Source organism: Albidovulum sediminis (assembly GCF_025380365.1).
GTDB classification, from domain to species: Bacteria; Pseudomonadota; Alphaproteobacteria; order Rhodobacterales; family Rhodobacteraceae; genus Albidovulum; species Albidovulum sediminis.
Window position 1 is genome coordinate 55,223 of record NZ_JAOCQF010000006.1, and the last position, 45,076, is coordinate 100,298.

Annotated in this window: 41 protein-coding genes (1 of these 41 only partly in view); 27 read left to right on the forward strand and 14 right to left on the reverse strand. The window is 66.5% G+C overall.

Going from position 1 to position 45,076, the window contains the following annotated elements:
• From N5I32_RS19620 to rlmN, 8 genes are all read left to right on the forward strand, one after another.
• On the forward strand, positions 1 to 661 hold the 3' portion of the coding sequence (locus N5I32_RS19620) for a 5-oxoprolinase subunit B family protein (protein ID WP_261497645.1). Its footprint begins 62 nt before the window's first position; only the last 661 of its 723 coding nucleotides appear in the window; its start codon lies beyond the left edge, outside the window; it ends in the stop codon at positions 659 to 661.
• Positions 658 to 1,671, forward strand: a complete 1,014-nt coding sequence (locus tag N5I32_RS19625; RefSeq protein ID WP_261497646.1) for a 5-oxoprolinase subunit C family protein — start codon at positions 658 to 660, stop codon at positions 1,669 to 1,671. Before N5I32_RS19620 ends, N5I32_RS19625 begins: the two co-directional genes overlap by 4 nt.
• Entirely contained in the window at positions 1,672 to 2,442 is a 771-nt protein-coding gene (locus tag N5I32_RS19630; RefSeq protein WP_261497647.1) for a LamB/YcsF family protein, read from the forward strand.
• A 149-nt stretch (positions 2,443 to 2,591) separates the two neighbouring features.
• Positions 2,592 to 3,455, forward strand: coding sequence for an FAD binding domain-containing protein (locus N5I32_RS19635; protein ID WP_261497648.1), 864 nt, complete (start codon positions 2,592 to 2,594; stop codon positions 3,453 to 3,455).
• Positions 3,452 to 3,928 (forward strand): (2Fe-2S)-binding protein, encoded by a 477-nt coding sequence (locus N5I32_RS19640; RefSeq protein ID WP_261497649.1) that lies wholly within the window; start codon positions 3,452 to 3,454, stop codon positions 3,926 to 3,928. Before N5I32_RS19635 ends, N5I32_RS19640 begins: the two co-directional genes overlap by 4 nt.
• Before the next feature lies 1 nt (position 3,929).
• Positions 3,930 to 6,173: a xanthine dehydrogenase family protein molybdopterin-binding subunit gene (locus N5I32_RS19645; RefSeq protein WP_261497650.1), complete on the forward strand. Its 2,244-nt coding sequence runs from the start codon at positions 3,930 to 3,932 to the stop codon at positions 6,171 to 6,173.
• 3 nt (positions 6,174 to 6,176) lie between these two features.
• Complete coding sequence (locus tag N5I32_RS19650; RefSeq protein ID WP_261497651.1) at positions 6,177 to 6,422, forward strand: MoaD/ThiS family protein; 246 nt, start codon at positions 6,177 to 6,179, stop codon at positions 6,420 to 6,422.
• A gap of 66 nt (positions 6,423 to 6,488) precedes the next feature.
• Positions 6,489 to 7,670 (forward strand): dual-specificity RNA methyltransferase RlmN, encoded by a 1,182-nt coding sequence (rlmN, locus tag N5I32_RS19655; protein WP_261497652.1) that lies wholly within the window; start codon positions 6,489 to 6,491, stop codon positions 7,668 to 7,670.
• A 1-nt stretch (position 7,671) separates the two neighbouring features.
• Here rlmN and N5I32_RS19660 read toward each other — a convergent pair whose 3' ends face one another.
• Positions 7,672 to 8,922, reverse strand: a complete 1,251-nt coding sequence (locus N5I32_RS19660; RefSeq protein ID WP_261497653.1) for a cation:proton antiporter domain-containing protein — start codon at positions 8,920 to 8,922, stop codon at positions 7,672 to 7,674.
• Between the two features lie 194 nt (positions 8,923 to 9,116).
• Here N5I32_RS19660 and N5I32_RS19665 point away from each other — a divergent pair, with 194 nt between their 5' ends.
• Positions 9,117 to 10,325, forward strand: coding sequence for a winged helix-turn-helix domain-containing protein (locus tag N5I32_RS19665; RefSeq protein WP_261497654.1), 1,209 nt, complete (start codon positions 9,117 to 9,119; stop codon positions 10,323 to 10,325).
• Between the two features lie 2 nt (positions 10,326 to 10,327).
• On the opposite strand, the gene N5I32_RS19670 is transcribed toward N5I32_RS19665, so the two are convergent.
• Positions 10,328 to 11,146 (reverse strand): LOG family protein, encoded by an 819-nt coding sequence (locus N5I32_RS19670; protein ID WP_261497655.1) that lies wholly within the window; start codon positions 11,144 to 11,146, stop codon positions 10,328 to 10,330.
• 75 nt (positions 11,147 to 11,221) lie between these two features.
• Here N5I32_RS19670 and N5I32_RS19675 point away from each other — a divergent pair, with 75 nt between their 5' ends.
• The 8 genes from N5I32_RS19675 to argE all read left to right on the forward strand — a co-directional run bounded on the left by N5I32_RS19675 (position 11,222) and on the right by argE (position 19,161).
• Positions 11,222 to 12,142, forward strand: a complete 921-nt coding sequence (locus N5I32_RS19675) for a threonine/serine dehydratase (RefSeq protein ID WP_261497656.1) — start codon at positions 11,222 to 11,224, stop codon at positions 12,140 to 12,142.
• 74 nt (positions 12,143 to 12,216) lie between these two features.
• Entirely contained in the window at positions 12,217 to 13,044 is an 828-nt protein-coding gene (dapD, locus tag N5I32_RS19680; protein ID WP_261497657.1) for a 2,3,4,5-tetrahydropyridine-2,6-dicarboxylate N-succinyltransferase, read from the forward strand.
• 132 nt (positions 13,045 to 13,176) lie between these two features.
• Positions 13,177 to 14,280, forward strand: coding sequence for a Hint domain-containing protein (locus N5I32_RS19685; RefSeq protein WP_261497658.1), 1,104 nt, complete (start codon positions 13,177 to 13,179; stop codon positions 14,278 to 14,280).
• Between the two features lie 262 nt (positions 14,281 to 14,542).
• A complete protein-coding gene (locus tag N5I32_RS19690; RefSeq protein ID WP_261497659.1) occupies positions 14,543 to 15,802 on the forward strand; it encodes a flavin-containing monooxygenase in 1,260 nt (419 codons plus the stop codon).
• A gap of 32 nt (positions 15,803 to 15,834) precedes the next feature.
• The gene (locus tag N5I32_RS19695) at positions 15,835 to 16,251 is read left to right on the forward strand and encodes a RidA family protein (RefSeq protein WP_261497660.1); all 417 of its coding nucleotides are present in this window, start codon (positions 15,835 to 15,837) and stop codon (positions 16,249 to 16,251) included.
• A gap of 75 nt (positions 16,252 to 16,326) precedes the next feature.
• A complete protein-coding gene (locus tag N5I32_RS19700; protein WP_261497661.1) occupies positions 16,327 to 17,001 on the forward strand; it encodes a DUF1028 domain-containing protein in 675 nt (224 codons plus the stop codon).
• Positions 17,002 to 17,043: 42 nt separating this feature from the next.
• Complete coding sequence (locus tag N5I32_RS19705; RefSeq protein WP_261497662.1) at positions 17,044 to 17,997, forward strand: LysR family transcriptional regulator; 954 nt, start codon at positions 17,044 to 17,046, stop codon at positions 17,995 to 17,997.
• A gap of 3 nt (positions 17,998 to 18,000) precedes the next feature.
• Positions 18,001 to 19,161, forward strand: coding sequence for an acetylornithine deacetylase (argE, locus tag N5I32_RS19710; RefSeq protein ID WP_261497663.1), 1,161 nt, complete (start codon positions 18,001 to 18,003; stop codon positions 19,159 to 19,161).
• Between the two features lie 94 nt (positions 19,162 to 19,255).
• Here the strand turns inward: argE and N5I32_RS19715 are convergent, their stop codons facing one another.
• The 5 genes from N5I32_RS19715 to N5I32_RS19735 all read right to left on the reverse strand — a co-directional run bounded on the left by N5I32_RS19715 (position 19,256) and on the right by N5I32_RS19735 (position 22,801).
• On the reverse strand, positions 19,256 to 20,182 hold the full coding sequence (locus N5I32_RS19715; RefSeq protein WP_261497664.1) for an electron transfer flavoprotein subunit alpha/FixB family protein: 927 nt from the start codon (positions 20,180 to 20,182) through the stop codon (positions 19,256 to 19,258).
• Positions 20,182 to 20,943: an electron transfer flavoprotein subunit beta/FixA family protein gene (locus tag N5I32_RS19720; RefSeq protein ID WP_261497665.1), complete on the reverse strand. Its 762-nt coding sequence runs from the start codon at positions 20,941 to 20,943 to the stop codon at positions 20,182 to 20,184. Before N5I32_RS19720 ends, N5I32_RS19715 begins: the two co-directional genes overlap by 1 nt.
• 164 nt (positions 20,944 to 21,107) lie before the next feature.
• On the reverse strand, positions 21,108 to 21,680 hold the full coding sequence (locus N5I32_RS19725; RefSeq protein WP_261497666.1) for a cob(I)yrinic acid a,c-diamide adenosyltransferase: 573 nt from the start codon (positions 21,678 to 21,680) through the stop codon (positions 21,108 to 21,110).
• Positions 21,680 to 21,892, reverse strand: coding sequence for a twin transmembrane helix small protein (locus N5I32_RS19730; protein WP_261497667.1), 213 nt, complete (start codon positions 21,890 to 21,892; stop codon positions 21,680 to 21,682). The genes N5I32_RS19725 and N5I32_RS19730 overlap by 1 nt, the downstream gene beginning before the upstream one ends.
• 78 nt (positions 21,893 to 21,970) lie before the next feature.
• Positions 21,971 to 22,801, reverse strand: a complete 831-nt coding sequence (locus N5I32_RS19735) for an SDR family NAD(P)-dependent oxidoreductase (RefSeq protein WP_261497668.1) — start codon at positions 22,799 to 22,801, stop codon at positions 21,971 to 21,973.
• Positions 22,802 to 23,044: 243 nt separating this feature from the next.
• Here N5I32_RS19735 and N5I32_RS19740 point away from each other — a divergent pair, with 243 nt between their 5' ends.
• The 6 genes from N5I32_RS19740 (at position 23,045) to N5I32_RS19765 (ending at position 29,515) form a co-directional block, all read left to right on the forward strand.
• Positions 23,045 to 23,425: a hypothetical protein gene (locus N5I32_RS19740; protein WP_261497669.1), complete on the forward strand. Its 381-nt coding sequence runs from the start codon at positions 23,045 to 23,047 to the stop codon at positions 23,423 to 23,425.
• 35 nt (positions 23,426 to 23,460) lie between these two features.
• Positions 23,461 to 25,491, forward strand: a complete 2,031-nt coding sequence (locus N5I32_RS19745; protein ID WP_261497670.1) for a dynamin family protein — start codon at positions 23,461 to 23,463, stop codon at positions 25,489 to 25,491.
• 62 nt (positions 25,492 to 25,553) lie between these two features.
• Positions 25,554 to 26,912: a dynamin family protein gene (locus N5I32_RS19750; RefSeq protein WP_261497671.1), complete on the forward strand. Its 1,359-nt coding sequence runs from the start codon at positions 25,554 to 25,556 to the stop codon at positions 26,910 to 26,912.
• 84 nt (positions 26,913 to 26,996) lie between these two features.
• Positions 26,997 to 27,386 carry a hypothetical protein gene (locus N5I32_RS19755; protein ID WP_261497673.1) on the forward strand — a complete coding sequence of 130 codons (390 nt, stop codon included), beginning with the start codon at positions 26,997 to 26,999 and terminating at the stop codon, positions 27,384 to 27,386.
• 50 nt (positions 27,387 to 27,436) lie between these two features.
• On the forward strand, positions 27,437 to 28,174 hold the full coding sequence (locus N5I32_RS19760; protein ID WP_261497674.1) for a hypothetical protein: 738 nt from the start codon (positions 27,437 to 27,439) through the stop codon (positions 28,172 to 28,174).
• Between the two features lie 27 nt (positions 28,175 to 28,201).
• Positions 28,202 to 29,515: a P-loop NTPase family protein gene (locus N5I32_RS19765; RefSeq protein ID WP_261497675.1), complete on the forward strand. Its 1,314-nt coding sequence runs from the start codon at positions 28,202 to 28,204 to the stop codon at positions 29,513 to 29,515.
• A gap of 81 nt (positions 29,516 to 29,596) precedes the next feature.
• Here the strand turns inward: N5I32_RS19765 and N5I32_RS19770 are convergent, their stop codons facing one another.
• From N5I32_RS19770 to N5I32_RS19795, 6 genes are all read right to left on the reverse strand, one after another.
• Positions 29,597 to 30,700, reverse strand: coding sequence for a LysM peptidoglycan-binding domain-containing protein (locus tag N5I32_RS19770; protein WP_261497676.1), 1,104 nt, complete (start codon positions 30,698 to 30,700; stop codon positions 29,597 to 29,599).
• Positions 30,701 to 30,793: 93 nt separating this feature from the next.
• Positions 30,794 to 31,894: a transporter substrate-binding domain-containing protein gene (locus tag N5I32_RS19775; RefSeq protein WP_261497677.1), complete on the reverse strand. Its 1,101-nt coding sequence runs from the start codon at positions 31,892 to 31,894 to the stop codon at positions 30,794 to 30,796.
• A 123-nt stretch (positions 31,895 to 32,017) separates the two neighbouring features.
• Positions 32,018 to 33,112, reverse strand: coding sequence for a LysM peptidoglycan-binding domain-containing protein (locus N5I32_RS19780; protein ID WP_261497678.1), 1,095 nt, complete (start codon positions 33,110 to 33,112; stop codon positions 32,018 to 32,020).
• 115 nt (positions 33,113 to 33,227) lie between these two features.
• Positions 33,228 to 33,995: a PP2C family protein-serine/threonine phosphatase gene (locus tag N5I32_RS19785; protein WP_261497679.1), complete on the reverse strand. Its 768-nt coding sequence runs from the start codon at positions 33,993 to 33,995 to the stop codon at positions 33,228 to 33,230.
• 16 nt (positions 33,996 to 34,011) lie between these two features.
• Positions 34,012 to 34,920, reverse strand: coding sequence for an FHA domain-containing protein (locus tag N5I32_RS19790; RefSeq protein ID WP_261497680.1), 909 nt, complete (start codon positions 34,918 to 34,920; stop codon positions 34,012 to 34,014).
• Positions 34,921 to 35,159: 239 nt separating this feature from the next.
• Positions 35,160 to 37,739: a protein kinase domain-containing protein gene (locus tag N5I32_RS19795; RefSeq protein ID WP_261497681.1), complete on the reverse strand. Its 2,580-nt coding sequence runs from the start codon at positions 37,737 to 37,739 to the stop codon at positions 35,160 to 35,162.
• 388 nt (positions 37,740 to 38,127) lie between these two features.
• On the opposite strand from N5I32_RS19795, the gene N5I32_RS19800 reads away from it, so the two are divergent.
• From N5I32_RS19800 to N5I32_RS19810, 3 genes are read left to right on the forward strand one after another with little or no spacing between them, the layout of a single operon-like run.
• Positions 38,128 to 40,443, forward strand: coding sequence for a DNA topoisomerase IV subunit A (locus tag N5I32_RS19800; RefSeq protein ID WP_261497682.1), 2,316 nt, complete (start codon positions 38,128 to 38,130; stop codon positions 40,441 to 40,443).
• A 15-nt stretch (positions 40,444 to 40,458) separates the two neighbouring features.
• Entirely contained in the window at positions 40,459 to 41,649 is a 1,191-nt protein-coding gene (locus N5I32_RS19805) for a YjgN family protein (protein ID WP_261497683.1), read from the forward strand.
• Positions 41,650 to 41,658: 9 nt separating this feature from the next.
• Positions 41,659 to 42,783 carry a M48 family metallopeptidase gene (locus tag N5I32_RS19810; RefSeq protein WP_261497684.1) on the forward strand — a complete coding sequence of 375 codons (1,125 nt, stop codon included), beginning with the start codon at positions 41,659 to 41,661 and terminating at the stop codon, positions 42,781 to 42,783.
• 37 nt (positions 42,784 to 42,820) lie between these two features.
• Here N5I32_RS19810 and N5I32_RS19815 read toward each other — a convergent pair whose 3' ends face one another.
• Positions 42,821 to 44,176 carry a cytochrome P450 gene (locus tag N5I32_RS19815; protein ID WP_261497685.1) on the reverse strand — a complete coding sequence of 452 codons (1,356 nt, stop codon included), beginning with the start codon at positions 44,174 to 44,176 and terminating at the stop codon, positions 42,821 to 42,823.
• A 115-nt stretch (positions 44,177 to 44,291) separates the two neighbouring features.
• Here N5I32_RS19815 and N5I32_RS19820 point away from each other — a divergent pair, with 115 nt between their 5' ends.
• Positions 44,292 to 44,909, forward strand: coding sequence for a hypothetical protein (locus tag N5I32_RS19820; protein ID WP_261497686.1), 618 nt, complete (start codon positions 44,292 to 44,294; stop codon positions 44,907 to 44,909).
• Positions 44,910 to 45,076: the final 167 nt, after the last annotated feature.

Genomic DNA, 45,076 nt, shown 5'->3' on the forward strand with positions numbered 1-45,076 from the left:
TGCGAACCGTGCCGCGCTGGCGTTTCGGGCCGCCGTCGAGAACGAGGCATGGCCCGGGGTGGAGGAAACCTCGACTTCGCTGGCATCGGTGTTCCTCCGGTTCGATCCGGTCTCGGTCGCGCCGGCCGATCTGCGCCACCGGATCGCGCAGCTTCTTGCCGCGCGCGACTGGCTGGCGGCGCCCTTGCCTGCGAACCGGAGGCGCTGGCGCATTCCCACCGTCTACGGGACCGATCTCGCCCCGCAACTTCACGAGGCCGCCGCCGCGGCCGGCATGTCCCCGGAAGATGCCATCGCGGAGCTGTCGCGCACCACGGTGCGCGTCCTGACCATCGGCTTCGCCCCCGGCCAGCCCTATCTGGGAGAGCTTCCGCCGGCATGGGATATCCCTCGCCAGGTGGCGCTGACCCGGAGAGTGCCCGAAGGTGCGCTTGTCGTCGCAATCCGGCAGTTCGTCCTTTTCTCGGCAGCGACACCGACCGGCTGGCGTCACATCGGGCAGACGGCGTTCCGTGCCTTCCGGCCCGAAAGCGCCGAACCCTTTCCGCTGAGACCGGGGGACGAGCTGATCTTTCCCGCCATCGGACGAGAGGAGTACGAAGCCCTTCGGGCAGCCGATACCACGGGTGACGGCGGCGCCGAGCGGGAGTTGATCGGATGAGCGAGTTGATCGTCATCCGCTCCGGCCCGGCGGTCACGGTGCAGGACGGCGGCCGTCCCGGCCTGCTGGCTGAGGGCCTTTCGCGCGGTGGCGCGGCCGATCCCGATGCCCTCGCCGAGGGGGCGGCGCTTCTGGGCCAATCCCCCGATCTCGCCGCGCTCGAGATGGCGGGGTATGGCGGGGCCTTCGCGGTGACCTCCGCGACGCGCCTGGCGCTGACCGGCGCGCCGATGCGGGCCGACGTCGACGGGCGACCGGTTGCCTGGAACGGGTCGCACGTGATCGGGCCGGGACAAGTGCTGACCATCGGCGGCTGCGAACGCGGGGCCTACGGCTATCTTCACCTCGCCGGCGGGATCGCGACCGCGCCGGTGCTGGGATCGCGCGCCGCGCATCTGGTTGCCGGAATCGGCGCCGCTGTCGCGGCCGGCGCGCGCCTGCCCCTCGGATCCGATTCCGGCGGGCACGCAGGCATGATCCTCGACGTGGAGGAGCGTTTCTCGGGTGGCGAGATCCGGATCGTCCACAGCGCCCAGACCGCGCTTTTCCCTCAGGCGGAGCGCGAGAGGTTCACCGCGACAGAGTTCGTGCGCGACGACCGCGCCAACCGGATGGGGATGCGCCTGACGATGGCAGGCGCGGGTTTCTCGGCGGAAGGGCAGTTGTCGATCCTGTCAGAGGTCATCGTGCCCGGCGACATCCAGGTGACCGGCGACGGCACGCCCTTTGTCCTGCTGCCCGAATGCCAGACCACGGGCGGCTATCCACGCATCGGCACCGTGATCCCGGCCGATCTGCCACGGGCCGCCCAGGCCGGCCCCGGCGCGCGGCTGCGGTTCCGCTTCGTCGGGCTGGAGGAGGCGCTGGCAGCCGAACGGCAGCACCGCGCCGTGGTGCGCAGCCTTTCCCAGCGGGTGCGCCCGGCCATCCGCGACCCGCGCGACATTCCCGACCTTCTGTCTTATACGCTGATCGGCGGCATGATCTCCGCCCAAGACGAGGAGCCCTAGATGACCCGCAGCGTCGACCTGAACGCCGACATGGGCGAAAGCTTCGGCCCGTGGAAGATGGGCGAGGATGCCGCCCTGCTCGACATCGTGTCCTCGGCCAACATCGCCTGCGGATTTCACGCGGGCGACCCCGACGTGATGGCCGCGACCATGCGGCTTGCCGTCGAACGGGGGGTCGGCATCGGCGCCCATCCGGGCTTTGCCGATCTGCAGGGGTTCGGTCGGCGGCGGATGCACCTTCCGAAGGACACGCTCGCAAACCTGGTGCGCTACCAGCTTGGCGCCGCTCTCGCCATGGCCAGGGCCGCGGGCGGCGAGGTGCGCCACCTGAAGCTGCATGGCGCGCTGGCGAACATGGCCGCCGAGGATGTCGTCATGGCGCGCACCTGCTACGAGGCGGCACTTGATATCGCGCCGGACATCATCGTCATGGTGCTGGCCGCGACCGCGCAGCAGGAAGCCGCGCGTGAGCTTGGCTGCCATCTCGCCGCGGAGATCTTCGCCGATCGCGCCTACAACGATGACGCGACGCTCGTGGATCGCAGCCTGCCCGGTTCGGTCATCCACGATCCCGCCGTGGCGGGCCCCCGTATCGCCCGCATGGTCAAGGCGGGCGCGATTATCACCGAGGCAGGGAAGCAGATCGCGACCCGCATCGACACGATCTGCCTGCACGGCGACGGCGCGACGGCGGTGAAGATCGCGCGCTCGGTCCGCGAAAGCCTGCTGGCCGAGGGGATCGAGGTGCGTCGGTTCGCCGCCATGCGCTAGCGCAGGCCGAACCGCGTTGACGCGATTTCCGGCCCGCTCTAGGGTGGCTGGGCTAAGCCTCCCGGCGATCGTGGACGGGCCGAACGGCGACCCCAGGGGCGCCGCACGCCGCGTTCCGGAGCCTGGACCAACAGGATGAGAACGATCTGATGCAATACGTGGCTGCGAAAACGGCGGACGAGGCCGTGGCGCTTCTGGCCGGCCATTCCGGCATGGCGCGTGTGCTGGCCGGAGGGACCGACCTTCTGGTGCAGCTCAAGTCCGGCATGGTCGAACCCGACCTTGTCGTCGATATCAAGCGCATTCCGGGGATGAAGGACATCACGCCCGAGGCCGGCGGCTTCCGCATTGGCGCGGCGGTGTCGGGCGCGGAACTGGGCGAACACGCGGGCGTCTGCGCCCTGTGGCCGGGGGTTGTCGAAGGGTTCAACCTGATCGGCTCCACCCAGGTGCAGGGCCGGGCCACGATGGCCGGGAACCTCTGCAACGCCTCTCCGGCGGGCGACGCGGTGCCCTCGCTTGTCGCGGCCGACGCGATCGCGCGCATTCACGGCCCGAACGGCAGCCGCGACTGCCCGATCGGGGACATCCCCGCCGGCCCGGGCCGCACTACCCTCGCGAAGGGCGAGATCGTCACCTCGATCTTCCTGCCGGCGCGCCCGGCGCGCGCCTCCGACGCCTACCTGCGCTTCATCCCGCGGACCGAGATGGACATCGCGGTGGCCTCGGCCGGGGTCAGCCTCGTGCTTGCCGCGGATGGCGCGGTCGCAAGCGCGCGCGTCGCGCTGGGCGCCGTGGCCCCGACCGTCCTTCTGGCAGAAGAGGCGGCAAGGGTGATCGTGGGCACGAAGCTTGACGATGACACGCTTGCGCGGATGGCGGCGGCCTGCTCTGCCATCTGCAAGCCCATCACCGACAAGCGCGGCACGATCGAGTTCCGCACGAAGACGGCCGGCGTCATGGCCAAGCGCGCCGCCCGTATTGCCTATGACCGCGCCGGAGCGAAGACATGAAGACGATCCACGTATCCACCACCATCAACGGCGACCCGGCCGAATTCATCTGCACGCCGGACGAGACGCTTCTGGACGTGCTGCGCAACCGGCTGGGCCTGACCGGCGCGAAGGAAGGCTGCGGCACCGGCGACTGCGGGGCCTGTTCGGTCACCGTGAACGGCCGGCTGGTCTGCTCCTGCCTGGTGCTGGGCGCCGAAGCGCAGGACGCCGAGATTTCCACGATCGAGGGCATGGCCGACGCCGACACGCTGCACCCGCTTCAGCGCGCGTTCATCGAGCATGCGGCGCTGCAGTGCGGCATCTGCACGCCGGGCATCCTTGTCGCGGCAAAGGCGCTACTGGAGAAGAACCCCGATCCTTCGGACGAGGAACTGCGCTACTGGCTGGCCGGCAACCTTTGCCGCTGCACGGGCTATGACAAGATCATCCGCGCCGTCCAGGCGGCAGCGGCCGAGATGAGGGGGGCTTGATATGGCCTTGGACAGCTACCAGAAACGCACATTCAAGCAGGTCGGCACCCGGCCCAACCGTCCCGACGGCGTCGACAAGGTCACCGGGCGCGCCATGTACGGCGCCGACGCCACCGCGCCGGGCATGCTGCACGCGAAGGTGCTGCGCAGCCCGCACGCCCATGCCCGCATCGTGTCGATCGACACCGCCGCGGCCGAGGCGCTGCCGGGGGTGAAGGCGGTGGTCACCGCCGCCGATTTCGGTGTGCCGGAGGATGCGTTCCTTCGTGACGTGCAGGATCACTGCATGGCGCGGGAAAAGGCGCTTTACGACGGCCACGCCGTTGCCGCCGTCGCCGCGACCACCCTCGCCGCCGCCAAGGCGGCGCTGAAGCTCATCAAGGTGCAGTACGAGGTGCTGCCCCACGTCACCGACGCGGACGAGGCGATGAAGCCGGGCGCCCCGGTGGTGCAGGCGGGCCGCGCCTATGAGAACGTGCCCGCCGGCATGTCGGAGAACGTGACCCACCATTGCGAATTCGGTCATGGCGATCTCGACGCCGGGTTCGCGAAGGCGGACCACATCATCGAGCGGCATTTCAAGACCGCCGCCACCCATCAGGGCTACATCGAGCCCAACGCCTGCCTTGCGTCCGTCACCTCCGACGGCAAGGCGGAGCTTTGGGTCTGCACCCAGGGGCAGTTCTTCTACCGCACGCTCTGCGCCGCGATCCTGGGGATGGAGGCAAGCCAGCTGCGCGTCACCGCATCGGAGATCGGCGGCGGCTTCGGCGGCAAGACCATGGTCTACATGGAACCCGTGGCACTCGCGCTGTCGCGAAAGGCAGGTCGTCCGGTCAAGCTGGTCCTGACGCGGGACGAGGTGTTCCGCGCGACCGGCCCGACGGTGTCGTCGTCGATGGATGTCAAGATCGGCATGACCAAGGACGGGCGCATCACCGCAGGTCAGGCGGTGTTGCGCTATTCCGGTGGGGCCTTCCCGAACACGACCGTCGACATGGGCGCGCAGGCGGCCTTTGCCGCCTACGATCTCGATGCGGTCCGCACCTTCGGCTGGAACGTCATGACCAACCGCCCGAAGGAAAGCGCCTACCGCGCGCCGGGGGCGCCGCTCTCGATCTACGGGGTCGAAAGCGTGGTGGACGAACTCTGCCAGCACTTCGGCCTTGATCCGCTCAAGGTTCGCCTGCTCAACGCCGCGACGGAAGGAACGAAGTCCTCCTACGGGCCGACCTTCCCGGCGATCGGCCTAAAGGCGACGCTTGAGGCGGCGCTGGCGCATCCGCATTACTCGGCACCGCTCGGGACCAACCAGGGACGCGGGGTTTCCTGCGGCTTCTGGTTCAACTTCGGCGGCAACACCTGCGTCAGCCTGTCGGTCAACACCGACGGCACAGTGGGCGTGACCGAGGGCAACCCCGACATCGGCGGTTCGCGCGCCTCGATCAGCCTGATGGCGGCGGAGGAACTGGGCATCCCCTACGAGAAGATCCGCACCATCGTCGCGGACACCTCCTCGCTCGGCTACAACGACGTGACCGACGGCAGCCGCGTGACCTTCGCCGTCGGCCTTGCCACCATCAAGGCCGCGCGGGACGCGATCAGGAAGATGTGCTCGCGCGCCGCGAAGATCTGGGGCATCGACGAGGAAGCGGTGGAATGGGTCGACGGTGCCGCCGTGCCCGCCGGGCCCAACGCCGGGAAATTCCCGCCGATGACGCTGGCCGAAATCGCGGCGGTCTCGGCCGAGACAGGGGGCCCGATCTCGGGCCACTATGAGGTCAACGCGGATGGCGCGGGCGTCAGCTTCGGCGTTCACCTTTGCGACATCGAGGTGGACCCGGAGACGGGCGCCAGCAAGGTCCTGCGCTACACCGTGTTCCAGGACGCGGGCAAGGCCGTGCACCCTTCCTATGTCGAGGGGCAGATGCAGGGGGGCGCGGTGCAGGGCATCGGCTGGGCGCTGAACGAGGAATACATCTACGGGGCGGACGGCAAGCTCCAGAACCCCGGTTTCCTCGACTACCGCATCCCGGTCTCGTCCGACCTGCCGATGATCGACACGGTCATCCTGGAGATTCCGAACCCCGGCCACCCCTACGGCGTGCGCGGTGTCGGCGAAACCGGGATCGTGCCGCCGCTCGCTGCCACGGCGAACGCCGTTTCGCGGGCGGTGGGCGTGCGGATGACCGAACTTCCGATGTCGCCGCCCAAGCTCCTGAAGGCGCTGGAGGCGAAGGGCTGATCCATGGTCAAGGTCCTGCTTTGGGGCACGCTCAGATCGGCGGCTGACGGGCAGGCGGAAGTGGAAGTGGCGGCGAGGACGTTCAAGGAACTTCTGGACGAACTCGTCGCCCGCTACCCCGGACTTGAACCGCAGATCCGGCGCGGCGTCTCGCTCGCGCTGGACGGCAAGATCTACCGGGAGGCCTGGTTCACCGAGATCGGGCCGGACAGCGAGGTGGTCCTGATGCCCTACATGACCGGGGGATAGGACGGTCACTGTTCCGTTTCGTGCGCGAATCCCATATAAGGGCGGACCTTGAACCCCGGGACCGCCATGAACGAAGCCACCGCCCCCATCACGCAGGATGTCGTGACCATCCCCCGCAAGCTGCCCGAAGGTGGCCGCGTGAACCTGATCGGGCTCACGCGGGACGAGTTGCGCGATGCGCTTGTCGCGGCCGGTACGCCCGAGAAACAGGCGAAGATGCGGGTTGGCCAGGTCTGGCAGTGGATCTATCACTGGGGCGTGCGCGACTTCGCGGGAATGTCGAACCTTTCCAAGGACTACCGCGCCCTTCTGGCCGACAGGTTCGAAATCTTGCTGCCCGAGGTCGTGACCCGTCAGGTGTCCGCGGACGGAACTCGCAAGTACCTGTTGCGCATCGCCGGCGGGCATGAGGTGGAAACTGTCTACATCCCCGAGGAAAATCGCGGCACGCTTTGCATTTCTTCCCAGGTTGGCTGCACGCTGACCTGTTCCTTCTGCCACACCGGCACGCAGAAGCTGGTCCGCAACCTGACGGCGGGGGAGATTGTCGGCCAGGTTCTGGTCGCCCGCGACGATCTGGGCGAATGGCCGAAGCCGGGCGAGCCCAAGAACGAGACGCGGCTTGTCTCGAACGTCGTCCTGATGGGCATGGGTGAGCCGCTCTACAACTTCGAGAACGTGCGCAATGCGATGAAGATCGTGATGGACGGCGAGGGGCTGACGCTGTCGCGCCGCCGGATCACGCTTTCCACCTCGGGGGTCGTCCCCGAGATCGCGCGCTGCGCCGAAGAGATCGGCTGCCTGCTCGCGGTCAGCTTCCATGCGACCACCGACGAGGTGCGCGACAGGCTGGTGCCGATCAACAAGCGCTGGAACATCGAAACGCTTCTCGGCGCCCTGCGTGACTATCCGCGGCTGTCGAACTCGGAACGCATCACCTTCGAATACGTGATGCTGAAGGGGGTGAACGACAGCGACGCCGATGCAAGGCGGCTGGTGAAGCTGATTGCAGGCATCCCGGCGAAGATCAACCTGATCCCCTTCAACGAATGGCCGGGCAGCCCCTATGAGCGGTCCGACTGGGAGCGGATCGAGGCCTTCGCCGACATCATCTACAAGGCGGGATACGCCAGCCCCATCCGCACCCCGCGCGGCGAGGATATCATGGCGGCCTGCGGGCAGTTGAAGTCGGCGACCGAGCGCGCACGCAAGAGCCGCGCCGAAATCGCGGCAGAGACCGGGCTCTAGCTCAGCGATCCTCGTTTGAATCGGGGTTTGACGGGCCGGCCGGGACGGGCCGCCGCAGCCCGCGAAACAGGATCGGGTTGACCAGGATCGACACCAGCGCACCGGCCACCACGAGGTCGCGCGCCTCTGTCGGCACGATCGCCAGATTGACCGCCATCACGATCAGGATGAACGAGAACTCGCCGATCTGCGCCAGCGCCGCGGCGATCGTCAGGGCGACCTGCCGGTCGTGACCGAACGCGCGGACGATGCCAAGCGCCGCCGCGGACTTGACGCCGACGATGATGAGGACCGTGACGATCACGGAAACGGGCTGCTCCCAGATCACGGCGGGATTGAACAGCATGCCCACGGAGACGAAGAAGAGGACGGCGAAGGCATCGCGGAAGGGCAGCGTGTCCTTCATCGCCTGCGCCGAAAGGGTCGACCCCGCCATCACCATTCCGGCGAAGAAGGCGCCAAGCGCGAAGGACACGCCAAAGACCTGCGCGGCCGTGAAGGCGACGCCAAGCGCGATGGCGAGCACCGAAAGCCGGAACAGTTCCCGCTGCCCTGTCATGGCGGTCAGTTCCAGCATCCGCGGGATCACCCGCCGCCCGACGACCAGCATCACCGCGACAAAGGCCGCCACCTTGCCCGCCGTCACCAGAACCGTGGCGCCAACCGCGCCCAGCCCGAGTCTTGCGGCCTCGACCATCTCGGCCTCAAGCGGCTGGGCCTGCCCGCCCAGAAGACCTGCGAGCGGCGGAATCATCACCAGCGCCAGGACCATGGCCAGATCCTCGACGATCAGCCAGCCGACAGCGATGCGGCCCTGGGGCGTCGTCACCAGATCGTGTTCCTGAAGCGCGCGCAGCAGGACCACGGTCGAGGCGACCGACAGGGCCAGCCCGAAGATCAGCCCGCCGCCGACGCCCCAGCCGAGAAACCAGCCCAGCGACAGGCCTGCCAGGGTCGCCACCGCGATCTGGCCGAGCGCGCCGGGAACGGCGATGCCCTTCACCGTCCAAAGCTCCTTCATCGAGAAATGCAGCCCCACGCCGAACATCAGCAGGATCACGCCCATCTCGGCCAGTTGGGCGGCGATTTCCTGGTTGGCGACGAATCCCGGGGTGAAGGGCCCGATGGTGACGCCGGCCGCGAGGTAGCCGGCGATCAGCGGAAGCTTCAGCCGATGCGCCACAAAGCCGAAAAGACACGCCAAGCCAAGGCCCACCGAGATCGTGGTGATGAGGGGCATGTCGTAGTGCATCGGTCCTCTTCTCGCGGGGACGGCTGATGGGCTGGATGGGGATCAAGAACAGGGCTTGGCCGGCCCTGCTACCAGAAAAGCACATATGTGACAGGCCGCAAGGATCAAGCGGTGGCGCCTTCGTCGCGGTCACGAAACTCCCGGTTTTGCAACAGGATGTTTCATTTTCACCGCACCCCTGATAGCGGTTGCGCATGCCTGCGCCCTTGATCTCCAACGCGGCTGCGCGCCGCCTGTTCCTTGACCGTCACGCCCTGGCCGAACAGCCGGCGGGACCGGCGAAGGGTGACGATCTGCTGGCGCTGATCGACCGGCTTGGCTTCGTCCAACTCGACAGCATCAATACAGTCGAACGGGCGCACCACATGATCCTGTTCGCGCGCCGGACGGCCTACCGGCCCGAAAACCTGGCGCGTCTGCACGACCGCGACCGCAAGCTTTTCGAGCATTGGACGCATGACGCCTCGATCATACCGGTGTCGTTCTTTCCCCATTGGCGGCTCCGGTTCGCGCGTGACGAGGCGCGTCTGCGCGAACGATGGGCGAAATGGCACGGAGAGGGCTTCGACACGCAGTTCGACGCGGTGCTGGAGGAGGTCGCCCGGCGCGGCCCCGTTTCCACCGCAGATGTCGGTGAGGCGGAGGAGCGCAGTTCCGGCGGCTGGTGGGACTGGAACCCGTCGAAGATCGCGCTGGAATACCTCTGGCGGGTCGGAAGGCTGTCCGTCGTCCGGCGCGACGCGTTCCGCAAGATCTACGATCTGACGGAGCGGGTCGTGCCCGGCGAACACCTCGCGCCGGTGCCCGAGCCTTGGCAGACGGTCGACTGGGCCTGCAACGCGGCGATCGACCGGCTGGGCTTTGCCACCTCGGGAGAGATCGCGGCCTTCCTCGCCAAGGTCACGCCGGCGGAGGCGAAGGACTGGTGCGCGGCGGCCCTTCGGCGCGGCGAGATCGTGGAGGTCGGGGTTGAGGATGTCGACGGGCAGGTTCGCCGTTCCTTCGCCCGACCCGGCTTCGGAGCGGGTTCCGATCTGCCCGACCCGCCCGGCCGCATCCGCATCCTCAGCCCGTTCGATCCCGCGCTGCGCGACCGGAACCGAGCAGAGCGGCTGTTCGGGTTCCACTACCGCATCGAGGTCTTCGTCCCGGAGGCGAAGCGCAAGTACGGCTACTATGTCTTTCCGGTGCTGGAAGGTGCCCGCATCATCGGGCGCATCGACATGAAGGCCGACAGGCAGTCCGACCGGCTGGCGGTGCGCGCCTTCTGGCCGGAGGCCGGCATCCGCATGGGCCCGCAGCGCCGCGACCGGCTTGAGGCGGAACTGGACCGCATGGCCCGCTTCGCCGGCGTTTCGCGGATCGACCTTGCCCCGGACTGGCTGCGCGAGACCCTTGCCTGAGCCTATTCGCGGAAGCCGTCGGACCAGTTTCCGATGATCTCCATGGCCTCTTCGGCGCTTTCGACGAACCGGAAAAGACCGAGGTCGTCGGCCGAGATCGTGCCGGCGTCGGCCAGCGCCTGCCAGTTGATGACCTTTTCCCAGAATTCCCTGCCGAACAGCAGGAATGGTATGCGCCGCATCCGGCCGGTCTGGATCAGTGTCAGGGATTCGAACATCTCGTCCAGCGTTCCAAAGCCGCCCGGAAAGATGCAGATTGCGCGGGCGCGCATCAGGAAATGCATCTTGCGAACCGCAAAGTAGTGGAAGTTGAAGCAGAGGTCGGGGGTTACATAGGCGTTCGGCGCCTGTTCGTGCGGCAGCACGATGTTGAGCCCGATCGAATGGCCGCCAGCCTCATGCGCGCCGCGATTGCCCGCCTCCATGATGCCCGGCCCGCCACCCGTGACGATGACGTTTTCGCGCCCGTAGCTCTGCATGCTCTTCTCTGTGATCATGCGGGCAAGCTTGCGCGCCTCTTCGTACCAGACCGCCAGCGTATCGGCGGCCTTGCCCTTCTCCTCGCCCATGGCGGGAATGCGCGCCGAGCCCATCAGGACGATGGTGGATTCGATGCCGCGCTCGTCCATGATCATCTGCGGTTTCAGGAGTTCGAGTTGCAGGCGGACCGGGCGCAGTTCCTCCCGGCACATGAAGTCGCTGTCGGTGAAGGCGAGCCGGTAGGCCGGCGCGCGCGTCTGCGGCGTGTCGGGGATGCGGTCGGCCGCCTCCACGTCCTGCTGGCTGTGGCGGAACGGATGGCTGCGGGGTTCTTCGGTCATCTGGCGCTTCCTTGTCCGGTCTTTGCTTCAGCCCTATAGCTTTCATGCCCGGCTGGCCAGTAACGGAGTGCGGAGATGGATTGGCGCAAGGAAATCGAGGCGGCGGCGGCGCGCATCGGGCCGCATGTGCTGCAAACGCCGGTGATCGTCGCCGACCCCGGTCTGGGCTTGCCGGTCGAACTGAAGCTGGAGCACTTGCAGCACACCGGCAGCTTCAAGGTGCGGGGCGCCTTCAACACCCTGCTGTCGCAACCCGTCCCCGCCGCCGGGGTCGTGGCGGCGTCGGGCGGCAATCATGGCGCGGCGGTGGCGCATGCGGCACGCGCGCTTGGCCACAGGGCACAGATCTTCGTGCCCGAGATTGCCGGCCCCGCGAAGATCGCGCTGATCCGGGAAACCGGCGCGAACCTGACTGTCGTGCCCGGCGCCTACCAGAACGCGCTCGAGGCCGCGCAGGCGCATGAGAGGCAGACCGGCGCGATGCAGGTCCATGCCTACGACGCGCCGGCAACGCTGGCCGGGCAGGGCACCATCCTGCGCGAGTGGGAGGCGCAGGGGCTCGCCGCCGATACCGTGCTGATCGCGGTGGGCGGCGGCGGCCTGATCGGCGGCGCGCTCGGCTGGCTGCAAGGCCGCCGCAAGGTGGTCGCCGTCGAACCGGAGCTTGCGCCGACGCTCAACCGTGCGCTTGTCGAGGGCGCCGATGCCGAGGTCGAGGTCGGCGGCGTTGCCGCGAATGCGCTGGGTGCGCGCCGTATCGGCCGGCTTTGCCACGGACTGGCAGTCGAGGCGGGCATCGTCTCGGTCCTCGTGACGGACGATGCGATCCTTTCGGCGCAGCGCCTTCTGTGGCGCCGCCTTCGCCAGTTTGTCGAACCCGCGGGCGCGACCGCGCTTGCCGCCCTTGTTTCGGGAGCCTACCGCCCCGCCCCGGGCGAGCGCGTCGCCGTCTTGGTATGCGGTGCCAACGTCGCGCCGGATCCGCTCGAATCCTAGTCGCATTGCGCCGACCGGGATTGCACCTTATGGACCATACGCGACGGAACCAGGAAGCCGGAGGGGAGCCGCCCATGTCGAACGCCCAGCTAGAAGCCGCCATCGAATCCGCGTGGGACGCACGCGATACGATCACGCCCGCGACCACGGGCTCAGCCCGAGAGGCGATCGAGGAGACACTGAATGCCCTCGACGGCGGAAAGCTCCGCGTGGCGGAGCGGCAGGCGGACGGTCGCTGGCATGTGAACCAGTGGGCGAAGAAGGCCGTCCTTCTGGGTTTCCGGCTGAAGGACATGGAGCTTCAGGGGGGTTCGGCCCAGGGCGGGTCGTGGTGGGACAAGGTCGACAGCAAGTGGAAGGACTGGGACGATAGCCGGTGGCGCGCCGCCGGCTTCCGTGCCGTTCCCAACTGTGTCGTGCGCAAGTCCGCCTATATCGCGCCGGGCGTCGTCCTGATGCCGTCGTTCGTGAACCTGGGCGCCTATGTCGATTCCGGCACGATGGTCGATACATGGGCGACGGTGGGATCCTGTGCCCAGATCGGCAAGAACGTCCACCTGTCCGGCGGCGTCGGCATCGGTGGCGTGCTGGAACCGATGCAGGCCGGCCCCACCATCATCGAGGACAACTGCTTCATCGGGGCCCGCTCCGAAGTGGTCGAGGGCTGCATCGTGCGCGAAGGCTCGGTGCTGGGCATGGGGGTCTTCATCGGCAAGTCCACGAAGATCGTGGACCGTGAAACCGGCGATGTGATGTATGGCGAGGTGCCGCCCTATTCGGTCGTCGTGGCGGGGTCGATGCCGTCGAAGGGGGGCATCAATCTTTATTGCGCGGTGATCGTGAAGAAGGTCGATGCGCAGACCAGATCGAAGACCGGAATCAATGAACTCCTGAGGGATTGAAGCCTGCCGATCGCACCATCAGGGGTTGATGGAGGCGCGGTGAAATAAATTATAGGTTGCCAAATCGAGAAAATACACCCATAGGTTGCAAAATCTATGGGTGTGTGGCGGTATTCCTGACGGGAAACGGCAATGGCAACGACGTTTACGGTATTCTCACTCGGTATTCTTCCTGACTTCGACACGGTTGAAGGCGATAACACCGCGGAAAACCCGAATGCCATCATCGGCATGACCTTTGGCGGCGTCGGCGATCCCCTGTTCCAGACCGCGGCAACCTGGTCCCCCGGGACCGGAGGGTTTGGCCGCGGGACCAGCACTTCCTACGATTTCGACAACACGCCTGCCGAGAACTTCCGCATCAATGGCGGCGCGAACCAGGTCTATGACAGCTCGCTCGTCTACGACGCGACGATCACCTATATCGATGGTACGACCGCGAACATCACGGCGGTGATCGCCCAGGACACCAACGGCAATACCTATTGGGTGCCCGAGTTCTCCAACAATGCCGATCAGGCCGCGATGGAAGCCAAGGCGATCCGTTCGCTGACCATCAACGCGCTGACGGGGAACGAGGATACCTATACGGGTTTGACCGGCGATCGCGATCCCTGGGACATCGTCGTGACCTGCTTCACCCCCGGAACGCCGATCCTGACCCCCGAGGGGGAAAGGATGATCGAGACGTTTGCCGTGGGCGACCACGTGGTGACGCGCGATCACGGGCCGCAGCCGATCCGCTGGATCGGGCGCACCCGCACCCGGTCCGAAGGCAAGCTGGCCCCGATCCGGATCGAGGCCGGGGCGATGGGCGCGCAGATGCCAACGCAGACCATTCTTGTCTCGCGCCAGCATCGCATGATCGTCCGCTCCCCCATCGCCGACAGGATGTTCGGTGCCGACGAGGTTCTGGTTCCCGCCATCCAGCTTGTCGGGATGGACGGGGTGTCGATCGCCGCGGAAGGCGGCGAGGTCGAGTACATCCATCTGATGTTCGATCGCCACGAGATCATTCTGGCGGCCGGGGCGCCGACGGAAAGCCTTTATGCCGGCCCCCACGCCCGCCAGGCGATGGGCCGGGACGCGGTCGAAGAACTGGAAACGCTCTTCCCCGGGATATTGGAACGGGTCGAATCGCCCGCGCGGCCCCTTTGCAGCGGAAAGCCCGCCCGGCGTCTGCTTGAGCGGCATGTGAAGAACCGCAAACCCCTGGTTGCGGCGAGTGCCGCATAGCCGAGGTCGGGGGCGGTCCCGGCATGGGATGACGGCCGGAAGCGGCGGTTTGGCCACCGTTCGAGGTCTTCCCAAGCAAGTCATTGATTAGCTTTTGACTAATCAATGACTATGAATGCATTACTTGCGATTATTCAGAGGATCGGCAAATGTGCCGTCGCGCACAGGAACTGACCGTCTGACATTTCGATATCTGCTCGTGGTCCTGCCGGGAAAAGGCAGCGGTGTCAGGGTTCCTCTGCGCATGGACAGGGAGGGTTCCATGCCGGTTGAGACAATCGATACGCTGGTGATCGGGGGCGGTCAGGCGGGCATCGCGATGAGCGAGCATCTGGGCTCCGGCGGCGTGCCGCATATCGTTCTGGAACGCCGCCGCATCGCCGAACGCTGGCGTTCGGAACGCTGGGACTCGCTCGTGGCCAACGGCCCTGCGTGGCACGACCGCTTTCCGGGCATGGAGTTCACAGGCATCGCACCGGATGCCTTTCCGGGCAAGGAGCGGGTGGCGGACTATTTCGTCGACTACGCGGAAAGGATCGGGGCACCGATCCGCTGCGGCGTGGAAGTTACGCGGCTTGAACGCAATCCTGGCCGGCGAGGATTTCGCGCCGAGACGACGCACGGCGTGATCGAGGCAGAGCGGGTGGTGGTCGCCACGGGCCCCTTCCAGCGGCCTGTTATGCCGCAGATCGTGCCTGCCGAGGCGGGCGTGGTCCAGATCCACTCCACCGCCTATCGAAACCCCGGCGCGTTGCCCGATGGTGCGGTTCTCGTGGTCGGAGCCGGGTCCTCCGGCGCGCAGATCGCCGAGGAACTCCTGCGGGCGGGGCGGAAGGTCTATCTGTCCGTCGGGCCGCACGACCGGCCCCCGCGCGCCTATCGCGGCCGCGACTTCGTCTGGTGGCTCGGCGTTCTCGGCAAGTGGGATGCCGCCGCGCCCGCACCGGGGACCGAGCATGTCACCATCGCGGTCAGCGGCGCGAACGGCGGGCGGACGGTCGATTTCCGGCGGCTGGCGGCCGAGGGCATGATCCTTGTCGGGCGGACCGAGAGGTTCGCGGACGGACGGCTGAGCTTCGCCCCCGACCTTGCGACCAACATCGCCAATGGTGACGCCAACTATCTTTCCGTTCTGGATGAAGCCGACGCCTTCGCCGCGCGCAACGGGCTCGACCTGCCCGAGGAGCCCGAGGCGCGGCGGATGTGGCCCGAACCCGCCTGCGTGACCGATCCGATCCGGTCGCTCGACCTGGCCGAGGCGGGCGTTGCGTCCATCATCTGGGCGACGGGCTTTGCCCCGGACTACGGCTGGGTCGGAATCGACGTCTTCGACGACCGCGGCCGCCCCCGCCACCAGCGCGGCGTGTCGCCCGAGCCGGGGCTCTACTTCCTTGGGCTCTCCTGGCTCTCGCGGCGGGGATCGGCCTTCATCTGGGGGGTCTGGCACGACGCGAAGCACCTGGCCGACCAGATCGCGATCCAGCGTAACTATCAGGCTTACAGGGGCCCGGACGGGCGATAGAGTGCCGTCGGGCGCGAAGAAAGGGACAGACCATGGCGCACTACCGCCACCGCAAGTTCAACACCCGGGAAACCTATCCCGAACAGAAACTCGACAACGACCTGTGCCAGGCCGTGGTCACGCAAGGGGGCCGCACGATCTGGATGCGCGGGCAGTGCCCGCAGGACCTGGATACCGCAAAGAACATCGAAAGCCACGACCCCGCAGAGCAGACACACAGGGTGATGCAGAACATCCGCCAACTGATCGAGGAATGCGGCGGGCGGATGGAGCATCTGGTGAAGGTCGTGGTCTACATCACCGATGTCCGTCACCGCGAGGCGGTCTATCGCACGATGGGCGAGTACCTGAAAGGCGTGCATCCGGTGTCCACCGGGCTGGTCGTCAGCGCGCTGGCGCGCCCCGATTGGCTGGTCGAGATCGACGCAACCGCCGTCATTCCGGACTGAGGCCGGCGAAGGCCGGGGGTTTCACACCCCCGGACCCCCGTGGGATACTTGGAAAAAGAAGAAGGAACGGCGCGGATGACCTTTTCGCTGGTGGCGCGGTGCGAGCGCACGGGCATGTTCGGTGTGGCGATCTCGTCCTCGTCGCCCGCCGTGGCGGCGCGATGCTCTCATGCCCGTGCGGGCGTGGGCGCAGTCGCGTCCCAGAACGTGACGGACCCGGCGCTTGGGCCGCTCACGCTCGACCTGATGGAGCGCGGGACATCCGCCGCGGAGGCAGTCGCCGAAGTGCGCAGGCAGGCGGCGTTCATCGAGTATCGGCAGATCCTTGCCGTGGACGCTTCGGGGGTGACCGCGATTCATTCGGGGCCGAATGCGCTTGGCATCTGGGCCGGGGCGCAGGCGAAGAACGTGGCCTCGGGTGGAAATCTTCTGGCCAATGACAACGTGCCGAGGGCGATCGTGGATGCCTTTCTGGCGGCGCAGGGCCATCTGGGCGATCGCCTGGTGGCAGCGCTGCGGGCAGGCCTTGCTGCAGGTGGTGAGGCTGGGCCGGTCCATTCCGCCGGTCTGAAGATCGTGGACCGCCTGTCCTGGCCGCTTGCCGATCTGCGCTGCGACTGGACCGAGGCTTGCCCCGTCGAGGCGGTTGCCGCCGCCTGGGACGTCTATCGCCCGCAGATGGCGGCCTATGTCCAGCGCGCGCTCGACCCCCGTGCGGCACCTTCCTACGGCGTGCCGGGCGACGAATGAGCGGGCTTGCCGCGCGCCCTCCTGCGGCGGCATGATCCGGCCATGCCGATGCGTTTCACCCTTCGCCAGCTCGAATACCTGATTGCGGTCGGTGAAACCGGATCGGTCGCGGCTGCAGCGGAGAAGGTAAATGTCTCCTCCCCGTCGATCTCGGCTGCCATCGCCCAGCTGGAGGCCGAGTTCGGCCATCAGCTGTTCGTGCGCAAGCACGCGCAGGGGCTGGCCCTGACGCAGACGGGGCGGCTGCTTGTGGCCCAGGCGCACCGGGTTCTGGCCGAAGCGCGCGCGCTGAACCGGCTTGCGGACGAGGTTTCAGGGCGGGTGCAGGGCACGCTGACGCTGGGCTGCCTTCTGACCTTCGCGCAGCTGATGGCGCCGCAGTTGCGCCGCGGCTTCGAATCGCGCCACCCCGGCGTAAGGGTTGGCCAGCGGGAACTTGACCAGCAGGAGATCTTCGCAGGAATTCGGGACGGCACGCTCGACCTGGCCCTGACCTATGATCTCGACATCCCGCGGGAACTGGTGTTCGTGCCCCTCGCGTCGCTGCCGCCCTATGCGATGATGGCTGCCAGTCACCCGCTCGCGGGCCTGGACCACGTGTCTCCTTCGCAGCTTGCGCACTACCCCATGGTCCTGCTCGACCTGCCGCACAGTACCGACTACCTGTTGTCCTTCTTCAAGGCCGAAGGCATCCGCCCCCGCATCGTGGAGCGGACAAGGGACATGGCTGTGCTGCGCAGTCTGGTCGCGAACGACTTCGGCTATGCGATCGCCAACATCCGGCCTCTCAACGAAAATGCGCCGGATGGGAGGCCGCTGCGGTTCGTCCCATTGGCGGGCAGCAACCGGCCGATGGTCATGGGGCTGCTCATGTCCGAAGGCAGCGAAACGATCCTGACCGTACGCACCTTCGTGGATCATTGCCATGAGTGCATCACCGAGGACAGCGTGCCGGGTCTGCGGATGAAGCCCATGCCGGGCAACACGGGAGGCTAGGGCTTGAGCCGGACCATCGACCTACTGCACCGCCTTGTCGGCTTCCCCACGGTCAGCAGCGACAGCAACCTGGCGCTGATCGACTGGGTTCAGGGGTTCCTGCAGGGCCTTGGCGCGGAGGTGTGCCGCATCGACGACGCGACCGGGCGAAAGGCGGGGCTCTTCGCGCGTATCGGCCCGCCGCAAGGTGCTGGCGTCCTGCTTTCGGGACATACGGATGTCGTTCCCGCTGCAGGTCAGGACTGGAAAGGCGATCCCTTCCGCCTCAGGATCGACGGCACCCGCGCCTATGGCCGTGGCACCACCGACATGAAGGGGTTCCTGGCCGCGATGCTTTCCGCCGCCGAGCGCGCCTCTACCGCGCGCCTCGCGGAGCCGCTGAAACTCGCGTTCTCCTGGGATGAGGAGGTGGGCTGTCTGGGCATACCGCAGATGCTGCCTTCGCTGGCCCCCAGTATCGGCATGCCGAGATTTTGCATCGTGGGGGAGCCCACGTCGATGCAGATCGCCCTTGGCCACAAGGGCAAGGTGGCGCTCAGGGCAACCTGCCACGGACAAGGCGGCCACTCCGCCATGGCGCCCGATTACGTCAATGCGGTCCATCTGGCCGCGGACTTCATCAATGCCCTGCGCGCAATTCAGGATCGGTTTGCGCGCGAAGGTGCACGGGATGACGGCTACGGCATTCCCTACGCAACCGTTCATGCGGGCCGGATCTCCGGCGGCACCGCGCTCAACATCGTGCCGGATCGTGCGGTCATCGACTTCGAGATCCGTTATCCAGCCTCACAGCCACTGGGGCCGGTCGAGGCCGCGGTCGCCGCTGCGGCAGCGGCCACGGCCCTGCCGTTCCGTGACCGCTTTCCCGAAGCCCGGATCGAGGTCGAGACGGTCAACGCCTATCCCGGACTCGGCCCGACCGCGGACCAGGATGCGCTTCGGTGGATGCACGGTCTCGTGCCCGGGGCCCGCACCTGCAAGGTGCCCTACGGGACCGAGGCGGGGTACTTCGCAGCGTCCGGTATTCCCAGCTTCGTCTGCGGGCCCGGCTCGATGGACCAGGGGCACAAGCCGGACGAGTTCATCGAGCTTTCGCAACTTGCCGCCTGTGACGCGATGCTCGACCGGCTGATAATGGCGCTCTCGTCCGACAGAACCGCCTGACCGAAAACGAAAGGCCCGCCGAAGCGGACCTGTCTTTCATTCTGGTGCATATACTCTGCGGGGGTGCGGGGGTGCAAAACCCCCGCTGCCGCGGTCAGAGTTTCTCGACCAGTTCCGGCACCACGGTGAAGAGGTCGCCCACAAGGCCGTAGTCGGCGACCTGGAAGATCGGCGCCTCCTCGTCCTTGTTGATCGCCACGATGACCTTGCTGTCCTTCATCCCGGCGAGGTGCTGGATCGCGCCCGAGATGCCGACGGCCACGTATAGCTGCGGCGCCACCACCTTGCCGGTCTGACCGACCTGCCAGTCGTTCGGGGCAAAGCCGGAGTCGACAGCCGCGCGGCTGGCGCCCACGGCCGCACCAAGCTTGTCGGCCAGTTTCTCGATCAGCGCGAAGTCGGACTGCGAGCCGACTCCGCGCCCGCCCGAGACGACGATCTTCGCCGAGGTCAGTTCAGGCCGGTCCGAGGTCGCGACCTTGTCCTCGACCCAGGCCGAAAGGCCGGGGTTCGCCGCCGCGGCGATGGTCTCGACCGCAGCCGAACCGCCCTGGCCCGCCGGATCGAAGGTCGAGGTGCGGATCGACACCACCTTCTTGCCGTCCAACGATTTCACCGTCTGGATCGCGTTGCCGGCGTAGATCGGGCGTTCGAACGTGTCGGCGTCGATCACGCCCGAAACGTCCGAGATCACCATCACGTCGAGAAGGGCCGCCACGCGCGGCAGCACGTTCTTCGCGTCGGTCGTCGCCGGCGCGACGATGTGGCTGTAGTCGCCCGCGATCGAGGCGATCAGCGCCGCCGTCGGTTCGGCCAACCGATGCCCGAGCGAGGGATCCTCGGCGCAGAGCACCTTCTTCACCCCGTCAAGCTTCGCGGCATCCTGCGCGGCTTCCGCGGCGCGGGCGCCCGCGCAAAGAACCGTCACCTCGCCCAGCATCTTCGCCGCTGTGAGCGCCTTGGCGGTCGCATCAACCGAAAGATGGCCGTCGGTCACTTCGCCCAGAAGAAGAACAGCCATCAGATCACCCCCGCTTCGTCTTTCAGTTTCGCGATCAGTTCGTCGACCGAACCGACCTTCACGCCCGCCTTGCGGCCCGCCGGCTCGACCGTCTTGACGATGGTCAGGCGCGGGCTCACGTCGACGCCGTAGTCGGCCGCCGTCTTCTCCTCGAGCGGCTTCTTCTTCGCCTTCATGATGTTCGGGAGCGACGCGTAGCGCGGCTCGTTCAGGCGCAGGTCCACCGTCACGATGGCCGGCATCTTCACCTTGATCGTCTGCAACCCGCCATCGACCTCGCGCGTGACCACCGCGCTGTCGCCCTCGAACTTGAGTTCCGAGGCGAAGGCCGCCTGGCTCCAGCCGAGCAGGGCCGAAAGCATCTGGCCCGTGGCGTTCATGTCGTTGTCGATCGCCTGCTTGCCGCAGATAACCAGGCCGGGCTGCTCGGCGTCGACCACCGCCTTGAGGAGCTTCGCCACCGCCAGGGGCTCGATGTCGGTGTGCACGTCGGACGCTGCCTCGATCAGGATCGCGCGGTCCGCGCCCATCGCCAACGCCGTGCGCAGCGTTTCCTGAGCCTGCTTCACGCCGATCGAGACGACGATGATCTCTTCCGCCTCGCCGCGTTCCTTGATCCGGATCGCCTCTTCGACGGCGATCTCGTCGAAGGGGTTCATCGACATCTTCACGTTGGCCAGATCGACGCCCGATCCGTCCGCTTTCACGCGGACCTTCACGTTGTAGTCGATCACCCGCTTCACAGGCACCAGTACCTTCATCGGCGTGCATCTCCTCAAGACCAGAGCCGCCCCCGGGGAGGGAACGGCATGAAAGCTCCCGCCGGTGTGTTAGCGATTCCGGCGGGCGGAGGACAGTGCAAAATCGACGCCGGGTGTCGCAGGGACGCCACGTTCGGAGATGTTAGCGACGGACTTGCGCGCGCCTAGCGATTTGCGCCGGGTACCCAGAGGATATCGGCCCGTCCCGCATCGTTTGCCATGCGCGCGGCGCAGAAGAACCAGTCCGACAGGCGGTTGAGGTAACGCACCGCGGCGGGGTTCACCCCTTCTTCCGCGGCCAGTTCCACTGCAAGCCGTTCCGCCCGCCGCGCCACCGTGCGCGCAAGGTGCAGGTGTGCGGCCAGCGCCGAACCGCCGGGCAGGATGAAACTGCGCAGCGGCTCAAGGACCGACGTCATCGCGTCGATCTCCCGCTCCAGCCGGTCCACCTGCGCATCGATGACGCGCAGGACGGGAAAGCCGGCCTCTCCGTCCTTCTCCATCTCGGGCCGGCAAAGGTCCGCGCCAAGGTCGAACAGGTCGTTCTGGATGCGCCGAAGCTCGGCGTCGACCGCGCCTTCGGCGTGCAGGCGTGCCATTCCGATGACCGAATTCAGCTCGTCCACCGTGCCATAGGCGGAAACGCGGACCGAGTGCTTGGCGACACGGGCGCCATTGCCAAGCGCGGTGTCGCCTGCGTCTCCGGTCCGGGTGTAGATCTTGTTCAGGACAACCATTAACGCCCCCCGATGCCGCCGCGGATGAACACGAAAAGCAGGATCAGCAGCACCGCGATCGCCTGCGCGATGATGCGGTAGCGCATCAGGCGGTTCGCGTGCTTGCGGTTGAAGTCGCCGCCGCGCGCAAAGCCGCCGATGCCGATCATCAGGACGACCAGCACCGCCAGGCAGGCAAGGGCGACAACCAGGAACAGCGGATCATTCAGCATGGGGCACTCCGGCAGACGCTGCACATGTACTTGGTCCCCGCACCAAAGCGAAGCGCCAAATCGACGCTGGGCCTTGCGTCAAAGCCGGTCGAGAAAGGCGTCAAGCGCGCGTCCCGGCAGAATCCGGCGCAGGAACGCCATGACCTGGGTCGGTGTCGTCACCCGGTAGCGCGGCCGGGGGTTCGCCGTCGACAACGCCCTGAGCAGGACCGCGGTCACCGCGGAAGCCGGAAGTTCCCACCGGTCCGGCCCGCCCTTCTCGTAAAGCCGCTTGAGCAGCGTGGCCTCATACTGCGCCCGGCGGGCCGAGGCGCGCCAGTCGATCCAGCGTTCGAAATGCGGGATCGAGTTCATGCGGATCAGGCTCGTGATCGGGCCGGGCTCGATCAGCACGACGCGCACCCCGGTGTCGCGCATCTCCAGCCGCAGGACATCGGAAAGCCCTTCCATCGCGAACTTTGTCGCGACGTAGGCGCCTCGCCACTTCAGCCCGGTGAAGCCGAGGACGGAAGAGCAGTTGACGATGTGGCCATGCCCCTGCGCGCGCATGACCGGGATCACGCGGCGCGTCAGGTCGTGCACGCCGAACAGGTTGGTCTCGAAAATCTCCCGCAGGGCGCCGCGCGGCAGGTCCTCGACCGCGCCGGGGCAGGCGAAGGCGCCGTTGTTGAACACCGCGTCCAGGGTGCCGCCGGTGCGCCGGAGGGTCTCGGCGACGGCGGCCTCGATGCTGGCCTCATCCGCGTAGTCGAGAACGAAGCTTTCAAGCCCCTCGGAGATGAGCCGATCGCAATCTTCCTGGCGTCGGCACGTCGCGAAGACACGCCAGCCCGCCCGCGACAAACCATGGGCGGCGTCATGGCCGATTCCCGACGAGCAGCCGGTGATGAGAATGGATCGTTGTTTCATGAGCTCGCCCAGCCTTGTTCTCGCCCATAGCGATAGTGCAAAGCGCCAGCGCCGGAAACGGCCTAATTTCAAGCGGCGTTTGTTGGCGATTCCGCGCCGCCTTCGCGAAAAGAAACAGCTCCGGCGCATTCGGGACACCTTTTCGCCACAAAGGATTTCTAGCCTCACGCATGGATTGTGACCCGTTCGGAGACAGTTGCTGAGTCTCGCGCGGGGCGGGGTGAGAAAGCGGAACGTGGAGCCATGGCGACTGCCGGAACCGGGACTGTGAACAAATCGGGCCGACCCGTCGCAGCAACCGCTGTCGGGCTTGGCGCAGCTCTTGCGGAACTGGAGCAGGCGGCACCTGGCGTGGCAGTCGGCATCCGCATCGTCGGTCACGACAACCGCGTGCGGCGACTGGGCAATGCGGCGATGAACGCCGCGCTGGCCGGAGGTGTCGTCTTCGACCGGTGCTGCATCCTTGCCGATCTGGTGAACGGCCAGTCCTATCAGCGGCTCAGCGTCGTGGTCAGCGAACCGGCCGCCGGACTTGGCATCGGGGCGCGGATCGCACTCGTCGCGACCGGGCTCGAGGTGCTGAATCAGCTGGACAATCTGGGATCTGCCTCGGTCGCCGCGTGACGGCCGGAGCGGTGGAGTGGGGAAAGGATAGTTGGATGGTGCGCAACAGGGATCTTCTCAGATCGGGCAACGTTGCCTTTTCCGGACTTGCGGGCACTTTCGCAGAACTGTCGGACACGCTCGACCGGCTTGCGGCTGTTGCCGATGAACGAACCGGCTCGCGCGCGGCGGCGTTGAAGGCGCGGCTCCAGGAGTTTTCGGCAAAGATCACCTTCGTCGGGCAGGTCAAGGCCGGCAAGTCGGCGCTGGCCAACGTCCTGACGGCGTCGCCGGCCTTGTTGCCTTCGGACGTCAACCCGTGGACCTCGGTCGTCACCACGCTTGCGATCAACACCAAGGCCCCAGTCGATGCAGAGGGGCCGGCCAACACCAAGGCGCGCTTCACCTTCTTCAACCGCGACGAATGGGACAATCTCGTGGTCGGCGGCGGGCGGCTGGGCGAACTTGCCGAACGCTCCGGCGCGCAGGACGAACTGGCCGACATCCAGCGTCAGGTCGAAGCCATGCGGGAGGCCACCAAGGCGCGGCTGGGCAAGCATTTCGAGCTGCTGCTGGGTCAGCACCACGCCTATGGCTATGTCGATCCCGAACTGGTGGAACGCTATGTCTGCCTTGGCGACGAGGCCGACCTGCGGGAGACGAACGCCAAGACCGGGCGATTTGCCGACATCACCAAGTCGGCCGAACTCTACCTTGATATCCCCGAGTATGACGTCTCGCTCACGCTGTGCGACACGCCGGGGGTCAACGATACCTTCATGATGCGTGAACAGATCACGCTCAGAAGCCTTCGCGGTTCGGAGCTTTGCGTCGTGGTCCTGTCCGCCCATCAGGCACTGTCGACCGTCGACATGGCCCTGATGCGCATCATCTCCAACCTCGAGAACCGCCAGATCATCCTGTTCGTCAATCGCGTGGACGAGCTTCAGAACCCTGCGGAGCAGATCGACGAGATCCGCACCGGTATTCAGGCGACGCTGAAGAAGTTCAACATCGCCTCGGATGTCGCGATCGTCTTCGGCAGCGCCAAGTGGGGCGAAGCCGCCCTGACCGGAACCCGTGACGGCCTTTCGTCCGACAGCCAGCGCGCGCTGGACGCCTATGCGGTGGCCCGCCCCGATCTGGCCGGGCGCGACGAATGGGAAACGGTCTGGAACCTGTCGGGCGTGCCCGGCCTTCTGACCGCGATCGGCGAGAGGGTGACAGAGGGTGCCGGCCGCCGGCTGTTGGAGCGTGTGCGCCGCAATGCCCGCAACCTGACGAACGAGGCGCGCGCCACGCTGATGGCGCGCCGTTCCGATGGCGGGGCCGTCACCGTCGACTTCGCGGGCCACTCCGCCACCTCGGTCATGACGCAGCTTGCGGCCAAGTATGAGGCTGACGTTGCAGTCCTGTGCCAGCAGCTGCGCGACGACCTGATGCAACGGATGGAGACGTCGGAGTCGGGCTTCGTGAAGCGTGCGACGGATTCGCTCATCGAACATCTGGAACGGCACGGTGAAAGCGGCACCTGGCAGTACGATCCGACCGGACTTCGGGTGTTGCAGCGCGCCGCCTACCTGAGTTTCGCACGCGCCCTTTCGGCGCGGCTCTCCAAGCTTTACGAGGATGCGGCCCGCCATGTCGAGGCGATCTATGCCGCCGTGCTTTCGGGCGGCGTCGCCGATTTCCGGATCGAGGCGCCTCAACCGCCGCGCGTTCCCGCGCCGGTGGGCCTTGGCAAGACGCTCGCGCTCGACCTGCAAAGCACCTGGTGGCGCCGCTGGTGGCAGAAGCGTCGTGGCTATGAAGCCTATGCCAAGGACTATGCGCATCTGATCCGCGCCGAGGCGCATTCGATCACCAAGGATCTTGAGGAAACCCAGGTCGCCTCGGTGCTCGAGAACGCGCGCGCGATCCTGCGCGAGTTCCTGAGGGAGCATCAGGAGACCATCCGCAGGATCACCCAGCCCGATGCCGCGAACGCCGAGGACGCGCGCAAGGCGCTCGAGGTGCTGCAATCCGGAACCGATACCAGTGCCGCGTTCGGAGAGATCCTGCGCGGGCTTGATGACATGGCAGCCTGAGGGGGGCTGGCAGAATGACTGACAGGCAGAAAAGAAGACGGCGCCCCGTTTCCGCAGCCGGCATGACCCGGCTTGAAGGCTGGGCCAGCCGCAAGCCCTGCATCGCCCTGATGGGCGAGTTCAGCGCAGGCAAGACGACGCTGACAAACCTTCTGGTCGGCGAGGATGTCCTGCCGACGCGCGTCACCGCCACCCAGCTTCCCCCGGTGTGGATGAGCTATGGCGAACCGCAGGCGTGGTACGTCGATACCGAAGGCCAGCGGCACGACCTGTCCTTCGATGACCTGCACGGGGTCCCGGTCGAGGGGGTCCGTTACATCCGCCTGTTCTGCAAGGGCCGCATCCTTGAGACCATCGACCTGATCGACACCCCCGGCATTTCGGACCCGAACATCCCGAAGGCGGTCTGGGAAATGGCCGTCGGCTATGTCAACGCGGTGATCTGGTGCACCCATTCCACGCAAGCCTGGCGGGAATCGGAGCGTAGCGCGTGGGAATCCCTGCCCGAACGGCTGCGCGAGAACTCCATCCTGCTCGCAACCCGGTCCGACAAGCTGTTGCCGGCGGAACGGGAACGTGTCGCGCGCCGCCTTCGCCGTGAGGCGGGCGACATGTTCCGCAGCATCATCATGTTCTCTGCCCAGGATGCCTTGCGTGCGGCGAGCGTGGAGGACGCCGGGGATCTCTGGTCGGAAAGCGGGGGCGAGGCGCTTCTGGCGGCGCTGCATGAAGTGGCCCATGACATCATCGAGACGCGAAAGGGGATGCTGTCGCGCTATGCGGTGATCGACGGCGACGGCGCCCTGCCATCACCGCCGCGCAATGTCCGCTCCATCCGGCCGAACCGCGTGGACCGGGAGGACGGCGCCACCCGCACCCGGCTGAGCCGGAACGATGCCGACTCCCTGCGGTCGCGCATCATGGACGACGAAACCGGCCCATCCGCGCCATCGGTTCGACCCGATGCCGAGGTCCTGCACCTGAGCTTCGCGCTGCGTGTCCCCAAGGCCGAGGAGGTCGAGCCGCATCAACCCGAAGCGGAACCCGATCGCGGTGCCAGCGAAGACGAGTCTGATGCCGCCCTCGCCGATACCGCGATGGCGCCGGAGACGAATGAGGCTTGCGACCTGCGGGACGGCGCGGAAACGGATCTCGTCGGGGAATGTGCAGACACTGACGCCGCCACCCCGGACGATGGCGAGGAGCCCACGGACGACGGCGAAGCGGAAGAACAGGGTGAGGCGGAACCGCAATCCGCCGCGCGCCTCTGGCGCGAGGTGGTGGCGGCAGAGCCGGAGGTCCGGACCGTCCAGGACGTGATCGCCCTGTTCGAAAAGTTCCTGATCGCCGTGGATCGTGCCGAAGGGATCGAGCCTGAGGCCGGTCAGGGCGCGGACGGGGGCCTGCGGCGCCACGGGTAAAGGGACGCCCTTCGGGCACTGGAAAAAGCCGGCGCATGCCTGTAATCGGGAACCTGCGGAACCGCGAAACCGCGGAGGCAGGGCATGGCGCTAAACGAACTGATGGATGGCACGCTTCAGGCACTGCCGGAATCTCTTGCGATCTGCTATGTGGACATGCCCGAAGAGTTGGTGCTCACCCGGCGAACCGTCCGGCCATTCAATCAGGAAACACTCGATGCCCTTGCCACGCTTGCTGCGCGGATGCTTGACGGGCGCGGGATTTCTTCGGCCTGGCGGCTTGCCACCAACGCCCCTGACGGCGCCAGCCCGGATGAGGCGGTGGTTCGCAACGGCGACCATACCTGCCTTTTCCTGCGGATGCCCGGACATGCCGACCATGCACTTTGCCTTGTCTGCCGCAGCGGCGCAGATGTCGCACTGGTGCGACTTGCGGGAAGGCAACTGGGGAAGGACATTGCAAATGCTCTCTGAATCCGCAGGATTCAGGCGCCGGAACGGATAGCGGAAGGGCGTCGGTCGCAATGGCGGTCAGTCGTGAAATCATGTCGATCATGGCCGGGATCGAGGCCTTGGCCGAACCGCGGCCCCATTCGGCGCGGCTCCTGCCCGGAAAGTCGGCGACCGCGCGGCTCGAGGCGATCCTGAGAACGATCAACGGTACCGTTCTGCCGCGACGTCTGGTCTTCCGGTGCGATGGCGCAGACAGGATCGTGCTGCTTGCGCGCAGCGGCCGGCTGATCTCGCTCGAGGGAGGGGCCTTGCAGGCTCTGGATGAAATGGCGGCGGCGCTTGTGGGCCACGCACGCCTTGATGGCGTCCACCGCTTCGAGGTGCAACTGGCCGAAGATACCGATGCCGCCGTCGGGGTCTCGACCGCGGATCTTCGTTCGGCCTGCCTTGCCGCGCTTCGTTTGGCCGAGAGCGAGGACTCGGGCGATTTCGCCGCCCGGATGGAGGCGCTTGCGCTGGCCTCCGCCCGTATGGATGCCGCGGGGGGTATTGACGACCGCAAGGGCGAGGTCGCCCGTCTGCCCGGGGCGAACGACGCCGAACTGGTTTCCGACGTCGCTGCGGTGCGCGCGGCGATGCGCCACCTTGGCGGCGAGGGTCTGTTCGCGGTCGGCGCAGGCGAAGGCGACGCAAGTCGCTTTTTCCTCGTTCAGGATGGCGCGGATGCACGGATCGGTGTGACATTCCAGGGCAAGCTTGACCGGCTGATCCGTGCCTGGGCGGAAACCAGGCGGCCGGACAGCGCCTGATCCGCGGCGCAAGCGAGGAGCGTGACGATGGTGGCCTTTCCGAGAGCGGATACAGAAGCAGAGATCCTGCGTCGTTTTCTTGCCGTTCTGGACGGTGCCGCGGCACAGGGCGACCCCTCGCTTGAAAACGCGCGTGCGCAGGCGGAAAGCTACCTTTCCCGGCTCGAGGCTCCGGTGCGGATTGCCGTCGTCGGTCTTTCGCGGTCGGGAAAGTCGAGCCTCGTCAACCTGCTTGTGGGGGAAGCAGTCATTCCGACGCAGCCGCGCAAGTCGGTCATGCCGGCGGTCATCCTGCGTCACTGCGAGGGCAACCGCACGACGGCCAGCTGGTGGGATCGGGAAGACAGGGTCTTCGACGGTCTCGACCTGCAGGGCGCCTTGTCGGAATCCCCCGACATCATCTCGATCGGCATCGACTGCGAGGTGCTTCGGGACGTCTGGCTCATGGACCTTTCGGACCTGGAGGATTCGGGCGCCCAGGCCAACACGCTGTTCGTCCTCAACCGTCTTGCCGACATGGTCGTCTGGTGCACCAACGCGGAAGACCCTTGGACGGCCGAGGAGCGCCACCTGTGGGGGCTGGTCCCGAAGGCTGTCCAACGCCGGGCGATCCTCGTGATGACCCACGCAGATCACCTGTCGGCCGGAACGCTTACGCCCACGCTCGAACGGCTGCAGACAACCGTCGGCGCGGCCTTCAGGAAGGTACTTCCCATTTCCATCAGCGATGCATGGCGCGCCTTGTTGGGAGAGGTGACGCAACCCGAGCGGGCATGGGTGGCAAGCGGGATCGAACCCTTCATGGTTGCCATGATGGAAATGGCGGTCGACTGCCGCAAGACCGAGGTGGAGAAGGTGCGCCGTGGCATGGCGCAGCATCTGGAGCCCCTGCTGGCCCAACTTCCGGTGACGCCCGCGACGATCACGGCGCCGGCGCCGACTGCGGCAAGGGCCGAGCCACGGGCGGCCGCTGGGTCGAAATCCGATCCGGTTCCCCCCGCTGCCGGCCGGCCGGCACTTCAGCCGGTTCAGGCAAGCCCGGCCCTGCTTGCCTGGAAGAAGCGGGTCGAGGGCGTCCTGGACAGCCTGCGCACCGGCGTGATCGAACAGGACGGGGAATTCCTGACCGCCGCGCAGGATGCGGTGTCGTTCTTCCTCGACGATCTGGCGATGTTGCGCGATCTGTCCGACGCGGATGCCTGGATCGAACGCGAGTTCCAGCGCGCGCAGGACCTGCTGATCCTGATGCAGTACGAAGGCGAGGCGTCGAATGCCGAAACGGCGGCCTTGCTTCTGGCGCAGCTGACCGACGGGCTGGCGCAATCCGGCGCGGCCGCCTGACACCTTCGACGCGGGGCGTAAAAGAACAGGGCCCGCGCGCGGCACGGGCCCTGGGATTGCACGGCGCCCGAAGGCTGCCGGTCAGTTCGACATTTCCATCATCTTCTTGTTGTGCTCATCAAGCGTGCTCGAGATGATCGCATACCATTCGCCGGTATTGCGCATCTCGGTCAGGCCGCGGTTCAGGAGCGTGATGTACTGCTTGCCGAAGGGGTTCGACTTGTGGGTGATGAACGACATCGACAGCACCTTCGACAGGCTGGGGTTCTCGACCACGTCCGAACCGATCCCGAGCTTGGCGATGGCGTCGGCGGCAGACTGGACCTCCATCCCGGCCACATCTGCCGCGCCCGTCATCAGAGCCTCCATGCAATCTTCCGGCAGCACCGGGCGGACAAGCTCGATCGCGGGCGGGACCAGTCCCTCCTCCTCGAGGTCGAAGGTGAAATAGCCGTCCATCCGGCAGATGCGGGCGCCCTTGTAGTCCGCAAAGCTCGTCGCGCCGGCGAAGGCGCTGTCCTTCGTGGTGTAGTAGCCGACGACAGGCTCATAGACCGGCAGGGTCGAGTCGAACTGGTCGCAGCGATACTTCATCGAGTCGCTCAGAAGGTCCCGCTTCTCGCAGTTCGGCATGTACCAGCCAAGCCCGACGTCGAAGGCGCCGGTCGGAAGCAGCGTCTCAAGATGCGCCGCCCAGTCGTTGACGAAGGCCGTGGCATAGTCGCGCGTGTTGCCGCCGCGGTGCATCGCCGTCTCGGCCAGCCGGATCAGGAAGCCGCCGCCGTCAAGCGCCTCGTCGCTGAAAGGGGCGTAGTTGCCGCCGGCAAGGAACTTGACCGGCGGTTCGTAGGCGTTCGACTTCGGACGCTCCGCGGCAATCTTGTTCTGTTCCTCGATGATCTGGGCGGCGGTCGCGTCGCCGGCAATCGAGCCATCCGCGCAGGGCAGGTTCAGGACGGTGCCTTCCGTCAGCCCCGCCGGGTTGTCACCGATCACCTCGCGGTTGGCGTTGAATATGTTCTGATAGTCGCCCGTGCCGTAGGCGGCCTGTGCGATCGTGCCCAGCGTGTCGCCGGCCTTGACGGTGTAGGCCGTGCAAGCTTCCTGCGCGAGCGCAGAGGTTCCAAGCAGCAGTGCCGACGCCCCGCCAGCCGCGACACGGAAAAGGATTTGTCGAGATTCCATGTTTCAGTCTCCGTATTCCTGAGTAAAGCACCGCCCGGGGCCGTGCGTGGCTAGAATGTGCGCGGGTCGGGGCAGCCGACTCGCGCAAAGCGGTCAGTTCTGTGCCAGCTTCTCGTTCGCTTCCTTGAGCGAGCTTGCGACGATTTCGTACCACTCGCCGCTGTCGCGCATCTCATCGAGGCCGGCGTTCAGCTCTTCGATGAATTCCACCGCCCGCGGGTTCGTCTTCGACGCCATCGCCGAGATTGCCTGGATCGAGGTGACGAAGGCGTTCTCCACGAATTCGTCGCCCAGGCCGAGTTCCAGGCGAACCGACACCATCGCCTGGGATTCGACCGACATCACGTCGTAGGTGCCCTGCATCACGCCTTCGGCGCAATCGGCCAGAGTCGGCGGGATGGAGATCGTCACCGCGGGTTCGATCAGACCGGCCTCGTCGAGGTCGTGCATCGAGTAGCCTTCAGGCCGACAGATACGCGCACCCTTGTAGTCGGCCAGCGTCTTCGCTGCGGCATAGGGGCTGTCGGCGCGAGAGAAGAAGCCGAACACGGCGTCGTAGAGCGACTTGGAGAACAGGTAGTTGTCGCAGAAGTCGCGCGTCATGTCCGACATGCTGTCGGTCTTGGTGCAGTCCGGCGCATACCAGGCCACGCTGAGGTCGTAGGCATTGAAGGGAAGCAGCACCGACATGTGCGAATCCCAGTCGTCGACCCAGCCCAGAAGATAGTCCCGGTCATTGCCCGCGCGGTGCATGGCCGTTTCCACGAGGCGGATCAGGAAGCCGCCGCCGGTCAGGCCCTCGTCCGTGAACGGATACCAGTCGCCACCGGTCACGAACTTCACCTTCGGCTTGTAAGCGTCGATCTGGACGGTGCTGCGGTTCTGCGCTTCCGCGGTCGATTTCGCCACGTCCGGACTTTCGTCCTCGGCGCTCAGACGCCCGTCGGGGCAGGGCAGGATCAGCTCGGTTCCGGGTTTCAGCCCCGAGATGTCGTTGCCGATCTTGTCGCGGTTGGCGTTGAACACGATCTGGTAGTCGAGGGTGCCATAGGCCTTGATGGCAATGTTGCCGATCGTGTCACCGTCCTGAACGACATAGGTCGAACAGGCCTGCTGCGCCGAGGCGGATCCGAAGAACGCGGCGGCGAGGAGGGCTGACGCCGGAAGTGCTTTGCAAGTGGAGCGCAAGATCATCTGCTGATCTCCTTTCGGTTCTTGGCCGCCCTTGGCGGGACTGGCCCTGATCTGAGGTTTCTGGGTTCGGGGGACTCTCTGCCGTGGTGGGGCCCGCTTCGTGCGAGAATCGGGCGGCAACGGTCAGTTCTTCTTCATCTCCTCCTCGGTCTGGGCCATCAGCCCGGCGGAGACGATGTCGAACCACTCGCCGCTTTCACGCATCTCGGTCAGCCCGCGGTTGATTACGTCGAGAATTTCGCTGCTGTGCGGGTTCGACTTGTGAACCATCACGCGCAGGGTCTTGACCTGTGCGAGGTGGGGATCTTCGACGATGTCGTTCTTGAGCCCGAGGTCGGACAGCGCGTCAGAGGCCACCTGCACCTCGAGGTGCACGACATCGACGGCGCCGGTTGCCAGCCCCTCGAAGCAGTCTGCCGGGGTGGCCGGCCGTACCAGCGTGATCGCCGGCTCGACCAGGCCGACCGAGGTCAGGCCCGAGAGAGAGTAGCTTTCGGGGCGGCAGATACGCTTGCCGACGAACTCCTCGTAGGTCTGTGCGGTCTCAAGCCCGCTGCCCTTGACCGCGAAGAAACCGTCGACGATCTCGTAGAAGGACTCGGAGAAGTTGAAGTCAGTGCATCTGTAGGCGTCCTTCGGCGAAAGCACCCCCAGGTCGCCACAGTCCGGCTGGCTCCAGGGAAAGGTGGCATCGAAGGCCCGGCGCGGCAGCAGACTGTCAAGGTGCGCGCTCCAGTCGTTGACGAAGTCGATGGAGTAGTCCTGCTGCTTGTCACCGCGCAGCATCGCAGTCCGGACCAGCTTGGTGAAGATGCCGCCGTCCGGCAGATCCTCTCCGGTGAAGGGCGGGTAGTCGTTGCCGGTGACGAATGCGATCGCTGCCAGCGGGGTTGCGGCGGCTTCGGCCGTAGCCGCCGGGGCGGTGTCGGCGGGCGCTTCGGCGGCGGCAGGTGCGGGCGCGGAGGCCGTCTCGACGCAGGGGATCTCGATCTGCTGCCCGACCTCGATCAGGTTGGGGTTGCTGCCGATGGCGGTGCGGTTGGCCTGGAAGATCTTCGAGAAATCGCCGTCGCCGAAGGCCCGTTTGGCGATGTTCGTCAACGTGTCGCCCCGCTTGATTGTGTAAGTCGAACATGCCTCCTGCGCGGCGGCGGAATAGGTGCCGGCCGACAGCGCAAGACAACTGACCGCGAGGAGCCTCTGGAAGTCCGTTCGCATGATGTTGCGCCCTTTCTCGAGCTTTGGGTTGCAGCGATCCTTTCGGCACCCTGGGGGCCGACCGGACCGGTTCTGATTTCGGGATTGGCCGCCGCGTCAGGGGGCCGCGAACTCGTTAACTGACCTTGATGACGGCAAAGGAAATGTTGTCCTGATCCGGATCCTCCAGAGACTGAACTTCTGCCATCAGCGCCTTGGCCAACTCGGCGCAGCTGTCTTCCTTGTAGCGATCGACGACCTGCTGGATCTCCGCGTCCGACAGGAATTGCAGGCCATCGCTTGATGCAATGATGATATCGCCCGGACGCAGGGCCACGGGCGCCTTGCCACAGTCGATCCGCGGGATCGGCGCCCCCATCAGGACCGATGTCAGGCAGTTACGGTCCGGGTGGTTGCGCGCCCTCTCCGGATCGAGCATTCCCGTGCGGACCATCAGGTCGATCTGCGGCGCCATGGAGTGGTCTTCGTTGACCTGCCGCAGCCTTCCGTCGCTGAAGACGTAGAGCGGAGAGTCCCCGACCGACACCCAGTGAAGGCGATCTTCCAGCAGCACCGGGGCGATCAGCGTCGTGCCCATCCCGGCGACGTCCCGATTGGCCGCGACGTAGGACGCGATGGTGTCGTTCGCGGCTGTCGTCACCTCGCGCAGGATCAGGGGAATATCCTCATCCTTGAGCGCATGTGGCTGCAGCCGCGCCTTCAGGCCGCGCGACACCTCGGTCACGACAATATTGCTGGCGACATCGCCCGCGGCGTGGCCGCCCATGCCGTCGGCGAGGACGGCAAACCCAAGCGCGTGATCCTTGAGGAACGCGGTCGCTACCGCATCCTCCTGATACTCGCGCTTGCCCTTGTTGATGGCTGTTGCGACGTCATAACGCATTGTTTCAATGTCTTTCTTACTCGGTTCCCCAGACGAAGTCCTCACCGCAGAAAGCGACGAAGGACATCGTGGTCTCCCCAATGCGGATCAGGTCGCCGTCCGAGAGCGGCTCGGTGCTCAGTACCGGCTTGCCGTTCAGCCGGACGATGTTGGCCTTGCCGCCGTGCCCGAGGTAGAACTTGCGATCCTCGTCGTCGAAGGCGATCGCCGCATGGTTGTTGCGCGAGATCGAGTTGTCGCCGAAGTCAAGCTGGATCGCCTGGTCGTCGCCGCGCCCGATCTGCGACACGCCGGCACCGATGGCGATGGCGGTGCCACGGCCCGGGCCCTTGATGATCACGACCCAGCCGAAGGGGAACTCGCAGCGCCCGGTGTTGTCCTTCGCAGGGGCCTCGCGCTGGAACACATCCTCGATCCGCCCGTCAGAGCGTTCGAAGCCCAGGAAGGTGGTCTTGACCCGGCTTCCCCGGCGCGGAGAGGACGAAACCGCAGCCTCGGGCTCGGATGCATTCGACTGCGGCTCGGACCGCGCTGCCGTCGGGGCGGGCGCGGGTGCGGGAACGGCGGCGGGAACCGGGGTGGCGGGCTTTACCGCGTTCTCCGGCAGCAGTCGCAGGATTTCGGCGATCGGCTCCCGGACGGGTTGCGGCTCCGTGGGCCGGATGGGCAGGATCGACGGCTCCGCCTGAGGCTCGGGGGCTGCGGCAGCATCCAGATCCAGCTCGGCGGTGTCGTCGACATCCAGGTCTTCCGCATCCGCATCAGCCTCTGGCAGAGGGGAGGTGACGGCCGCCCTTGCCGCCGCCATCACCAGTCTGTCGGCCTCGGCCTGTCTTTCGGAGTCATTGGTGCCGCGAAGCTGCTGCAGGACCGACTCGAATGGCTCCACCATCAGGTGGGGATCGTCGAGGATGGGATCGGGCATCGCTGCTGGCTGCTCAGGTGAAGCGGCTTCGCCTTCGGGCGCCGCCGCCGCATCCTCCGGCCGCGCGGCTTTCCTGCGAGATACGAGATCAAAGGAAAAGCCCCTCTCGCTGAGCCCCGCCAACGGTCTAATACGCATGATCGTGACCTCACGTTCCAGAATTCTTGTTCGCGCGCGAAATGCGCAATGACACTCGTACTGAAACAGGTCCGGCCCCGGAGCGGGGTCGGCAGAAAGCCTTACTTCGTCGCCAGCGCGTAGGTCGCGGACGCCTTGACGCCGCCACGCTCGATCTCGAACTGCGCGACGGTTTCCCCCTCGTTCGCCAGTTTGCCGACGGCATCTTCCAGGCTGTCGGCGTGAACAAGCGCGATGCCGGTGAGTGTCTCGGACAGGATCACGTCGCCTTCGCGCAAAGTGGTCGGCGCGCTGCCCGTGGCCTTGACGACCACCGACCACCGGTCGCCCTCAACGCGCGCTTCGGTGACCAGTCCGCCGGCCAGGCTCACACGCCGCATCACCGGAACCGCAAGCTGAACGCGGTTGTACTGGCTGTCACCGGGCAGTTTGATCCGGACCGACGCCCGGGCCATTCCGTCACGTTCGACCGAAAGGTTGCGCAGGATCAGCGCCCCGACGTTCTGGGACGGCGACACCGGGTTGCCGTTCACCGAGAAGATCGTCGTGCCTTCGCGAATCCAGTCGCCCGCGATCGAGAAATCGGCCGTCTCGTCGACCGAGCGGATGGTGGCGTAGTTGACGCCGCCGATGGTGCGGACGTTCGCAGTGAACGGAACGACAACGTCCCAGACCGCAAGCTCGACCTGGGACTCAGCCGGAACTGCGGGCGCAGTGGCCGCAACTTCCGCTGCCGGCGGTTCGGCGGCGGCAGTCTCGACGACCGGGCTTTCCGCGTCGGCGGTTGCGGTGGCTTCGGTTCCGGTCTCCACCACCGCGACGGGGGCCTCCGGTTCGTCGGTCACCGCGGTAGCGGCAGCTTCGACCGGCACCTCTTCCGGGGTTGGCGCGACTTGAGCGGCGACCGCGACCGTGGGTTCGGCCAGTTCGGCAACAGGGGCGACGGCGGCGACCTTCAGCGCTGCTGCCGCGACGGTTTCGGCCCTGTCTTCTGTCTCGGTCGCTACTGATGCGGTTGCCACGGGTGCGGTCGCTACCGGTACGGTCGCCAAGGGTGCGGTCGTGGCGGGGGCTTCGGCGGCCAAGGATACGCCTGCGACCTCAGCCGGGGCAGTCGATGCATCCGCGGCGGGACTCTCCGTCGCGATGCCAGCCGGGACTTGCGCCTCCGCTGTGTCGGGGAAACCGGCGACAACGGCCGATGTCTCCTGCGGGATGGGCGCATCGGTCAACTCCGCCGCCGTCTCCTCTGCGACCGCGGGCACGGCTTTCACCGCAGGCGCGGGCGTAACGGAGGCCTGCTCTGCCGGGGCGGACGCCGTGGGCGATGCCGCTTCGGGCGAGGGCGTAGGCGGCGTGACGAGCGTATCGGCGCCATCCATGCGCAGCACGAAGTAGCCGAGCACCGCAAGCACCGCGACAGCCGATAGCCCCATCAGCAGGCCGCGCCCGGAACCGCCCCGCGCGGCAGGCAGCGGCTGAGGCTGAGGCTTGCTGGAAATCCTTGTCGGCTGCACCGGCGCGGGGGCGGCAGGCCCCGCCGCGGTTTCGGCCTCAGCGAGGTTCCGGACCTCCGGTTCCTTCGAAGGCGCGTCCGCTTCGGGCTGCCTTGCGACCGGGGCGCTGGCCACCTTCGGCTCTGCCGCAGATGCCTTCGGTTCCGGAAGCACAACTTGGACCTCGGGCTCCAGCGTCTGTTCGCTCAGCAGGCGGGACACGGCAGCCAGCGGATCGGCATCGCGGATTTGCTGCGACGGATTGGCCAGCATTTCCAGCCATGCAGCCGCATTCTGGATGCGCCGACGCGGCACCGCATTCAATGCCTTGTCGATCGCCTCGAGAAAGCCCAGCGGGTATCCCGGGAACCGGCCCGAGAGGGCCTCGTAGGGGTCGGCGTTGCCTTCCGCGATCGCGGCAAGGCGGACCTGGCTGTTTGCCGGCGGCTGGCCGGTGATGGCGTGATAGAGCGTCGCCGCCAGCGCGTAGAGATCGCTCCACGGCCCTTGTTCGCTGCCGGCAATGTAGAACTCCTGGGGGGAATAGCCGTCCTTCACCACCCTGAGTGCCGACAGGGCGCGGCTGGCGCGTGTCGCTTCCTCGCGCGCGGCGCCGAAGTCGATCAGGATCGGCTCGCCCTTCTTGTTGATCAGGATGTTGTCGGGCGAAATGTCACGATGCAGGATGCCGCTGTCGTGGATGAAGCCCACCGCCGCCAGCAGCTTGTGGGTCATCGTCACGATCTTCGACGGAGTCATCTCGATGGCCGGGTCATCGATCATGTCCAGAAGGTCGCGCCCGTCGATGAAGTCGATGGCCATATAGGCGGTGTCGTTGTCCTCGAAGACCTGATGCACGCCGACGATGTTGGGATGGGCAAGCTTGGCCAAGCTGCGCGCTTCCTGCACGAACAGCTTGACGATGGAGCGGAATTCAGCCTGGTGCGCACGCGACCGCGCGCCCACGATGGTGTCGCTGCGGCGGCAGAAGTTTCCGGGAAAGCACTCCTTGATCACCACATCGCGTTCAAGGCTGTCCTTGGCCAGGTAGGTGATCCCGAAGCCGCCGCTGTTGATGAACCGCGTGATCGTGTACTGCCCCTGAAGCAACTTCGTGCCGGGCTTGAGTTCGTCAACGAACTCCTCCCGTGCAGCTTGCTCAGCGGCGAGTTGCGGTGCAGTCATTGTCGCTTCCCCAACAAGTAAACGGTCGCCTGCCTCAGTCGGAATTGTGTCTGGTTGGACAACAGCCGCGCGATGCAGAAACATTCCTTCGCTTTTACAGTGTTGAGGTTCTGTCAAAGAAAGGGGCGAAAGTAGGGCGCAGTGTGGGCGTAAAGGCGAATTCAGACCGCAAGGCCCGGAAACCGCAAAATTGTGTATGATTATGCGACAATTCATCAACGCCGCCCCTCGCGTTCCAGGCGCATTTCCGTCGGACAAGGCGGTGCGCCGCGGCGCAAGCCAGGGCCGCCAACGGCACGATTCCCGGATCGCGCCGCGCCCCCATCGGGCATGGCCGTCGCCCTCTTTCCCGGTTTACCCGAACGCATCGGGCGGCTAAACATCGGCCATGAGCAGCACCGACGGCAACGAGCCCGCAAGCGGGCCGATCCAGACATCAGAACCCCTGAGCCGCGCGATCGGCGAGCGCTACCTGACCTATGCGCTTTCGACGATCATGCACCGCGCGCTGCCCGATGCACGCGACGGGCTGAAGCCCGTGCACCGCCGCATCCTGTTCGCCATGCGCGAACTGCGCCTGTCATCGACCGGGGGATTTCGCAAGTCGGCGAAGATCTCGGGCGACGTCATGGGCAACTACCACCCTCACGGCGACGCGGCGATCTATGACGCGATGGCGCGCCTTGCCCAGGATTTCAACGTCCGCTATCCGCTCGTGGACGGGCAGGGCAACTTCGGCAACATCGACGGCGACAACCCCGCAGCCTCTCGCTACACCGAGGCGCGGCTGACGGCCGCGGCCGAGGCGCTGATGGAGGGGTTGGCCGAGAACGCGGTCGATTTCCGCCCCAACTACGACGGCACGCTGGAAGAGCCGGTCGTTCTGCCGGCGGCCTTCCCGAACCTTCTGGCCAACGGGTCCAGCGGTATCGCGGTCGGCATGGCGACGAACATCCCGCCGCACAACATCCATGACCTTGTGGATGCGTGCCTTGCGATGATCAAGGACCGCGACATCGGCGACGATGCGCTGGTTGCCCTTGTACCCGGGCCGGATTTCCCGACCGGCGGCGTCATCGTCGAACCGCGCGCCTCGATCCTCGACGCCTACCGGACCGGACGCGGCGCGTTCCGCCTGCGGGCCCGCTGGCAGGTGGAGGATCTGGGCCGCGGCACCTGGCAGATCGTCGTTACCGAAATCCCCTACCAGGTGCAGAAGTCGAAGCTGATCGAACGCCTCGCCGAGGTCATCCAGACCAAGAAGGTTCCGCTTCTGGCCGATGTGCGCGACGAAAGTGCTGACGACATCCGCATCGTCCTTGAGCCGCGATCGAAGAACGTCGAACCCGAGATGCTGATGGGAATGCTGTTCCGCAACTCGGACCTGGAGACGCGCTTCAGCCTGAACATGAACGTGCTGATCGACGGGCGCACCCCGAAGGTCTGTTCGCTGAAGGAGGTGCTGCGCGCCTTCCTCGATCACCGGCGCGAGGTTCTGATCCGCCGGAGCCGGCACCGGATGGAGAAGATCGATCACCGGCTTGAGGTTCTGGAGGGCTTCATCACCGCCTTCCTGCATCTGGATCGCGTGATCGACATCATCCGCTACGACGCCGACCCGAAGGCGGCGCTGATGGCCGAGGACTGGGCTGTCAGGCGTGCCCGGGCAGCGTCCGAGGCGGATTACGTCTCCCCCCTCTCGCTGCCGCACAGCGACGACGGCCTGACCGAGGTTCAGGCCGAGGCGATCCTGAACATGCGGCTGCGCAGCCTGCGCCGGCTGGAGGAAATGGAACTGCTGAGGGAGCAGGACGCCCTCATGCGCGAGCGGGCCGAACTCGACGATCTCCTGTCCTCCGAGGGGCAGCAGTGGAAGCGGATCGCGGCGGAACTCAAAGAGGTTCAGAAGCAGTTTGGAAAGGACGCCCCCGGCGGCGCGCGCCGCTCCGTCTTCGCCGACGCCGCCGAAGCGGAGGATGTCCCGCTTGAGGCGATGATCGAAAGGGAGCCGATCACCGTCATCTGTTCCCGTATGGGCTGGATCCGCGCGATGAAGGGGCATCAGCAGCTGGACGCCGAGGTCAAGTTCAAGGACGGCGACGAGGGCCGGTTCCTTTTCCACGCGGAGACGACCGACCGGATTCTGCTGGTCGGCAGCAACGGCCGCTTCTTCACGCTTCTCGGGGCCAACCTGCCCGGCGGGCGCGGCATGGGTGAACCGGTGCGCCTGATGGTCGACCTTCCGAACGAGGCCGACATCGTCGATCTGCAGATCTTCCGGCCGGGTGAAAGACTGCTGGTCGCCTCGACCGACGGAGACGGCTTCATCGTGGCTTCCGACGAGGTTCTGGCGCAGACGCGCGCCGGGAAGCAGGTCCTGAACCTGCGCGACGGCGCGAAGACGCAGGTCTGCAGGAAGGTCGCGGGCGATCACGTCGCGGTCGTCGGCGACAACCGAAAGCTCTTGGTCTTCGCGCTCGACGAACTGCCGGAAATGGGGCGTGGCAAGGGTGTTCGGCTTCAGAAATACAAGGATGGCGGGCTGTCGGATGCCACCACCTTTGTCCTTGCCGATGGCCTCAGCTGGAAGGATCCCGCCGGACGCACCCGCACCGAAACCGATCTGACGGAATGGCTTGCCAAACGCGCAACCGCGGGCAGAATGGCGCCACGCGGCTTCCCGCGCGACAACCGCTTCACCTGACGGAGGGCGCATCGAATGCAGCCGGGTATCGCGACAAGCGTTGTCTATACCGGCGAACGGCGCGCCCTTTTCGGACTGGCCTTCCGCACCGCGCTTCTGACGGTCGTCACCCTCGGTATCTATCGCTTCTGGGCCAAGACGCGCATCCGGAAGTACATCTGGTCTTCAGTCGCGCTCGATGGCGACCGCCTGGAATATACCGGCACCGGACTTGAGAAGTTCCTGGGATTCCTGGTCGCCGTGGTCGTCCTTGCGATCTATCTCGGCATCGTGCAACTCCTCCTCTTCTACTTCGGCCTGCACTTCGTCGTCGAACCGATGAGCCAGGAAGAGGCCCTGATGCAGCTTGCGGTGGTCTACATCTCGCTTCTGGCGGTTCTGCCGCTGATGATCTTCGCCAGCTACCGCGCGCGGCGCTACATGATGGCGCGCACGCGCCTTCGCGGCATCCGCTTCGGCATGGATTCGGCCGCATGGGGTTATGTCTGGCGCGCGATCCTGCACTATCTGGCGACCGGGCTGACGCTGGGCATCCTCTTGCCGCGCCAGACCTTCTGGCTTGAGAAGTACAAGACGGACAGGAGCTATTATGGCGATGCGCGGTTCGAACAGGGCGGGCGCTGGACGCAGCTTTACCCGGCCGCGATCCATCTTCTGATCGGCGCGCTGATCCTGATCGCAGGCGTCGTGCTCGGCATCCTGACGGAGGATCCCGAACGCGCCGTTCCGGTCGCGATGCTGGGCTATGGCTGGGGCTTCTTCGGCTGGGCCTTCTACGCCGTCCGAAGCCGCCGCTATCTTGACAGCCGGAAGTCTCTGGGCGGGCTCGTCGGCTTTGTCGCGGAGCCGCGGGTCGGGCGGGTGATCGGCATCTATGCCCTTGGCTCGCTCGTGGTTGGCCTTGCGGCGGGGGGGCTGTTTCTGGTGGTGGGCGGCTCTGCCGCGATGGTTGTCGGCGCCATATCCGGGGACGGGGGGACCGGACCCGCGGGCATCGTCATCGTCGCGGTGCTCTACCTTGGCGTCTTCGCCGTCTTCAGCGCCCTGACGCTGGCCTTCATCGTCCAGCCGCTCATCGCGCATTTCTGCGAAACGACTACGGTGCTGAATGCCGCAGCCTTGTCGGGCATCCGCCAGCGCGCCCACGACCGGGGGGCGGATGCGGAAGGCTTTGCCGATGCGCTCGACATCGGCGGGGCGATCTGACGGCCCGGAATGCGTGACCCGGACGGACAGATTGCGGCGACCTTCTACGACGGGGTAACCGCGGCCCGGCATCCGGTGAGGATCGCACCGACGAGCGACCGCCTGGGCCTTGCCATCCTGTTCGAGGAACCGGGGCGAGCGTCAGTCGTCTGGCCCTTCGACCGCATCCGCGCCCTGGCGGATCAGGCCCACCGGGAAAGCCTTGTCCTGACACTGCACACGGACAGTGAGGACGAGACGCCACGCGATCCGGCCCGGCTTGTCGTCGCTGATGCCGATGCGGTGGCCTGGTTCCGTCGCACCCGGCCCTCCTTGTTTCAGCGCGACGTCCGGCCAGGGAACCTGCGCAGGGTCGCGATCTGGCTGGCGGCCGCGGCCGCGGCGGTTCTACTGATGCTCTACGTGATCCTGCCGGGGCTTGCAGACTACCTGGCCGACCACATCCCGCCGGAGCGCGAAATTGCCTTCGGTCGCGCCGTGATGACGCAGGTCGAATACCTCTTTGCCGATGGCGCGGTCAGCTTGGTCTGCACCGACGAAAAGGGGCAGGCGGCCCTGGACCTCATGACGGAACGTCTGACCGCCGGACAGGACATTCCCTACACACTCGATGTCCGGGTTTTCGACCTTGCGATGCCCAACGCCTTCACCGCGCCGGGCGGGCAGATCGTGATCTTCCGCGGCCTTCTGGATGAGGCGGAGAACGCTGAGGAGGTCGCCGGGGTTCTCGCGCACGAGATCGGGCACGCCGTCCACCGCGACCCGACGCGGCTGACGCTGCGCGCGGCAGGTTCTGCCGGCATCCTGTCCGTCGTTCTGGGCGATATCTCGGGCGGCACGCTTCTGGGGGTCGCGGGCGAACACCTGATGCAGGCGTCCTACACGCGTGAGGCCGAGACGGCGGCTGACGCCTACGCTCTGATGCTGCTGAATGATTCCGGGATCCCTGCCGGGCCGCTGGCGGATTTCTTCGACCGGATCGCCGTTCTCACGGACGGGATGCCGGAATACCTGTCCTCCCACCCCCTCAGCGCGGGACGCGCCGAGGCGATCCGTTCAGGGGCCTGGGCCGAGGCCGATGCGCATGTGCTGGGGGCAGAGGACTGGAAGTCGCTGCGGGACATCTGCGACTGAGTTCGGGTCCCCTGCCGGTTGCACGGCGCCTTCGCGCTCAGATCCGCTCCACCTCAAGCCAGACCCCGCCCTGTGGGCGCAGGGTCAGAATCAGCACCGGATCGGGGTCGCGCCCCGGCACGCGCGAGAAGCGGAACCGCGCGAGAAGCGTGGCAAGGACGATCACCGCTTCCTGCAGGGCGAACGAGGCGCCGATGCAGATGCGCGGCCCGGCGCCGAAGGGCAGGTAGGCGAAGCGGTCGATCGCCTTCGGATCGGCGAAGCGGTCGGGATCGAAACGGTCGGGATCGCGCCAGAGCAGGTGGTTGCGATGCAGCGCGTAGATCGGCAGCATCACCGTGTCGCCCGGCCGGACCTCTCGCCCGCAAAGCCGGTCGGCCTTCCGGGCTGTGCGCGACAGGAACGCCGCGGGCGGATAAAGCCGCAACGCCTCGTCGATGATCTGGCGGATGTATGGCAGGCTGTCCAGATCGGCCGCACCGGCCGCCCTTGCACCCAGGACCGCCTGCGCCTCGGCCCGGGCGCGATCCTGGACCGCCGGATCGAAGGCGCACAGGTAAAGTGCCCAGGCCAGTGTCAGCGCCGTCGTCTCATGCCCCGCGACGATGAAGGTCAGCAGGTTGTCGCGCAATTCGGCCGTGTCCATCCGCCGGCCGGTTTCCGGGTCCACGCCTTCGAGCAGCAGGTCAAGAAGGTCGGGCGCGGGCCGCGGCCCGGATTTCCGCCGCGCCTCGATCGCTGTGTCGGCCACGCGCTTCATGTCGCGCATCGCCGGGCCGGAGACGAGCCGCCCCGGCCGTGGCACCCAGGGCGGCGCACCGACGATGTCGAGCAGCGATATCCGTGCGGTCTGGGCGATGTAGGCGTCTATGGCCCGATGAACGGCGGCGCGGTCGAAGGCCTCGCCGCCTGAAAAGGTGACGTCCGAGATCACCTCGAACGTCGTCGTCACCATCTCCTGATAAAGGTCGGCCGCCCGGCCTGCCTGACCGGCGATACGGGCGCTTGCGCGTTCGGCCGCCGCGGTCATCACCGGGGCCAGCGCGGTCACGTTGCGCGGCGAAAAGGCAGGCGCCGCCGCGCGCCTCTGCCAGTGCCAGTGGGCGCCTTCCGCGATGAACAGGCTTTGCCCGATCGCCGGCGCCAGGATAAGCTTGGTCACGTCCGACTTGGGGTAATCCTCGACCCGGTCCTTCAGGATGTGCCGGTTCGCCTCCGGGTCCATCACCATGTGCCAGCGCTTGCCGGTGCGGCCCGAGACGATGGGCTGGCGGGTGGCAATCTCGGGGATCAGTCCCAGCAGGTTGCGGCGCGCGGTGCGGAACGACCCCCATATCCCCATCGGCGCGGTGACGAGGCGCACGCGCGGCGGAAGTTCGGCCAGGGGGGACATGTCGGTGTGCATCCTGGGGCCGAATATAGCGCATGCGGACGGGGCGCCAAGCCGGGGACGTTGCAGGTCCACCACGAAGCCGCTAAGCCTTGTCAAAGCCCGAGCCGAGGATGCCATGACGTTTCTGACCCGAGCAGCCGCCTTTTCCCTTCTTCTCGCGATCGCATCGGCCTGCACCCCCGCAGACCAGAAGCCGGTGACACCGCTGGGCAACTTCGCGCTTGGCTACAACATCGTCATCGCCAAGAACGCAAAGCCGGTCGGCCCCTCGCGCCAGGCCACGGCTGAGGAGTGGGAAGCCGCGATCAGGAAGGAAGTGGAGGCGCGCTTTTCCAGGCAGACGGGCGAGAAGCTCTATCACATCGGGATCGGGGTCGATGCCTATGCGCTGGCCGTGCCCGGCATCCCGATCGTGCTGTCGCCCAAGTCCGTTCTGGCCATCACCGTCAACGTCTGGGACGACACCGCGGGCCGCCGCGTGAACGCCGAGCCGCGGCGCTTTACCGTCTTCGAGCGGTCGTCGGGTGCGACCTTCATCGGCTCCGGCCTGACCTCGAGCAAGGAGGAGCAGATGCAGCGGCTTGCCTCGAACGCGGCGCTCAAGATCGAGGAGTGGCTGGCCCAGAACGAGGCGTGGTTCACGCCCGAGGCAGCGGCGGCGCGCGCGCTTCTCCCGCGCGAGGATCAGGCGGCGCCGGAAACAGCCCCGGAAGAGGCCGCAACAACCAACTGACGCTTGATTTTTCGGGGCCGTGCCGATAGGCAGCGCGCGAACGAAAATGGGCTCCGCACGGGGCCCCCCAACCCATGAGGCGCCTCGGACATGGCAAAGGCAAAGTTTGAACGGACGAAACCGCATGTGAACGTGGGGACGATTGGCCACGTTGACCACGGGAAGAC

What these genes read in the sequence shown, in the direction of transcription:
- N5I32_RS19815 (WP_261497685.1), bottom strand. Translation starts at nt 44,176, where the DNA reads ATGTCCCCCCTGGCCGAACTTCCGCCGCGCGTGCGCCTCGTCACCGCG.
- N5I32_RS19800 (WP_261497682.1), top strand. Translation starts at nt 38,128, where the DNA reads ATGAGCAGCACCGACGGCAACGAGCCCGCAAGCGGGCCGATCCAGACA.
- N5I32_RS19785 (WP_261497679.1), bottom strand. Translation starts at nt 33,995, where the DNA reads ATGCGTTATGACGTCGCAACAGCCATCAACAAGGGCAAGCGCGAGTAT.
- N5I32_RS19795 (WP_261497681.1), bottom strand. Translation starts at nt 37,739, where the DNA reads ATGACTGCACCGCAACTCGCCGCTGAGCAAGCTGCACGGGAGGAGTTC.
- N5I32_RS19635 (WP_261497648.1), top strand. Translation starts at nt 2,592, where the DNA reads ATGCAATACGTGGCTGCGAAAACGGCGGACGAGGCCGTGGCGCTTCTG.
- N5I32_RS19770 (WP_261497676.1), bottom strand. Translation starts at nt 30,700, where the DNA reads ATGGAATCTCGACAAATCCTTTTCCGTGTCGCGGCTGGCGGGGCGTCG.
- N5I32_RS19695 (WP_261497660.1), top strand. Translation starts at nt 15,835, where the DNA reads ATGGCGCACTACCGCCACCGCAAGTTCAACACCCGGGAAACCTATCCC.
- N5I32_RS19725 (WP_261497666.1), bottom strand. Translation starts at nt 21,680, where the DNA reads ATGGTTGTCCTGAACAAGATCTACACCCGGACCGGAGACGCAGGCGAC.
- N5I32_RS19650 (WP_261497651.1), top strand. Translation starts at nt 6,177, where the DNA reads ATGGTCAAGGTCCTGCTTTGGGGCACGCTCAGATCGGCGGCTGACGGG.
- N5I32_RS19780 (WP_261497678.1), bottom strand. Translation starts at nt 33,112, where the DNA reads ATGCGAACGGACTTCCAGAGGCTCCTCGCGGTCAGTTGTCTTGCGCTG.
- N5I32_RS19640 (WP_261497649.1), top strand. Translation starts at nt 3,452, where the DNA reads ATGAAGACGATCCACGTATCCACCACCATCAACGGCGACCCGGCCGAA.
- N5I32_RS19760 (WP_261497674.1), top strand. Translation starts at nt 27,437, where the DNA reads ATGGCGGTCAGTCGTGAAATCATGTCGATCATGGCCGGGATCGAGGCC.
- N5I32_RS19685 (WP_261497658.1), top strand. Translation starts at nt 13,177, where the DNA reads ATGGCAACGACGTTTACGGTATTCTCACTCGGTATTCTTCCTGACTTC.
- N5I32_RS19720 (WP_261497665.1), bottom strand. Translation starts at nt 20,943, where the DNA reads ATGAAGGTACTGGTGCCTGTGAAGCGGGTGATCGACTACAACGTGAAG.
- N5I32_RS19660 (WP_261497653.1), bottom strand. Translation starts at nt 8,922, where the DNA reads ATGCACTACGACATGCCCCTCATCACCACGATCTCGGTGGGCCTTGGC.
- N5I32_RS19735 (WP_261497668.1), bottom strand. Translation starts at nt 22,801, where the DNA reads ATGAAACAACGATCCATTCTCATCACCGGCTGCTCGTCGGGAATCGGC.
- N5I32_RS19765 (WP_261497675.1), top strand. Translation starts at nt 28,202, where the DNA reads ATGGTGGCCTTTCCGAGAGCGGATACAGAAGCAGAGATCCTGCGTCGT.
- N5I32_RS19810 (WP_261497684.1), top strand. Translation starts at nt 41,659, where the DNA reads ATGCGTGACCCGGACGGACAGATTGCGGCGACCTTCTACGACGGGGTA.
- N5I32_RS19645 (WP_261497650.1), top strand. Translation starts at nt 3,930, where the DNA reads ATGGCCTTGGACAGCTACCAGAAACGCACATTCAAGCAGGTCGGCACC.
- N5I32_RS19715 (WP_261497664.1), bottom strand. Translation starts at nt 20,182, where the DNA reads ATGGCTGTTCTTCTTCTGGGCGAAGTGACCGACGGCCATCTTTCGGTT.
- N5I32_RS19740 (WP_261497669.1), top strand. Translation starts at nt 23,045, where the DNA reads ATGGCGACTGCCGGAACCGGGACTGTGAACAAATCGGGCCGACCCGTC.
- rlmN (WP_261497652.1), top strand. Translation starts at nt 6,489, where the DNA reads ATGAACGAAGCCACCGCCCCCATCACGCAGGATGTCGTGACCATCCCC.
- N5I32_RS19625 (WP_261497646.1), top strand. Translation starts at nt 658, where the DNA reads ATGAGCGAGTTGATCGTCATCCGCTCCGGCCCGGCGGTCACGGTGCAG.
- N5I32_RS19700 (WP_261497661.1), top strand. Translation starts at nt 16,327, where the DNA reads ATGACCTTTTCGCTGGTGGCGCGGTGCGAGCGCACGGGCATGTTCGGT.
- N5I32_RS19820 (WP_261497686.1), top strand. Translation starts at nt 44,292, where the DNA reads ATGACGTTTCTGACCCGAGCAGCCGCCTTTTCCCTTCTTCTCGCGATC.
- N5I32_RS19670 (WP_261497655.1), bottom strand. Translation starts at nt 11,146, where the DNA reads ATGACCGAAGAACCCCGCAGCCATCCGTTCCGCCACAGCCAGCAGGAC.
- N5I32_RS19775 (WP_261497677.1), bottom strand. Translation starts at nt 31,894, where the DNA reads ATGATCTTGCGCTCCACTTGCAAAGCACTTCCGGCGTCAGCCCTCCTC.
- dapD (WP_261497657.1), top strand. Translation starts at nt 12,217, where the DNA reads ATGTCGAACGCCCAGCTAGAAGCCGCCATCGAATCCGCGTGGGACGCA.
- N5I32_RS19730 (WP_261497667.1), bottom strand. Translation starts at nt 21,892, where the DNA reads ATGCTGAATGATCCGCTGTTCCTGGTTGTCGCCCTTGCCTGCCTGGCG.
- N5I32_RS19690 (WP_261497659.1), top strand. Translation starts at nt 14,543, where the DNA reads ATGCCGGTTGAGACAATCGATACGCTGGTGATCGGGGGCGGTCAGGCG.
- N5I32_RS19805 (WP_261497683.1), top strand. Translation starts at nt 40,459, where the DNA reads ATGCAGCCGGGTATCGCGACAAGCGTTGTCTATACCGGCGAACGGCGC.
- N5I32_RS19665 (WP_261497654.1), top strand. Translation starts at nt 9,117, where the DNA reads ATGCCTGCGCCCTTGATCTCCAACGCGGCTGCGCGCCGCCTGTTCCTT.
- N5I32_RS19755 (WP_261497673.1), top strand. Translation starts at nt 26,997, where the DNA reads ATGGCGCTAAACGAACTGATGGATGGCACGCTTCAGGCACTGCCGGAA.
- N5I32_RS19790 (WP_261497680.1), bottom strand. Translation starts at nt 34,920, where the DNA reads ATGCCCGATCCCATCCTCGACGATCCCCACCTGATGGTGGAGCCATTC.
- N5I32_RS19705 (WP_261497662.1), top strand. Translation starts at nt 17,044, where the DNA reads ATGCCGATGCGTTTCACCCTTCGCCAGCTCGAATACCTGATTGCGGTC.
- N5I32_RS19630 (WP_261497647.1), top strand. Translation starts at nt 1,672, where the DNA reads ATGACCCGCAGCGTCGACCTGAACGCCGACATGGGCGAAAGCTTCGGC.
- N5I32_RS19750 (WP_261497671.1), top strand. Translation starts at nt 25,554, where the DNA reads ATGACCCGGCTTGAAGGCTGGGCCAGCCGCAAGCCCTGCATCGCCCTG.
- N5I32_RS19675 (WP_261497656.1), top strand. Translation starts at nt 11,222, where the DNA reads ATGGATTGGCGCAAGGAAATCGAGGCGGCGGCGGCGCGCATCGGGCCG.
- N5I32_RS19745 (WP_261497670.1), top strand. Translation starts at nt 23,461, where the DNA reads ATGGTGCGCAACAGGGATCTTCTCAGATCGGGCAACGTTGCCTTTTCC.